The following is a 55280-nucleotide window of genomic DNA, read 5'->3' as shown; positions in this document are numbered from 1 at the left end:
CTGCGCTCGACGCTGTGAGCGCTTTCCCGGGGGTGTTCGGGAGTCCCGATCGGGGCAGTGATCCGAGCACCGTCCCGCACAAGGGGGCTGCGGGCGCCCCCGCCGCACGCCGTAAGGTTGGGTGGTCAAGCGAGGGCACGTCGGAAGGAGGCACTGGGTGATCGAGCTCGAGGGGGTTCCCGAGCTGATCGACCCGGTCATGGTGGCCGCGTTCGAGGGCTGGAACGATGCCGGCGACGCCGCCTCCACCGCGGTCGCGCATCTGGAGAAGGAGTGGAAGGGCGAGGTGTTCGCGGCGCTGGACGCCGAGGACTACTACGACTTCCAGGTGAACCGCCCCACGGTGTTCATGGACGCCGGCGTGCGCAAGATCACGTGGCCCACGACAAGGCTGTCGGTGGTGCGGGTCGGCGGCGAGAAACCGCGCGACCTGGTGCTGGTACGCGGGATCGAACCGTCCATGCGCTGGCGCTCGTTCTGCAACGAGCTCCTCGGCTTCGCGCACGAACTCGGTGTGGAGCTGGTGGTGATCCTGGGCGCCCTGCTCGGCGACACCCCGCACACCCGACCGGTTCCGATCAGTGGAACTACGTCCGACGCGGACCTGGCGCAGCGGATGGACCTGGAGGAGACCAAGTACGAGGGCCCCACGGGCATCGTCGGCGTCCTGCAGGAGGCGTGCACGCACGCGGGTGTGCCCGCGGTGTCGCTGTGGGCCGCCGTTCCCCACTACGTGTCGCAGCCGCCGAACCCGAAGGCGACGATGGCCCTCCTCAACCGCCTGGAGGACCTGATCGACGTGCGCATCCCACTGGGCGAGCTGCCCGAGGACGCGCGCGCCTGGCAGGTGGGCGTGGACCAGCTGGCCGCCGAGGACAGCGAGGTCGCCGAGTACGTGCAGACGCTTGAGGAGGCCCGGGACACCGCGGAGCTGCCGGAGGCATCGGGCGAGGCGATCGCCCGCGAGTTCGAGCGGTACCTGCGGCGCCGTGACGGCGGCGGCGGCCCCGGCGGGCACGCCACGGCGGACGGCGGCGAGGCCCCGCCGTTCCGGCGGGACAATCCCGGGGAGCGCACCCGGCCCCCGAAGCCGCCGAAGCCGAGCGCGGACACGGACGACGAGGATTCGTCGGAGGAGTAGCGCGAGGCAGGACTCAGCGCGACGACAAGGGGCGCCGCACCCGAGGGTGCGGCGCCCCTTGTCGTCGTCGTACGGCTCTCAGACCCGGCGTACGGCCACCGCGTCGTACTCGGTGTCCGGCTGCGGCTGCTCGACGTCGAAGCGCGCGTTGGGCAGGTAGATGCGCTCGCCCCAGGCCGCGGCCGTCGTCGGGATGCGGAAGCGCGGGTCCGTGATACGGGTGATCGCGGTGCCACGGGTGCCGTCGGCGTTCAGCCGGAACACGTCGATCGCGTTCTGCGCCTGTTGAACCGCATAGAGGGTGCGGCCGAGCAGCAGCAGTCCGTCGCCGTTCGGGAGCCGGGCCGTGCCGAGGTCGACGGCGCGGGCGGCGCCGGTGCGCGGGTCGACACGCATCAGACCGCCGCCGTCGGCGACCGTGTTGACCACGAGCAATGCGCTTCCGTCGGGCGTGCGCTCGATGCCGTTGGCGGTGAAGCCGTCGCCCTGCACCCAGTCGCCGCTCAGCGGCACGGTCTCCACGCCACAGGGCGTCCCGCGGCGGCCGAGCACCAGCTTGTAGAGCTTTGCCTGGTAGGTGTCGGTGAACCAGGCGGCTCCGGGGGTGAGGACGACGTCGTTCACGAAGGTGCCGCCGACGGCGTAGACCTGCTCGATCTCTCCCGTGCGGGCGTCGGCCGTGCGCAGTTCGCCGCTGTCCCCGCCGCTGAGGAAGAGCCTGCCGTACGGGTCGGCCTTCAGGCCGACGGTGGGGTGCCCGGCGCCGAGGCCCGTGCTGAGGACGGTGCCGCGGCCGGTGGCGAGGTCCGCCCGGTAGAGGTCGCCGTGTGCGAGAGAGCCGAAGTAGGCGTACGGCCGGGAGCCGATCGCGATGCCCTCGGGCTGCCAGCCGTTCGGCAGCGGGAAGGCGGCCGGCCACGCGGTTCGCTCGGTCGCGTGGGCGGTGCCGCCGAGCAGGGCCGCCGTGGAGAGCGCGGCGGTCGTGGTGAGGAGTCCGCGTCGTGTGAAGGGTCGTGCGAAGGAACGGTGCGCGGGTGCCACTGTGCGTCCTTCCGCGAGGAGTCGGCCCGGGGCCGACCACAGGGTCAACAGGCGCCCCACCCCATCACAGGACCGCCCGCCCTGACAGGTGTGCTTCCGGGCGGATCGCACCCATGGCCAGGGGCGGCTCCCTCCGGGAGGAAACCGCCCCTGCGCAGGGGTGTTTACAGGGCCACGCCCAGCAGGGCGTCCACGGTCCGGGAGACGACGCCGGGGGCGCCGATGTCGGTGCCGCCCTGTGCGTCCTGGAGGGCGACCCAGCGGTCCACGGCGGCGAGGGCCGTCGGGGCGTCGAGGTCGTCGGCGAGCGCCTCGCGGATCTCCTCGACGAGGGCGTCGGCGGACGGCCCGTCGGGCCGGGAGACCGCCGCGCGCCACCGTCCGAGCCGGGCCACCGCGTCCTGGAGCACCTGGTCGGTCCACTCCCAGTCGGACCGGTAGTGGTGGGCGAGCAGCGCGAGCCGGATGGCGGCGGGGTCGACGCCGTCGCGCCGCAGCTGGGACACGAAGACGAGGTTGCCCTTGGACTTGGACATCTTCTCGCCGTCGAGGGCGACCATGCCGGCGTGGACGTACGCCTTGGCCATGGGGAACTCGCCGGTCAGTGCCTGGGCGTGGGAGGCGCCCATCTCGTGGTGCGGGAAGGCGAGGTCGGAGCCGCCGCCCTGGATGTCGAAGCCCATGCCGAGGTGGTCGAGGGCGATGGCGACGCACTCGATGTGCCAGCCGGGCCGGCCGCGGCCGAGCGAGCCGCCGTCCCAGCTGGGCTCGCCCTCGCGGGCGGCCATCCACAGCATCGGGTCGAGCGGGTTCTTCTTGCCGGGGCGGTCGGGGTCGCCGCCGCGCTCGGCGGACAGCAGCCGCATGGCGGCGGCGTCCAGGCCGGAGACCTTGCCGAAGTGCGGGTCGGACTCGACGGAGAAGTAGACGTCGCCTTCGAGGTCGTAGGCGGCGCCGGCGTCACGCAGTCGTTCGACGAGCGGGACGATGCCGGGTATGGCCTCGACCGCGCCTATGTAGTGCTGCGGCGGGAGCATCCGCAGGGCGATCATGTCCTCGCGGAAGAGGGCCGTCTCCTTCTCGGCGAGGGCGACCCAGTCGACGCCGTCGCGCTGTGCCCGCTCCAGCAGCGGATCGTCGACGTCGGTGACGTTCTGGACGTAGTGGACCTGCCGCTTGGTGTCGAGCCACACGCGCTGCACGAGGTCGAACGCGTTGTACGTCGCCGCGTGTCCGATGTGGGTGGCGTCGTACGGGGTGATGCCGCAGACGTAGAGTCGGGCGACGGGACCGGGGTCGAGGGTGACCGAACCGCCGGTCGCGGTGTCGTGGATCCTCAGGTCGCGGCCCTGACCAGGCAGGGCGGGGACCTCGGAAGCGGGCCAGGCATGCATGTCATGAGCCTAACCGGACGGAACTTCCCGCTACGAACCGGAGCGGTCCGTATGGCCGGGAAGGCGCTCTTGTGGGATGCGGCCGGATGTGCAGGGCGGTGTTTTCCGGCCGCCGGTCAGACCGGCGGCCAGGGAATCGCCGGCCACTCCCCCGTGGGCTCCGGGTGCGTGCCGGACTCCAGCAGGGCGTCGACACGCGCGCGCGTGGCGTCGAGTTCCGCGGCCGTGATGAGGGGGGTCAGGCGGGTCGCCAGAGGCCCACTCCCCTCCAGTGCCGTCTTCAGGCCCTTGAGGGCCTGCACCGCCTCGCCCGTCAGGGGCTCCCCCGCCCAGCCCCACAACAGCGTCCGCAGCTTGTTCTCGGCGTTGAAGGTGACGCCGTGGTCGATGCCGTAGAGGTGGCCGTCGGGGGTGGGGAGCAGGTGGCCGCCCTTGCGGTCGGCGTTGTTGATCACGGCGTCGAGGACGGCCAGGCGCCGCAGCCGTTCGTCGTCGGCGTGGACGAGCAGGGCGGTTCTGCCCTCGCCGACCTCCGCCAAGCCGATCGCCTTCCAGCCGGGCTCCGGCTCCTCCCCGTCCACCAGGGCCAGCAGCTCGGCCTCGGCGGTCGCCTCGATCCACAGCTGGCACATGCCCTCGCCGTACGGCCCGTCGCGCAGCACGGTCGGCGGGACCAGCCCCCAGCCGGTCGCCGCGGAGACCTCGTACGCGGCGACCTCCCGCTGGGCGAGGGTCCCGTCGGGGAAGTCCCACAGCGGCCGTTCGCCGGCGACCGGCTTGTAGACGCAGGCCGCCTCCCGGCCCTCGTGGCTCACCGTGCAGTACAGGGCCGCGTTGGAGGCGTCGCGGATGCGTCCGCGCACGGTCAGCTCACCCCGCGCGAGCAACTCGGCGGGCGTCTCGTCGGCCGTCACGCTCCGCGGCGGTATCCGTTCTGGCGCGGACATACGTGTCCTTCCGGGTCGAGCGGCAGACTGCACAGCGGGCACGGCGGACGGCCGGCGTTGACGACGTCGAGGGCGCGCTTGGCGAACGCCCGGGCCTGGGCTCCGGTGAGCCGGACCCGCAGCATCGGGGGTCCGTTCTCCTCGTCCTGCAGGAGCCGCTCCTCGGCCTCGGCGAGGTCCTCCTCGGAGTCGGCGTCGAGTTCGACGAGGGCCTGGGCCTCGACGATCATGCGCTGCTCCTCGCCGTCCCAGGCGAGAGCCATGGTGCCGACCCGGAACTCCTCCTCGACGGGGGTGTCGAGGGGCTCCGTGTCGGCGACTTCGGTGGGTGCCACGGCGGGCACGGCGGCGCTGCCGCCACTACGGCGTACGACCTCGTCCAGCAGTTCGTCCATGCGCTCGGCGAGCGCGGCGACCTGGGTCTTCTCCAGGGCCACGCTGGTCACCCGGGGGCCGGCGACGGCCTGGAGGAAGAAGGTACGGCGCCCGGGCAGTCCGACCGTGCCGGCCACGAAGCGGTCCGGCGGGTCGTAGAGGAACACCTGACGGGACACGTCCTGTCTCCATGGGAATCGTGGGTCGACATCGACTTCGGGACCGACTGGCCGCGGGCCGCGTTCGGGTGCGGCGCTGTTGCGATCGCTTCACCCTACTGCGGCCGACGATCACGGTGCGCCCGCACCACCCCCTACTGGTGCGTCTTCGGACGGGGGCTCCTCTCGCGGCACCAGGGAGGCGAAGTCGCCCGTGTCCCCGAGCCGCAGGAGAAAGGGCCGCAGTCGGGTGTAACGGATCGCGGTGATGGAACACGGTTCAACGGAAATCCGCTGGAAGAGGTCGAGATGAAGTCCGAGTGCGTCCGCCACGAGCGACTTGATGATGTCGCCGTGCGAACACATCAGGTACACGGCGTCGGGGCCGTGATCGTGCTCCACGCGCGCGTTCCACTCGCGTACCGCCTCGGCGGCGCGGGTCTGCATGGCCCGCATCGACTCGCCGCCGGGGAAGGCGGCCGCGGACGGGTGCGCCTGGACGACCTGCATGAGGGGCTCGTCGTTGAGCTCGGCGAGCTTGCGTCCGGACCAGTCGCCGTACTGGCACTCCCCGATACGGTCGTCGGTGTGCACCCGCAGCCCGGGCCGGGCGTCGAGGAGCGGCTGCATGGTTTCCTGGCAGCGCTGCAGGGGGCTGGTGACGACCTCGGCGAGCGGCAGCTCGGCGAGCCGCCCGGGCAGGGCGGCGGCCTGCGCCGTCCCCCGCTCGTCGAGGGCGATGCCGGGCGTCCAGCCGGCGAGCACGCCCGAGGTGTTGGCGGTGGAACGTCCGTGCCGGACGAGGATCAGCGTGGGCATGCGGCCCAGCGTAGGCGTAGGACCGGGAACAGCGGCGGGCGGGCGAAGGGAGAAGGGGTTCTGTGATCGTCGACTGCGCCATCTATCGCGACGGGCACCGCGCGGAGGGTCCCGAGGACTTCTCGGACGCGCTGGCGGAGGCACGGGCCGCGGGCGGGTTCGTGTGGATCGGGCTGCACGAGCCCGGCGAGGAGGAGTTCGACCACGTCACCCAGGAGTTCCAACTGCATCCGCTGGCGGTCGAGGACGCCCTGAAGGCCCATCAGCGGCCCAAGCTGGAGGTGTACGACGACTCGCTGTTCCTGGTGCTGAAGCCGGTCGTGTACGAGCAGGAGAGCGACGCCGTCACCACCGGCGAGGTCATGGTCTTCCTCGGCGAGGGCTTCGTGGTGACCGTCCGGCACGGCGAGGGGACGCCGCTGGCGGCCGTACGGCGTCGGCTGGAGCAGGAGCCCGAGCTGCTGGCGAAGGGTCCGACGTCGGTGCTGTACGCGCTCAGCGACGCGGCCGTCGACCACTACCTGGAGGTGGCGGGCGAACTGCAGACCGACCTGGAGGAGCTGGAGACCGAGGTGTTCTCCCCGGACAGCGGTGGCTCACGGAACACCGCGTCGCGGATCTACACCTTCAAACGGCAGGTCCTGGAGTTCCGCCGGGCGACGGGCCCCCTGGCACTGCCCATGTCCCGGCTCGCGGGCACCGGCTCGTTCGGCGGGCCGGTGCCGTTCGTCGACGACAAGGCGCGGCCCTTCTTCGGGGACGTGAGCGACCATCTCACGCGCGTGAACGAGTCGGTGGAGGGCCTGGACCGGCTGGTGTCCGACATCCTGTCGGCGCATCTGGCGCAGATGAGCGTCCGCCAGAACGACGACATGCGGAAGATCTCCTCGTGGGCGGCCATGGCGGCGATCCCCACGATGATCGCGGGGATCTACGGCATGAACTTCGAGCACATGCCTGAGCTGCGCTGGGTGTGGTCGTACCCCGCGGTGATCGCGCTGATGGCCGCTCTGGAGGTGCTGCTGTACCGGATGTTCAAGCAGCGGGGCTGGCTCTGAGGGTTTTGAGTCAGGCGAACTCGGGAGCGGTGGTGGCGGGGCCGCCCAGGGCGTCACAGCGCTCCGGCATCCTCAGCGCGACCATGCGCCGCCAGCCCGCGAACCGCTCCCAGGCGTACATGGAGTGGATGCCGGCCGCGAGGAGTGCCGACTTGGCCTTCGGCCAGCCGAGGATGCGGCCCATGTGGTCCATGACGGCGAGGCTGACGTCCCGGTAGACGCGGATCTCGGCGAGCGCGCACTCGCGCAGGGTCCTCTGGATGAACCGGCCGTGTCCCGCGGCCGCGAAGCGCAGCAGTTCCTCGTGGGTGTAGGCGAGGTGGTTGTCCTCGTCGTTGGAGATCATCTTGACGGCCTTGCCGACGACCGGGTGGTCCCCGAAGTACTTCCGCAGCATCGTCATCTGCTCGGCGGCGCGCTGTTCGGTGACCCGGCTGTGGGACAGGTAGATGATGAGGTCCTGCACGGAGAGCGGGCGTTCGGCCTTGAGCTTCTCGTGGGCGAGCCCGATGCCGTGCTTCTCCAGGAGCATCGTGTAGTCGGTCTCGTGCGGCACGAGCACGGGCTGCAGGCCGCGCTTCTTGAGCAGGGCGTTGAAGATCCGCCCGTGCTTGTCCTCGTCGGCGCCGTGGCGGGTGATCTTGGGAGCGAGGGCGCGTTCGCTCTCGGGGACGAGCGCGGCGATCCGGGCGTTCTCCCATCCGCCCTGACTCTCCCCGCTGGCGGCGATGGAGCAGAAGAGCCGGAAGGACTCGTCGTCGTCGAGGATCTCCTGGAACAGACTCTTGGCCGAAAGCATCGTGGGCACCTCTCCGCAGGATTCCGCAGGATTCCGCAGAGAACGAGTCAAATGCCGCGCGAGGGGCACTGCAACAGCTGTGTCGGACAACTCCGCCAAAAGGAGGACCACCGGGGTCACGACGGAGGCGTAACCGCGCGCGCCGCGGCGCGTTGTTCCTCGTGACGGCCGTGGCGGGGAAGACCCCCGAGCCCCCACCACGGCCGCTGAGACCTGTTACGCCAACCCGGCCCGCTCCAGGGCCTCCGCGCCGGCGCGCAGGGAGGCGAGCCGCTCCTCCAGCGTGAAGCCGGCGGGGGCGAGGCTGAGGGTGGTGACGCCGGCCGCCGCGTAGGCCTTCATCCGGTCGGCGATGCGCTCCACGGAACCGAGCAGCGTGGTGCTGTCGATGAGGTCCTGCGGAATGGCGGCCGCGGCGCCCTGCTTGTCGCCGGAGAGGTACTTCTCCTGGATCTCGGCGGCCTCCCGCTCGTACCCCATGCGCTGGGCGAGCTTGTTGTAGAAGTTCTGCTTGCTGCTGCCCATGCCGCCGACGTACAGGGCGGTGTAGGGGCGGAAGGTGTCGGCGAGCCGGGCGATGTCCTTGTCGTCGCCGACGGCGAGCGGCAGGGTCGGGCAGATGTCGAACCCGTCGAGGGTCTTGCCGGCCTTCTCACGGCCCGCCCTCAGGTGCTTGATCGTGGTGTCCTCGAGGTGGTCGGCCGAGGGGAAGATGAGCAGGGCGCCGTCGGCGATCTCGCCGGTCTGCTCCAGGTTCTTCGGCCCGATGGCGGCGATGTACAGCGGGATGTGCTCGCGCTGCGGGTGCACGGTCAGCTTGATGGGCTTGCCGGGGCCGCCGGGCAGCGGCAGCGTCCAGTGCTCGCCCTCGTACGACAGGCGCTCCCGCGTCATCGCCTTGCGCACGATCTCGACGTACTCGCGCGTGCGGGACAGCGGCTTGTCGAACTTGACGCCGTACCAGCCCTCGGAGACCTGGGGTCCGGAGACGCCGAGGCCGAGGCGGAAGCGGCCGCCGGAGAGCGAGTCGAGGGTCGCGGCGGTCATCGCGGTCATCGCGGGCTGCCGGGCCGGGATCTGGAAGATGGCGGAGCCGACGTCGATCCGCTCGGTCTGCGCGGCGACCCAGCTGAGTACGGTGGCCGCGTCCGACCCGTAGGCCTCGGCGGCCCAGCACACGGCGTACCCGAGCCGGTCCGCCTCCTGGGCCACGGCGAGGTTGTCCGCGTCCATTCCGGCGCCCCAGTAGCCGAGGTTGATCCCGAGCTGCATGGCCCATTCCCCTTTTACTGATCAGTAATGTCCCTGTCGCGGAGACCTTAGCGCGGGGGTGGGCGGCAAGGACGGGGATGTGGTGAGGGTCGCGTACCGGGGTGGGGGCGGTGAGGGCCGCGGGGTGGCCGACGGAGGGGTCGACGCGGGCCGATGCTTCGGTCGGAGGGCGTCGGCGTCCGGTCGCGGGGGCCTGGAAATCGGTCATCCACAGGCAGCCCACGTCCTGGTCCTGGCCAGTAGTGTCGGCTGACATGGAGCAGAGGCATCTCGGTCGTACCGGCCTGCGTGTGTCCCGCATCGGGCTCGGCACCCTGATGTGGGGCCGTGACACCGACGAGCACGACGCGGCGGACCTCTTGAAGACGTTCTGGGAAGCGGGCGGGACCCTGGTCGACACGGCGGACGCGTACGGCGACGGAGAGGCCGAGTATCTGCTCGGACGCCTCATAGAAGGCCTCGTGCCCCGGCGCGACCTCGTCATCTCCACGAAGGCGGGCAGCGTGCCCGATCCCGACCGGCGCTTCGACGGCTCCCGCGGCCATCTGCTCGCCGCGCTCGACGCCTCGCTGGCCCGCCTCGGCACGGACTACGTCGACCTGTGGCAGTTGCACGTCTACGACCCCGAGACCCCGCTGGAGGAGAGCCTTCAGGCCCTCGACCTGGCGGTCTCCAGCGGCCGCGCGCGCTACGTCGGCGTCTCCAACTTCTCCGGCTGGCAGCTCGCCAAGGCGGCGACCTGGCAGTTGGCGGCGCCGGGTGCCCGGACACGGCTGGCGGGGACGCAGTTGGAGTACTCGCTGCTGCAGCGCGGGGTGGAGCGCGAGGTGCTGCCCGCCGCGCTGGACCTGGGCATCGGGCTGCTGCCCTCCTCGCCGCTCGGCCGCGGGGTGCTCACCGGCAAGTACCGCGACGCCACACCGTCCGACTCCCGCGGTGCGTCCGAGCACTTCGCCCCGTTCGTCGCGCCGTACCTCGACGACGCCGCGAGCCGGATCGTGGACGCGGTGACGACCGCCGCCGACGGGCTCGCGGTGACGCCGCTGCAGGTGGCGCTCGCCTGGGTCCGCGACCGGCCCGGGGTGGCCGCGCCCATCGTCGGGGCGCGCAACGCGCAGCAGCTCACGGCGGCGTTGTCAGTGGAGAGCCTTAGTCTTCCTGACGAGATCTGCCGGGCGCTCGACGACGTGTCGGCGCCCGTGCACCGCTATCCCGATCACGACTGGAGCACGCTGTGAGCACGGAGCCGGAGACCACGGAGAACACCGAACCGGGGCCCCCGGAGGCGGAGAACTCCGCCCAGACCGACACGGGGGTGGCGGCCGGCCAGGATCCGGGGGCGGAAGGCACGGCGGGAGCGGAAGGCACGGCTGATGCCGGGGACGTGGTGAAGGGCGCCGAGGGGGAAGCGGGGCGGAACGCCGGGGGCTCAGCCGAGGCCGGTGACTCGGCCAGGGCTGGTGATTCGGTCGGGAGCGACGACGAGAGCGTAGGCGCAGGGGCCGAAGGCGAGGCCGGCGGCGGTGACATGGCGACCGGGGGGCAGGCTTCAGAGACCGAGACCGAGACCGAGGCTGCTGACGGCGATGGCCGGGCGCCCAGCGCACAGGCGTCGGAGGCCCAAGCCACCGACAGCGGCGCCGAGACGGCCGAGGCAGGCGGCGGCCAGGACGAGACGGCCGAGGCAGGCGGCGGCCAGGACGAGACGGCCGGGGCCCACGCGTCGCAGGCCGAAGGCGGTGACGGTGACGCGGGTGGGGCTCAGCAGTCTGAAGCCGAGGCTGAGCTTGCGGCGCAGCGGGTGGAGCGGGAGCGGATCGAGCGGCGGAAGGCGGAGAGGAAGGGGCCCGTCGCCAGCGGCGGCAAGCTGAGCGGCAAGGCCGCCGATCTGCTCGCGGCGATCAGGGCCGTGGAGAGCGGCGAGAAGCCCGCGGCCACCGTCTTCGCCGAGCCGGAGGCCTCCCCGCGCCGCCCCGCCGCCGAGCCCGTACGGCGCCCGCAGCCCCTGCCCGTCCCGGCCGCCGACGTGCCCGCGGGTCCCGCCCCGGAGACGGTCGCGGCCGTCCGTGGCGTACTGGTCGGCGGTGGTGCGCCCGAGGCGCTGGCCCCGCAGGTCGCCGCGGTGCTCGGCGAGGGCGCGGAGGACGTGCTGCGGGCGGACCCCTGGCAGTTGCTGCGGGTCGGCGGGGTACGGCCCGAGCAGGCCGACGGGTTCGCGCGGGCCCTGCTCGGCGCGGAGTGCGGCCCGGACGACGAACGGCGCGGCCGCGCGGTCACGGTCTGGCTCCTGGAGCAGGCGGCGTTCGCCGGGCACACCGCCCTGGAGATGCCGACGCTCACCGCGGCACTGGCCCAGCGGGGTGTTCCCGATCCCGACGCGGCCGTACAGAGCACCATCGCCGAAGGCGAGGCGCTGGTCTTCCAGGACGCCCTGGAGGAGCCGGGAGCACCGGCACCCGCCCCGCCCCCGCAGCAGGAAAGCGCCGAGGAGTACGAGGAGGAGAGTGCCCGTCCGGTGCGTGTCCTCGTCGGTCTCGAGCGGTACGCACTCGCCGAGGAGAGCCTCGCCGACGGTCTGGCCCGCGTGGTCAACTCCCTGGCCAAGGACGCCTCGACACCGTGGGAGTCGGTCGTCGCGTCGGCCTCGGGCAGCGCGGGCGAGTTGATCCGTGCCGTCGCCGGTCACGGCCTCGTGCTGCACACCGGCGCGGAGGCGTCCCGCGCGGAGCCGGCGGCTCTGCTCACCGCGGCCCGGGCCCTGGGCCTGCGGGCCGTCGCGGCCACCCACACGCCCGACGGCCGACGCCGCTTCACGGACCTGCTCGCGAGGGCCGAGGGCGGAAGCCGGGGCGCGGAAACGGGCGACAGGCCCAGCGGGGTGGAAGGCCGCACGGCCGACGCCGCCAAGGCGGGCCCGGGCTCGCCGGCCGGCATGGGCCCGGGCGCGACGGAAAGCCCCGCGCCCGGCTCCGAGGACGACAGCCGGGGCGCCGGACCGAGCGCTCCGAGCCACGCCTCCTCCCCCGCCGTCGTCACCGTCTCCGGCCTCCTCTCCGGCGCCGAAGGTCCCGGTCGGGACGCCGACGGGGCGCTGGACCTGGACCTCCTGGTCGTGCTGGACGCGCCGCAGCTGGACGTGGAGAGCGCGGCGATGGTCGTGGAGTCGCTGCCCGACGGGGCACGGCTGGTGCTGAGCGGCGACCCGGCGGTGCTGTGGTCGGCCGGTCCGGGGCGGGTCTTCGCCGACCTGCTGGCCGCGCGGGTGTGCCCGCAGGTCGCCTCGCGCACCCCGGACCCGGGCCCGCTGGGCGAGCTCGTCTCGGGTGTGGGCGTCGGCGAGCTCAACCAGGTCGACGCCCCGGGCAAGGAGATCGTGATCGTGCCGGTGCGGGACCCGGGCGAAGCCGTGCACCGCACCGTGCAGCTCGTCGCGGACTCGGTGCCACGCGCCCTCGGTGTCCCGCCCGAGCAGACGGTGGTGATCACCCCGGGCCACGGCGGCGCGGCCGGGACGCGCGCGCTGAACACCGCCCTCAAGGAACGGCTCAACCCCGGTCCCGGCCGCTTCGGCGGGTTCGACCCCGGCGACCGGATCTCCTACTCCCCCGCGCCGGGACGTACGCTCCCGGGCCACGTGGTGAAGGCCGACGCCGAGGGGCTGCACCTGTCGTGCGCGGGCGCGGCCGTCGTCGTACCGAAGGAGCGGGTGGAGCAGTCCCTCCGGCACGGGTGGGCGCTGACCGCGCACCAGGCAGTGGGCAACCGGTGGCCCGCGGCAGTCGTGGTGCTCCCCGGCGACGCGGCGCAGACGCTCAGCCGCCCGTGGGTGTACACGGCGTTCGGCCGGGCGGAGCGCCATCTGTCGGTCGTCCACGGCGTGGAACAGGCCCTTCCGAGGGCTGTCGCCGAGGTCCCGGCCAAGCCCCGCACGACTCGCCTGCCCGTACTGCTCAGGACACAGGTGCCGGCGGCGGGCTGAGCCGCAGGCCGACGTCAACCGCGACGACGACGACGGCGGCGGTACGGGGAGCCGGGCTCCCCGTACCGCCGCCGTCGTCGTCGTTGCGTTTTCCCCGCTGCGGCTGGCGTTAGCGGTCCGCGTCCAGGGGTTCCAGATCCTCGTCCTCGTCCAGTTCGGCGTCCAGGTCCGCTTCCACTTCGTCCTCGATGTCGTCGGGGTCGTCGTCCCCCTCGTCGTCGAGGTCGTCGTCGAAGACCGCGCTGACGTCGAAGCGGCAGACCACCTGCTGTGGGTCGACCTGGTCGAACGGCGCCTCCAGCCACTCGCCGGGGTCGGCCGTCTCGTCCGCGGCCGTCACCCAGAGCGTGGAGTCGCCCTCCTCCAGACCGAACTCCTTGTGCCGGGAGGCGATTTCGTCCGGTTCGAACTCGCCGAAGAGGAGGCCAAGCGCGCCGTGCACCGTGCCGGCGATCCCCGCGCCCCTGCCCTCGTCGTCCGCCGCCTCGATCCGTTGGGCCTGCGCCAGCAGCCGCTGCGGCTCCACCACGGAGTAGTCGCGGCGGATCAGCACGCTCAGCGCGTTCGGTTCCTCGGGACCCGTGTACGGCGGCAGCGAGTCCTCCGCACCGGGGATCTCGAAGGGGGTGACCTCGTCGTAGCGGTCGTAGAGCAGTTCGTCGTACACCTCTGCGGCCGCGGCCAGCTGGTTGAACGCCTCGTAGACGGCCGGGTCGTCCTCCCCCGACCTGCGTTCGACCGCGGCCAGGTGGCGGTCGAGCGCGGTCTTGACCGCCTCGGCGGCGGCTCGTACCTCGGCAGCGGTGGGCTGCGCAGCATCAGACATAGTGCAGACGCTATCCGTACCGGGCCCCAGCCCGCACAATAGATGCGATGCCGGAATACGAATTTGTCGACGTGTACGTGCCGCGCGGGGTCTCCCGCAAGGAAACGGCACGCCTGCTGACGGACCACGCAGAGTACGGAAACTGGGAGTTGTACCGCCTGAGCCTGATGCGCGACGGCAGCCGCAGGGTGCGGTTGCGCCGGAGGATCATCCGTCAGGCGCGCGCCACGTGGTGAGGTGAGAGGGACCGAGACGGAGCGGGCCCCATGTCGTCGGGGCCCGCTCCGTTGTGCGCGTGCGCACGTAAGCCGTTACGCCGAGGCCCGGGCCCTGCGGTAGAGGACCGCACCCGCGAGCAGCGCTCCGGCGCCCGCCGGCAGGGTGAGGCCGAGCGGCAGCTCGCTGCCGGTCGCCGCGAGCTGCGCGGCGCCCGCCGGTCCGTCGACGGACTGGGTGCCCGGCTGGTTGCCGTGCGAGCCGCCCGGGCGCTCACCGCCCGGGGTGGACGGCGTACCCGGCTTGCCGGGCTGCTCGGGGTTGCCCGGCTGGCCCGGGTTGCCCGGCTGGCCCGGGTTGCCCGGGTTGCCCGGCTGCCCCGGATTGCCCGGGTGGCCCGGCTGACCAGGGTTGCCCGGGTTGCCCGGCTGCCCCGGATTGCCCGGGTGGCCCGGCTGACCAGGGTTGCCCGGCTGGCCCGGATTTCCGGGCGGGGTGGTCCCGTGACCGCCGTTCGGCGGGGTCGTGTGCCCGCCGCCGTTGGCGCAGTCGTCGCCCACGGCCGTGTTGCCGAGTCCGATGACGCTGACGCTGTTGCCGCAGGCGTTCACCGGCACGTCGACGGGCGCCTCGACGTGGTTGCCCGAACCGACGCCGGGCGAGCCCCCGGTGTGCCCGCCCGCGTGCGAGCCCCCGGAGCCGCCGTGACCGCCGTACCCGCCCGAGTCGCCGTACCCGCCCGACCCGCGACCGGTGTTGGCGCAGGTGTTGTCCGCCGCGGCGTTGCCGACGCCGATGACGTTGACACTGTTGCCGCAGGCGTTGACCGGCGCGTCGACCGGTGCCTGAATGGTGTTGCCCGACGCGACGCCGGGCGAGCCACCGGTGTGCCCGCTCACGTGCGAACCGCCGTGGCCGCCGTGGCCGCCGGAGTGCCCGTACCCGCTCGACGCGCCGCCGCCGCCGGTGTTGGCGCACTTGTTGCCCACCGCGGGGTTGAGGAGCCCGACGACGTCCACGGTGTTGCCGCAGACGTTCACCGGCACGTGCACCGGCGCCTGCACCGTGTTGCCGGACGCCACCCCCGGCGAGTTGCCGGCGTAGCCGCTCGCACCCGAGTCGGCGTGGGCGTAACCGCCGGCGGCGGCGATGACGCCGGTCGCGGCCGCCACCGTCATGAGGCCTTTGCGGGTGACCTGTCGCATTGCTGAATCCCTGCCTTCGACCATGTCTCGAATTCTTGCCACGAATCTTCTGTCGCGATTTCTGGATTCCGGCCCGGAGCGGTTCCGGAATTGTTCGCGAAAAGACCGGTCGGCCCCGGAGCGCATGGCGCGCGCTCCAGGGCCGACCCAGTGGACGCCCCCCTAGAGGGTCGACGTCACTTGTTGATGCAGGTGTTGCCGAAGGTGGGGTTCAGCAGACCGATCACGGAGACCGTGTTGCCGCACGCGTTCACCGGGACGTGCACGGGCACCTGAACAACGTTGCCGGACACGACGCCCGGGGAGTGCACGGCGGCACCCTGGGCTCCGGAGTCGGCGACGGCCAGGCCCGCACCCGCGAGAACCAGACCACCGGTGGCAGCCGCAGCGGCGACGATCTTCTTGATCATTATTCCTCCTTGGTAGGTAAAAGCGATCCCAGATTGCTGATCGCATGACCTGTAACGAGGAGGAAGTAATGAGGCTACGAGCTTATGGTCGCATTCACTCTTCCCAGTCGGTTCCGGACGTGCGAGCGAATATGTCAGGACGCGTCGATGAACCGGTCGAGCACCCGTACGCCGAACTTCAGACCGTCCACCGGAACCCGCTCGTCGACACCGTGGAACATGCCCGCGAAGTCCAGCTCCGGCGGCAGCTTCAGCGGCGCGAAGCCGAAGCCGCGGATGCCGAGGTCGTCGAAGGACTTCGCGTCCGTGCCGCCGGAGAGCATGTAGGGGATGGCCTTCGCGGCCGGGTCCTCGGCGAGCAGCGCGGACTGCATGGCGTCCACAAGGGCCCCGTCGAAGGTGGTCTCGACGGCCTTGTCGGCGTGCACGTCCTCCCGGCGCACCTTCGGGCCGAGGATCCGGTCGAGGTCCGCGAGGAACTCCTCCTCGAACCCGGGCAGGAAGCGGCCGTCGACGTGCGCGGTGGCCTCGCCGGGGATGACGTTGACCTTGTAACCGGCGCCGAGCTGGGTGGGGTTGGCCGTGTTGCTCAGGGTCGCGCCGATGAGCTTGGCGATACCGCCGAGCCTGGCGAGCGTGCCCTCCATGTCCTCGGGGTCGAGTTCGGTGCCGAGCGCGTCGCCGAGTTCGTCCAGGAAGGCCCGGGTGGTCTTGGTGACCCGCACCGGGAACTTGTGGCGTCCGAGCCGTGCCACGGCCTCCGACAGCTCCGTGATGGCGTTGTCCCGGTGGATCATCGATCCGTGTCCGGCCGTGCCGGCCACGGTGAGCTTCATCCAGTGCATGCCCTTCTCGGCCGTCTGGATCAGGTAGAGCCGCCGCTGCTCGCTCACGGTGAACGAGAACCCGCCCACCTCGCTGATCGCCTCGGTGACGCCGTCGAAGAGGTCCCGGTGGTGGTCGACGAGGTACCGGGCGCCGAACTTCCCGCCCGCCTCCTCGTCCGCGAGGAAGGCGAGGACGATGTCGCGCGGGGGCCTGCGCCCGCTGCGCAGCCGGTCGCGGACGACCGCCAGGGTCATCGCGTCCATGTCCTTCATGTCGACGGCGCCGCGCCCCCAGACGCACCCGTCGGCGACCTCGCCCGAGAAGGGGTGGTGGGTCCAGTCGTCCGCGTTGGCCGGTACGACGTCGGTGTGTCCGTGGATGAGCAGCGCGGGCCTGGAGGGGTCCTCGCCCTGGATGCGGGCCACGGTGGAGGCGCGGCCCGGGTGCGACTCGAAGATCTGCGGTTCGAGGCCCACCTCGGCGAGCTTCTCGGCGACGTACTCGGCCGCCTTGCGCTCGCCGGGGCCCGAGTGGTCGCCGTAGTTGCTGGTGTCGATCCGGATCAGCTCGCGGCAGAGGTCCACGACCTCGTCCTCGCCGGTGACGGTCCTGGCCGTGTCCTTCTCGCTCACGCTGATTCCTCCCGCTGTCACTGCTGGTCGGTCTCCGTCATCCTCTCTCTCCGCCCGGCCCGGCCCCAAGACCGGTCCCGGCCCGTCACACGCCGTTCACGCGACGAACGGCGTGTCGGGGGTGATCAGGGGCACCTCGAAAGCCTGGTAATGTTTCCTCTGTCGCCGCGGGGAGAACCCGCACAACAGACACCTTGTCCGGGTGGCGGAATGGCAGACGCGCTAGCTTGAGGTGCTAGTGCCCTTTATCGGGCGTGGGGGTTCAAGTCCCCCCTCGGACACGCGAGATGAGCGAGGGCTGTGACCACCTGGTCACGGCCCTCGCTTCGTTGTGTGGGCCATCTCTCCTTCGATCGAAGATCACCAGGTCACCGCCCCGCACCGGCTTCCCGGACCATCCCCGAACGGCCTTCCCCAGTGGCCGCAACCAGGGGGCGAGCCTAGCGTCGTACTAAAATTTCCGGCTTGTTACGGAAACGGAGCTGGAGCCGGACAACCCCAGGCAGACCTGCGGGCCCCGCCAGCGCCCCGGAGGCTTCCGGGAACGAGACGCGAGGACCCGATGGCAGCGATCCACGAGAGCAGTGCGTTCGGCCTGCTCGACGAAGAGCTACGCGAACAACTCGGTGACACCGCACGCTTCTCCGGAGGCGCCGCCGCCTCCCCGCGCACCCTGGTGGATGTCCTCGACGCGTCAGTGCGGACCTACCCGGACGAGCTTGCCCTGGACGACGGCAGCACGCCGCTCACCTACCGTGCGCTCGCCGTCGAGGTGGAGCGGCTGCGGCGTCGGCTCGCCGCCGCGGGCGTCGGCCTGGGCGACCGGGTGGGTGTCCGGGTCCCGTCCGGGACGAACGACCTGTACGTGGCGATTCTCGCCGTGCTGGCCGCCGGTGCCGCCTATGTGCCCGTGGACGCCGAGGACCCCGACGAGCGGGCCGAGTTGGTCTTCGGGGAGGCGGACGTGCGGGCCGTCGTGGGTGAGGGCCACGAGATCGCCGTGCACGGCGTGTCCGACGTGCCCGCCGCGCGGCCCGGCACCGAGCACGACGCGTGGGTGATCTTCACCTCCGGCTCCACCGGCAAGCCCAAGGGCGTCGCCGTCAGCCACCGCAGCGCGGCCGCGTTCGTGGACGCCGAGGCGGCGCTGTTCCTCACCGAGGACCCGATCGGGCCCGGCGACCGGGTCATGGCGGGTCTGTCGGTCGCGTTCGACGCCTCCTGCGAGGAGATGTGGCTGGCGTGGCGGTACGGGGCCTGTCTGGTGCCGGTGCCGCGCTCGCAGGTCCGCAGCGGCGCCGATCTCGGGCCGTGGCTGGTCGAGCAGGAGATCACCGTCGTCTCGACCGTGCCGACGCTGGCCGCGCTGTGGGAGCCGGAGGCCCTCAACGACGTACGGCTGCTGATCTTCGGCGGTGAGGCGTGCCCGCCCGAGCTGGCGCAGCGGCTGGTGACGGAGGGGCGCGAGGTCTGGAACACGTACGGGCCGACCGAGGCGACCGTCGTGGCCTGCGCGGCGCTGATGACCGGTGAGGAGCCGATCCGGATCGGGCTGCCGCTGGACGGCTGGGAGTTGGCCGTCGTGGACGAGGCCGGGGAGCCGGTGCCGATGGGCGGCAGCGGGGAGCTGGTGATCGGGGGCGTGGGGCTCGCCCGGTACCTCGACGCCGAGAAGGACGCGGAGAAGTACGCACCGCTGAAGTCGTTGGGCTGGGAGCGGGCGTACCGCAGCGGTGACCTCGTACGGGCCGACGCCGAGGGGCTCGTGTTCCTCGGGCGGGCCGACGAGCAGATCAAGCTCGGCGGGCGGCGCATCGAGCTGGGCGAGGTGGACGCGGCCCTTCAGGCGCTGCCCGGTGTGGCCGGGGCCGCCGCCGCCGTACGGACCGCCCGCAGCGGCAACCAGCTCCTCGTCGGCTACGTCGTCATCCAGGAGGGATGGGACCACGCGGCGGCCGTCGAGCGGCTGCGCGCCGAACTGCCGGCCGCCCTGGTCCCGCTGCTCGCCCCGGTCGAGGACCTGCCGACGCGGACGAGCGGCAAGGTGGACCGCAACGCGCTGCCCTGGCCGCTGGAGGGCCTGGAGACCGGCGGACCGGTCGAACAGCTCTACGGCACCGAGGCGTGGCTGGCCGAGCAGTGGACGGAGGTTCTCGGCATCCCGGTCACCGGCGCTCAGGACGACTTCTTCGCCATCGGCGGCAGCAGCCTGGCCGCCGCCCAGCTCACCACCCGGCTGCGCACCCGCTACCCGAGCGCCGCCGTCCTCGACATCTACCAGCGGCCGACCCTGCGCAAGCTGGCCCGCCGCCTCGAGGATTCCGCGCAGGACGACGGTGCCGCGCGGGTGGTCGTACCGGTGCCGCGGCGCGCCCAGGCGATCCAGCTCCTGCTGCTCGTCCCGCTGTTCACGCTGCTCGGGCTGCGCTGGACGGTGGCGCTCACCGCGCTCGGCAACCTCCTGCCGGCCTACTCCTGGCTGCCGACGGCTCCTTGGTGGCTCGTCGCCGTCGGGGCCCTCCTCTTCTTCAGTCCGCCGGGGCGGCTCGCGCTCGCCGCGGGCGGGGCGCGGCTGCTGCTGAGGGGGGTGCGGCCAGGCACGTACGCCCGGGGCGGCAGCGTGCATCTGCGGCTGTGGACGGCCGAGCGGCTCGCCGAGTTCACCGGGGCGACCTCGCTGACCGGGTCCTGGCTGGAGCGGTACGCGCGGGCGCTGGGCGCCAAGGTCGGGCCGGAAGTGGACCTGCACTCGCTGCCGCCGGTCACCGGGATGCTCAAGCTGGGCCGGGGCGCGGCCGTCGAGTCCGAGGTGGACCTGTCCGGGTACTGGCTGGACGGCGACCGCCTGGAGGTCGGGCCGGTCAAGATCGGTGCGCACGCCGTCGTCGGCACGCGCAGCATGCTGTTCCCGGGTGCCCGCGTCGGCAAGCGCGCCGAGGTGGCGCCGGGTTCGGCGGTCACCCGGCAGATCCCCACCGGGCAGCGCTGGGCGGGCGCGCCCGCGGTCAAGCTCGGCAAGGCCAAGCACAACTGGCCCAAGGAGCGGCCGGCGCGGGGCAGGTACTGGCGAGCGGTCTACGGCGTGACCGGGTTCGCGCTGACGCTGCTGCCGGTGGCTGCGGGCGCCGCGGCACTCGCCGTCGCGCACCTGTTCCTCACTCCGGACGCGCCGCTGCGGGGCGCCGCGCTCGCGCTGGTGCCGGCGACGCTCGCCTACGGGCTGGCGTACGCGGTGCTGCTCCTGGTCGCCGTACGGCTGCTGAGCCTGGGGCTGCGCGAGGGGACGTATCCCACGCACGGCAGGACCGGGTGGCAGGCGTGGACGGTCACGCAGCTGATGGACCGCTCGCGGGAGACGCTGTTCCCGCTGTACGCGGGGCTGGTGACGCCGGTGTGGCTGCGGCTGCTCGGGATGCGGATCGGCAAGGGCGCGGAGGTGTCGACCGTGCTCGCGCTGCCGAGCCTGACCACGGTGGGCGAGGGCGCGTTCCTGGCCGACGACACGTTGACCGCGCCGTACGAGCTCGGTGGTGGCTGGGTCCGTATCGGGCGGGCGGAGATCGGGCGGCGGGCGTTCCTCGGCAACTCGGGGATGACGGCGCCGGGACGGTCGGTGCCGGACGGCGGTCTGGTGGGGGTGCTGTCGGCGACGCCGAAGAAGGCGAAGAAGGGCAGCTCGTATCTGGGGCTGCCGCCGGTCAGGCTGCCGCGGAACGCCTCCGCCGGCGACGGCAGCCGGACGTACGACCCGCCCGCGCGGCTGCTGTGGGCGCGCGGGCTGGTGGAGCTGTGCCGGCTGGTGCCGGTGTTCTGCTCGGCGGCGGTGGCGGTGCTGACCGTGGCGGCGCTGTGCGCGCTGGGTGTCTGGGCGCCGCTGCTGTCGGGTCTTGTGCTGCTCGCGGCGGGCGGTGCGGCCGGGCTGGTGTCCGTGGTCGCGAAGTGGCTGCTCGTGGGCCGGCACCACGCGGGTGAGCATCCGCTGTGGAGTTCCTTCGTGTGGCGCAACGAGCTGGCGGACACCTTCGTCGAGGTGCTGGCGGTGCCGTGGCTGGCCGGTGCGGTGCCGGGGACGCCGGTGATGACGGCGTGGCTGCGCGGGCTCGGGGCGCGGATCGGCCGGGGTGTCTGGGTGGAGAGCTACTGGCTGCCGGAGACGGACCTGGTGACGCTGGAGGACGCGGCGACGGTGAACCGGGGCTGTGTGCTCCAGACCCACCTCTTCCACGACCGGATCTTGCGAACGGATAATGTGGTCCTCCGTGAGGGCGCGACGCTGGGTCCTGGCGGCATCGTGCTGCCCGGCAGCACGGTGGGGGCCCGGACGACACTGGGTCCCGCGTCGCTCGTCATGGCCGCGGAGTCCGTTCCCGACGACACCCGCTGGCTCGGCAATCCGATCGAGGCATGGCGTCCGTGAGCGCGGGCCACTCGGAGCCGGCGGGCGATGCACCGGCATCGAGTGGCGGCACAGCGCAGGGAGCAGACGCGGCAGTGGCAGTTCAGCAGGCAGGCGGTCCGGACCCGTATTTCCCGGGCAACGGCGATCCCCGGTACCGGGTGCACCGCTATGAACTCACGCTGGACTACCGGCCCGGCCCGAACCGGCTGTCGGGCGCGGCGCGGATCAACGCCATAGCGGGGCGGTCGCCGCTCACCGAGTTCCAGCTCAACCTGGCCGACTTCAAGATCGGCCGGGTCCGCGTCGACGGCAAGCAGGCGCACTACACCCACCGGGGCGGCAGGCTCCGGGTGCGGCCGGCCAAGCCGGTCCGGTCCGGGGCCGCCTTCACCGTGGAGGTGCACTGGTCGGGCAATCCCAAGCCGGTGAACAGCCCCTGGGGCGGGATCGGCTGGGAGGAGCTGGGCGACGGGGCGCTGGTGGCGAGCCAGCCGGTCGGGGCGCCCTCGTGGTACCCGTGCAACGACCGGCCCGCCGACAAGGCGTCCTACCAGATCTCGATCACGACACCGTCGGCGTACGCGGTGGTGGCGGGCGGGCGCCTGCTGACCCGGACGACGAAGGCGTCGACGACGACCTGGGTGTACGAGCAGTCCGCGCCGACGTCCAGCTATCTGGTCGGGCTGTCGATCGGCAAGTACCAGACGGTGCTGCTGGGCGACCCGGGGCTGGGCGGTGTGCCGCAGCACGGGCACATTCCGGCGCACCTGTTGCCGGAGTTCTCACGGGACTTCGCACGCCAGCCCGGGATGATGAACCTGTTCCAGCAGCTCTTCGGGCCGTACCCGTTCGACGAGTACGCGGTCGTCGTGACGGAGGAGGAGCTCGATGTGCCGGTGGAGGCACAGGGGTTGTCGCTGTTCGGCGCCAACCACGTGGACGGGGCGCGGGGTTCGGAGCGGCTGGTGGCGCACGAGCTGGCGCACCAGTGGTTCGGCAACAGCGTGTCCATCGCGGACTGGCGGCACATCTGGCTGAACGAGGGGTTCGCCAAGTACGCGGAGTGGCTGTGGTCGGAGCGCTCGGGCGGCCGCAGCGCGCAGCAACTCGCCGCGTCCGCACACCGGTTGCTGTCGTCGCTGCCGCAGGATCTGCAACTCGCCGATCCGGGGCGGAAGTCGATGTTCGACGACCGGCTCTACGAGCGGGGCGGGGTCACCGTGCACGCGGTGCGCTGCGCGATGGGCGACGACGCCTTCTTCCGGATGCTGCGTGCCTGGATCGGTCTGCACCGGGGCGGTTCCGTGACCACGGCGACGTTCACCGCGCACGTGGCCCGCTTCGCGTCCGAGCCGCTGGACGACCTGTTCGACGCGTGGCTGTACCGGACGGCGCTGCCGCCGCTGCCCACGGCAGAATGAGGGCATGTCCCGACGTACTCCCTGCCCTTGCGGTCTCACCGAGACCTACGAAACGTGCTGTGGCCGGTTCCACCGGGGTGAGGCCGCGGCGCCGACCGCCGAGGCGCTCATGCGCTCCCGCTACAGCGCCTTCTCGAAGAAGGACGAGGCCTACCTGCTGCGGACCTGGCACCCGCGAACCCGCCCGGCCCGGGTCGACTTCGCCCCCGGGATGCGGTGGACGGGTCTGGAGATCCTCGACAGGGCGGACGGCACGGCGTTCCACACGACCGGGACGGTGACCTTCCGCGCCTCGTTCCGGGGCGGCTCGCTGCACGAACGCAGCCGGTTCGAGCGGGTCGAGGGCGCGTGGGTGTACGTCGACGGGGACTTCCTGGACTGACGGGTTTACGGCGCGAGGATGTCCAGCTCGCGCAGCGCTCCCACCGCGATCTCCCGGGTCAGCTCCTCCGCGCGTACCCCGTCGCCGGACCGGACCGCCTCGGCGACCTGGACGTGCAGGGTGACGGCGGCCGGGTCGGGGTCCTCGAACATGACCTCGTGATGGGTGCGGCCGGCGAGGACCTCGGCGACGACGCCCCCGAGGCGCGCGAACATCTCGTTGCCCGAGGCGGTGAGGATCACCCGGTGGAAGGCGATGTCGTGGACGAGGTACCCCTCGAGCCGGTGGCCTCGTGAGTTGGCCACCATGCCGAGCGCGCATTCGGTGAGTTCGGCGCACTGCTCCGGCGTGGCGTTCTTGGCGGCCAGGCCGGCCGCCACCGGCTCGATCGCCGAACGCAGGACGGTCAGCGAGCGCAGTTGGTGCGGGCGGTCGGCACCCGCCAGTCGCCAGCGGATGACCTGAGGGTCGTAGACGTTCCACTCGGCCCGGGGCCGCACCGTCACGCCGACGCGGCGGCGGGACTCGACCAGGTGCATGGTCTCCAGCACCCGGACCGCCTCACGCATCACGGAGCGTGACACCTCGAAGCGCTCGGCCAGCTCGTCGGTGCGCAGCACGCTGCCCGGCGGGTAGTCGCCCGCGGTGATCGCGGGGCCGAGGGAGTCCAGTACATGGCCGTGCAGACCCCGGCCCGGTGTGCTCATCCACACAGCGTACGCGGCGCGTCACGAACCAAAAAGTCAGACTTATTTGTCACATGCTCTTGAATTCGTCGTACCTAATAGGTTTCAGTGTGGCGACGTCAGAGGTCGGCGTCGTGATGTCGAGGGAGACAGCGAGGCAGTGATGCGTACCCCGCACGTCGTCGTGGTGATGGGCGTCGCCGGCACCGGCAAGACCACGATCGGTCCGTTGCTCGCCGCCCGGCTGGGCGTCCCGTACGCCGAGGGCGACGATTTCCACCCGGAGGCCAACATCGCCAAGATGTCGGCCGGCACCCCGCTCGACGACGACGACAGGTGGCCTTGGCTGGACGCCATCGGCGCCTGGGCGCACGACCGGGCCGGACGCGGTGGAGTGGTCAGCTGCTCGGCGCTGAAGCGGTCCTACCGCGACCGGCTCAGGGCGGCGGCACCCGATGTCGTGTTCGTGCATCTGTCGGGCGACCGAGAGCTGATCGCGGACCGTATGGCGCACCGGCAGGGCCACTTCATGCCGACGGCGCTGCTGGACTCCCAGTTCGCCACGCTCCAGCCGCTCGGCGCGGACGAGGCCGGTGTCGCGGTGAGCGTCGCCGGCGGTCCGGAGGAGATCGCCGACCGGGCCGCGCGGGCGCTCGACGACCTTCCCGACGCTCCGCGGTAACCCCACCCCACCGAAGTAACCCACCCCACATCTGCATTGGAACCCCCGTGACCAGACTCAGTGTCGAGATGCTGGCAGCGGACCCCGTCGAGCCGATCACCTCGGCCGGCCATGCCCAGCTGGGCCTGGCCGTGCTGGCGGGCATCGCCGTCATCGTCCTGCTGATCACCAAGTTCAAGCTCCACGCGTTCCTGGCGTTGACCATCGGCTCACTCGCGCTCGGCGCGTTCGCCGGGGCGCCGCTCGACAAGGCCATCGTCAGCTTCACCACGGGCCTGGGCTCCACGGTCGCGGGCGTCGGCGTCCTGATCGCGCTGGGCGCGATCCTCGGCAAGCTGCTCGCGGACTCCGGCGGCGCGGACCAGATCGTCGACACGATCCTCGCGAAGGCGGGCGGCCGGTCGATGCCGTGGGCGATGGTGCTGATCGCCTCGGTGATCGGACTGCCGCTGTTCTTCGAGGTCGGCGTGGTGCTGCTGATACCCGTGGTGCTGATGGTCGCCAAGCGGGGCAACTACTCGCTGATGCGGATCGGCATACCCGCGCTCGCCGGTCTGTCCGTGATGCACGGGCTCGTTCCGCCGCACCCGGGTCCGCTGGTCGCGATCGACGCGGTCGGCGCCAACCTGGGCGTGACGCTGGCGCTGGGCGTGCTCGTCGCCATTCCGACGGTGGTCATAGCGGGGCCGGTGTTCTCCCGGTTCGCGGCCCGCTGGGTGGACGTCCCGGCCCCCGACCGCATGCTGAGTTCAACCGGGGGTTCCCCCCGGACCCCCGCCCAACGCCCTTCGGAGGACCTGGAGAAGCGCCCCGGCTTCGGCGCCACGCTCGCCACCATCCTCCTGCCCGTCGTCCTGATGCTGTCGAAGGCGCTGGTCGACATCGTCGTGGACGACCCGAAGAACACCGTGCAGCGTGTCTTCGATGTCGTCGGCTCGCCGCTGATCGCGCTGCTCGCCGCCGTGCTCGTCGGCATCTTCACGCTGGGCCGGCCCGCCGGCTTCAGCAAGGAGCGCGTCTCTCAACTCGTCGAGAAGGGCCTCGCACCGATCGCGGGCATCCTGCTCATCGTCGGTGCGGGCGGCGGCTTCAAGCAGACCCTGATCGACTGCGGTGTGGGCCAGATGGTCCTGGACATCTCCAAGGACTGGTCGATCCCGGCGCTCCTGCTGGCGTGGCTGATCGCGGTGGCGATCCGGCTCGCGACCGGTTCGGCGACGGTGGCCACGATCTCCGCGGCCGGCCTGGTCGCCCCGCTGGCCGCCGACATGTCGACGGCCCACACGGCCCTGCTCGTCCTGGCCATCGGCGCCGGCTCCCTCTTCTTCAGCCATGTCAACGACGCCGGGTTCTGGCTGGTGAAGGAGTACTTCGGCCTGAGCGTCGGCCAGAACATCAAGACCTGGTCGGTCATGGAGACGATCATCTCCGTGGTCGCGGGCGGCCTGGTGCTGCTCCTCTCGTTGGTCCTCTAGCAGTCGCAGAGGTTCACCGGCGCCACAGCGGATGCTCCCGGTCCGCCCACTCCTCGCTCACCGACCCCGTGCGCATGCCCCGGCGTGCCTCGGGGTCGGCCAGTGCCATGCCGATGTGGCCGGCGAGGACGATGCCGATGGTCAGGGCGAGCCAGTCGTGGACGAAGGTCGCGCTGGTGCGCCACATCAGCGGGGTGAGGTGGGTGAACCACATGATCAGGCCGGTGCCGAGCATCACGAGCGTGGCCCCGGTGATCCAGGCCGCGTAGATCTTCTGGCCCGCGTTGAACTTGCCCGCCGGACGCGACTCCCGCCGCCGGTCGCGGTGCAGCGCCGCGCGCAGCCAGAGGCGGTCGTGCGGGCCGAAGCGGTTCAGCAGCCGCAGGTCGCCGCGCAGGGCACGGGAGCCAAGGCCTGCCAGCAGCGGCACGGGCAGGGCGAGCCCGGCGCACTCGTGGACGCGGACCACCAGCTCGCGGCGGCCGACGAGCTGGGCGAACTGGGGGATGTAGAGGAAGGCCGCCGTCACCACGCACACGCCCATCAGCAGGGCCGTGACGCGGTGCACCCACCGCTGGGCCGGGCCGAAGCGGTGGATCCTGGTGGTGGCGGGCGGGGCGTCAGCTCGTAGGGTCATCGTCGCGTCCGTTCGAGCGGCCCACCCAGGCGTCCACGTCGTAGCCGTGCTCCTCCCAGTAACCGGGGCGCACGTCCTCGGTGACGGTGATGCCGGAAAGCCACTTGGCGGACTTGTAGAAGTACATGGGCGCCACATAGAGGCGGACGGGGCCGCCGTGGTCGTGGCCCAGGTCCTTGTCCTGCATGCGCAGGGCGACCAGGACGTCGGCGCGGCGGGCCTGGGCGAGGGTGAGGCTCTCGCTGTAGGTGCCGTCGAAGCAGGTGAAGCGCACGGCTCCGGCTTTCGCGCGTACGCCGGCCGCGTCGAGGAGGACGGACAGCCGTACGCCCTCGAAGGGCGTCCCGCGCACCCGCCAGCCGGTGACGCACTGGACGTCCTTGACCATCCGGGTCTGGGGCAGCGCCTTCAGCTCGGCCAGGGTGTACGTCGCCGGGCGGTCGACCAGTCCGTCGACCTTCAGGCGGTAGCTGTCGGCGTTCTTGTGCGGCACGGAGGCGGCGACCGAGTAGTAGCGGAAGCCGCCGCCGTTGGGGAGCAGTCCGGTGAGGCCGGTGGGGTCCTTGTCGGCGGCGCTGCCGAGGAACGCCTCCAGACCGCGTTGCAAGGTGGGGGCGGTGGCCACACCGAGGACACCCAGCCCGACGGTGCCGAGGAAGATGCGGCGGCCGACCGGCTTGCCCCGCTCCTCGGGTTGTTCGGAGTTCACGTACTCATTCGAACACCCGCGAGCCCGATGGGACCAGGGATCGCGGGTGCTCGTCAGGGTTCCGTAAGCAGTTCTTACGCCATCGGCGTCGCCCTACGACACCGTCGCCGCCTTCTCCAGCTGGAACGCCTCGTTGCCCAGGCCGATACGGGCGTGTGCCTCGGGTGCGCGGGAGCGCAGGACCAGGCCCTGGACGAGCCCGGCGACCAGGGCGACGGCGATGATGCCGGGCAGGACCCAGGGCACGGCGGAGCCGGGGGCCGCGCCGACCAGGACGTCGAGGTCCTTGACCGTGTAACCGGCGATCACGAGCAGGGCGACGGCCGCCAGCGCCGAGGTGACCAGGCGCCAGGCCTGCGCGGCGGCGGCACCGCGCCGGGCGAAGAAGACGATCACCGAGACCGAGGCCGCCGCCATCAGCAGGATCACGCCGAGCGCGCCCACGTTGCCGCACCAGGTGAACAGCTGGAGCACGGGGGCGGTGGGGTCGCCGACCGGCTTGTCGTCGGCGACGGCGAACGCGACGACGACCAGGACGGAGATGCCCGTCTGGAGGAGTGAGCCCGTGCCGGGCGCTCCGCTCGTGCCCGTGGTCTGTCCGAAGGCGCGCGGCAGCAGTCCCTCACGGCCCATGGCGAAGGCGTACCGGGCGACGACGTTGTGGAAGCTGAGCAGGGCGGCGAACATGCCGGTGACGAAGAGGACGTGCAGGACGTCGGTGAAGGTCGCGCCGAGCCGGGACTCGGTCAGGGAGAACAGCAGGTTCGCGCTCTCCTTCTGCGCGGCCCCGACGATCTGCGAGGGGCCGGCGGCGACGGTCAGGGCCCAGCTGCTGACCGCGAAGAAGACGGCGACCCCCGCGACCGCGAGGAACATCACGCGCGGGACGAGGACGTGCGGCCTGCTGGTCTCCTCCGCGTACACCGGGGCCTGCTCGAAGCCGGTGAAGGCGGCGATGCAGAAGCACAGGGCGGTGCCGACGCCCGCACCGGTGAGGGTGTCCGGGTTGAAGGCGTGCAGGGACAGGCCCTCCTTCGCGGGGTCGGCGACGGCGGCGATGTCGAAGACGACGACCAGGGCCACCTCGATGACCAGCAGGACACCGAGCACGCGCGCGTTGACGTCGATCTTCAGCCGGCCGAGCGTGCCGACGACGAGGGCCGCGGCGAGCGCCGGTATCCACCAGGCGACCTCGAGGTCGGCGTACGTGGCGAACAGTCCGGACACCTCGAAGCCGAAGATGCCGTAGATGCCCACCTGGAGCGCGCTGTAGGCGACGAGCGCGAGCAGGGCCGCGCCCGCGCCCGCGGTGCCGCCGAGGCCGCGGGAGACGTAGGCGTAGAAGGCGCCGGCGTTGTGGACGTGCCGGCTCATCTCGGCGTATCCGACGCCGAAGAGGACGAGGACCGCGCCGAGGACGACGAAGAGGAGGGGCTGTCCGACGATGCCCATCACCGCGAATGTGGTGGGCATGACACCAGCGACGACCATGATCGGGCCGGTGGCGGCGAGGACGGAGAGCAGCAGGCCCCCCGTGCCGAGGCGGTCGGCGCGCAGGGCGCGTTCCTGCCCCTTGAAGGTGCTGATGGTGTTCTCGGTGGGTCTGCTCGTGCTCGAACTGCCCGTGGTCATCGAGGGCCGTGCCTTTCGGGGGTCTGGCGTTTCGGGGGCTGGCGTTTCGGAAGGCTGGTGGTGCTACTCCGTGCCGAGCGCGGCGGCGCGTGCGGCGCGGAAGGCGGTGTACGGGTCACGGTCGGGGTACGACCAGGGCGCCGGGGTGGCGTGAGTGCCGATGCGGTGGAAGAGGGCGGCTGCCTCGGCGCCGCGGCCCTCGTGGACCTTGGCGTGGGCGAGGAAGTTGAGGTCGACCAGGCGGCGCGGATGGCCGTCGTGCTCCCACTCCAGCCACCAGTCGAAGGCGGCCTTCATCACCAGGCGGGCCCGGCGTCCGCGCCAGTGCTCGGAGCGGGACGGCTCGGCGGGCTCGAATCCTGCGCCGGCCAGGACGCGGTAGCGCTCGGCGTGGGCGACGACCGGCAGGATCGCCAGCGGCGAGTCGGCGGGGGCCTGCTCGGCGGCCCAGGCGGCGAAGTCGTACACCTCGTGCAGCGGGTCCGGGCCGGCGTCGGCGCGGCGCTCGGCGAGGCGGGAGACGACGAGGTGGTGGGCGTGGTGGTGGTCGGCGTGACGCAGGCGCACCTCGTCGAAGAGCCTGACGACCTCTTCCTCGCCACCCTGGGCGCGCTCCAGCAGGAGCAGGCCGAGCCAGGGGGTGGGGTCGGCGGGCGCGAGCGCGGCGGCGGCGTGGCAGGCCTCGCGGGCCCGGGCCGGCTTCTCCTTGCCGCGCAGGGCGCGGTGCACCAGGGCCAGGGCGAGCAGGACGGAGGCGTCGGCGGAGTCGGGCTCGGCGACCAGCCAGTCACGGGACCAGGCGGCGCTGTACGGCTCCTCGGCGAGGACGACGACACGGTGTCCGCGGCGGTCCCAGTCGTCGCCGGTGCGGGCGAGCAGGGTGCGGGCGGCCTGCCAGCGACCCTGGGTGAGGGCGGTGCGGGCGTCGCGGAGTTCGGTGTCGTCGAGCGCCGCGTCGAAGGCCTGGGCCGCGCGCTTGCGGCCGCGGCCGAGAGGTAGCGGGAGTGGGGGCACCGCTGACTTCCTCACGTTCCTCGCGCGACGCGTTCGATGTCGACCCGATGGGCCGATCACGGTCAGCAAACCGCCAGCCAATGCTTTCCGTCAAGAATGGCGAGCACATGACATATGCCAACCGGCCACCCTCAAGGGGGAGTTGCTGTCGGCCCGATCGTCGGGGCCACCCGGTGGGAGGGGCGTGGCGGGCATCGGTGTGGCGTAGGCCATAGCGGGGCCGCGTCCGGCATCGCACCATGGGTGGAACGGTCGCGCCGCCGCCCCTCCTGGTCACCGCCGATCCACCGGGGCTCGCGACCGACTCAGTCGCCCTGTCACGGGTACTCCTGGAACAGCATTTCGGGCGCTCCAGGCATCCAATCCCCCGAAAACGGTAGAGTCGGCCCTTACGCACATACGCACCCCGTGGCCGACGGAAGATCATCGAGGTACGCAGCGTGTCGGTTCTTGTTCTGGTTCTCGCGATGGGAGCCGCGGTCTGTCTGGGCTTCGGCTTCGTGTTGCAGCAGAACGCGGCACAGAAGGCGCCCCTCGGCGACTTCCTCTCCTTCCGGCTGCTGCTTGACCTGATGCGGGTGCCGCGGTGGCTGGGCGGTATCGGACTGATGGTGGCCGGTATGGCGCTGGGCGCGGTCGCGCTCGGGCAGGGCGAGGTCTCCCTGGTGGAACCGCTGCTCGCCACGAACCTGCTCTTCGCTCTCGCGCTCTCCCGCCGGCAGACCAGGCAGCCCCTGGGCCGGCAGGGCTGGGCCGGCCTGGCACTGCTCGCCGGCGGGGTGACCGTGTTCATCGTGGCCGGTCAGCCGCGCGGCGGCACCGCGATCAGCGATCCGATGCGGCACTGGCTGATCATCGGAGTGATGGTGGGCCTCGCGCTGCTGCTCACAGCCGGCGCGAGGCGCTCACGGCTGAGCTCCGCCCCGGTACTGCTGGCCCTGGCGGCCGGGCTGCTCTACGGCCTCCAGGACGCGCTGACCCGGGTCAGCGGCGAGCGGTTCTCCGCGGGCGGCTTCGCCGAGCTGATGACCAGCTGGCAGCCGTACGCCGTGCTGGCGCTGGGCGTCACCGGCCTGGTCCTGGTCCAGAGCGCCTTCGAGACCGGCACCCTGCGCATGTCGCTCCCCGCCCTCACCGCGGCCCAGCCCCTGGCCGGCATCGCCTGCGGAGTCGGCTTCCTCGGCGACCGCCTCCACACCGACCCCGGCGCCCTCGCCTGGGAGGCGGCCGGCCTCGCAGCCGTCGTCATCGGCATCATCCTCCTCGGCTGCCACCCGGCCATGCCCACCGGCACGGGCAAGCCGGAACGCGTACGAGACCTCCAGCCGAGCTGACCTGCGCCGGCCCGGCCGGCACACCGCTTCTCTGCGCCCCGGAGCGGGGGACTCGAGCTGCCGCCCCGACGGCCCCCCACTCCGGTGGCTCCGGCCCCCAACGGCGCCAAACCCCCGGAGGGCCCTGCTTGGATGGGTCCATGAGTGCTGCTGACGAGGTCCTGGACATCGTTGATGAGGGTGACCGGGTGGTGGGGCAGGCCCCGCGTGGGGAGGCGTATGCGCTTGGGTTGCGGCATCGGTGTGTGTTCATCCAGGCCCGGGATGCCGAGGGGCGGGTGTTCGTGCACCGGCGCACCCCGACCAAGCTGGTCTTTCCCTCCCTGTACGACATGTTCGTGGGCGGGGTCGTGGGCGCGGGCGAGGAGTACGACGACGCGGCGCTGCGTGAGGCCGAGGAGGAACTCGGCGTGAGCGGTCTGCCCAGGCCCGACTTCCTGTTCAAGTTCCTCTATGACAACGGCGCCGGCCAGTCCTGGTGGTCGGCCGTCTATGAGGTCCGCTGCGACCTGCCCGTCCGGCCGCAGGTCGAGGAGGTCGCCTGGCACGACTTCCTGCCGGAGGAGGAGGTCGAGCGCCGCTTGGCCGACTGGACGTGGGTCCCGGACGGGCTGGCGGCGTACGAGCGGCTGAAGGCCTACCGGTCGGCGGGCTGACCGGAGCGGCCGCCCGTGAGCGCCTCGGCCAGGGCGCGCTCCTGCTCCGCGGTGATGCCCAGCCCGAGCGGCACCCTGCGGGGGCTGTACCCGCCGTCGCACACCGCCAGCGGGCTCGGGCTCCGGGCCGTCCAGGTGGGCGGGTCCCAGAAATGATGGTCCAGGAGCTCCTCCGCCAGCTCGGGAGCCGCCTCGCCGTCGGCCCCGACGGACCTCAGCGCGCCGGATATCCGCTCCACCGCCTCCGCCTCCGGCGCGGCCCCGTCACCGAAGGCCGGCAGCAGCAGGAGCAGCCGCCGAGCCGGATCCCGTACGCCGTCCTCCCCGGCCGGCGCCGACTCGGCCACGGCGACCAGTTCGGGCCAGGACAGACCCGGTCCGCTGAAGTGACCCTCGATCGAGGCCAGGCAGGCGTGCCGGTCCCAGTCGGGGTGCGCGATCAGGTAGTCCGTGCCGGAGTCCTCGGGGAAGTTGCGGTGGACGATCCACAACAGGTGCCCGCCCGCCAGGGGGACCCGGAACGCGGGCCACACCTCCTCGGCGGAGTACAGCGCCTCACCCGCCGCGTCCACGTCCGCCGAGTCCGCCCCGAACAGCTCGGGCTCCTCCGCGAACTCGTCCCAGACCGGTCCGTAGTACGCCGGCCAGAACCCGGGCAGGTCGAGCAGGTGCTCGGCCGGGGCGATGCCGTGGCCGGGCGTCGCGTACCGGGCCAGTGACATGGGGATCTCCATGCGCCGAACCGTAGCGGGCGGCACTGACAACGCCCTCTCCACGTCCCCGGTAGGGTCCTTCGCGTGATCGAGTTCGTACGAAACGTCCGGCTGTGGTTCGCCCCGCAGCGTGTCCGCGAGGAGGGCCACACCCCCGACTACCGGTTCTCCCTGGCCAACGAGCGCACCTTCCTGGCCTGGCTGCGCACCGCCCTGGCTCTCATCGGCGGAGGTTTCGCCGTGGACCAGTTCCTGCCCGACCTGCGCTGGGGATGGCGCGTCGGGCTAGCGCTCGCCCTGCTGGCGGCCGGTGTGCTGTGCTCGCTGCGCGCGGTGAACCACTGGATGCGCTGCGAGCGGGCGATGCGCCGCGGCGAGGACCTGCCGGTGTCCCGGTTCCCGGCCCTGCTCAGCGTTGTCGTCGCGGTGGTCGCCGTGGCGATGGTCCTCGTCGTGCTCGTGGGGTGGGACGGATGAGCGGCGAGTCGGACCACGCGCCGCGCTCCGAGGTGGGCGACGAGCGCGACCCCGGGCTCCAGCCGGAGCGCACCCGGCTCGCCTGGCGGCGTACGACCCTGTCGAGCACCGTCGCCGCCGTCCTCGCGGTGAAGACCGCACTGCATGGCGGGGCGACGGCCGCGGGAGTCACGGCCTGCGCCCTGTGCTGCGCCCTGTGGCTGGGCTTCCTGCTCGTCGCCCACGGCCGTATCCACACCCTCGCCACGACGGCCCGCCCACCGGCCCTCACCCCCCGCAAGGCCGCGGCGGCGGTCGCGTGCACGGTGGCGATGGCCGTGTGCGCGGCAGCGCTGGTCATCTAGTCATTCAGTCATCCTGTAGACGGTGGCCCTGCCTGGTACCCGCCGGTGGCCCTGCCTAGTACCCGGTGGCCCCCGCCTGCTCGTCCTCGTCCTCCGCCTCCCACTCCACCGTCACCACGATCTTCCCCCGCGTCCGCCCCTCCTCGTTGAGCCGGTGCGCCTCCGCCGCCCGCTCCAGCGGGAACGTGTCCGACACATGGACCGACACCACGCCCTGTTCCGCCAGGTCGGCCAGCCGTTGCAGGTCCTCCGCGTCGGGGCGCACCCAGCAGTAGCGGCCGCCGTACTCCAGGACGTCCGGGTCGGCGATCGACGCGAGGCGTCCCTCGGCGGCCAGGAGGTTCACCGAGGCCCGCAGGGCGTCGCCGCCGACCGTGTCGAAGACGACGTCCACGCCCTCAGGGGCCAGCCCTCGCACCCGGTCGGTCAGACCGTCGCCGTAGGTCACGGGCTCGCCGCCGAGGGCGCGTACGAAGGCGTGGTTGCCCTCGCTCGCCGTACCGATCACCCGGGCGCCCAGATGGCGGGCGATCTGCACGGCGATCGAGCCGACCCCACCGGCCGCCGCGTGGATCAGGACCGTCTCGCCCCGCTTCACCTGGAGTGCCTTGATCAGCACCTGGTACGCGGTGAGCCCCGCGAGCGGCAGACCGGCCGCCTCCTCGAAGGAGAGGCTGCGCGGTTTGCGGGCAAGGGTGCGTACCGGGGCGGCCACGTACTCGGCGAAGGTGCCGCGGGAGAGGAAGTCCTCGCGGACGTAGCCGATCACCTCGTCTCCGACCGCGAACTCCGTGACGGAGACCCCCGGCCGCACGACGACCCCCGAGACGTCCCACCCGGGAACCACCGGGAAGACCGGTTCCAGCATGCCGTCCAGATAGCCTTCACGGCACTTCCAGTCGACGGGGTTGACCGCTGCGGCCCGTACCTTCACGAGCACGGCGTCGGGCCCGACCTTCGGGTCGCGGACCTCCCCGTACTCCAGCACCTCGGGTCCGCCGTACCGGCTGTAGCTGATGGCCTTCATGGCATCGACCCTCCGCGGTACCCGAACGGCACGCAAGCCGAATATCCAGATTCGCGCCTGTCGGCCTATCGTGGCTCAAGTCACGTTCGGCTCGCGCACTGGACGACATACCGACCGGTCGGCATCATAAGTCGGGTCCCGTTCCGTTCACTCGCCCGTAGGAGCGACGCATGAGCCCCGACCACCCGCCCGGACTCGATCTCGACCGGCTGCGCGGCCTGCTCGACCGGGAGCGGCCCGGCCTGGCGCAGGGCCCCCTCACCGGTCGGCTGATCGAGGGCGGACGGTCGAACCTGACGTACGAGGTCTCGGACGGCACCTCGAAGTGGGTCGTGCGACGGCCCCCGCTCGGCCATGTCCTGGCCACCGCGCACGACATGAAGCGCGAGCACCGCGTGATCAGCGCCCTGCACCCGACCAAGGTGCCGGTGCCGCGCCCGGTGCTGCTGTGCGAGGACGACGAGGTGCTCGGGGCTCCCTTCTACGTGATGGAGTTCGTGCCGGGCACGCCGTACCGCACGGCCGACCAGCTCGCTCCCCTCGGTGCCGAGCGCACACGCGCAGCGGTCCTGTCGCTCGTCGACACGCTCGTCGACCTGCACGCCGTCGACCCGGCCGAGGTGGGCCTGGCGGACTTCGGCCGCCCCGAGGGCTTCCTGGACCGCCAGCTGCGCCGCTGGGGCAAGCAGCTGGACGCCTCCCGCAGCCGCGAACTGGCGGGGGTCGACGAGCTGCACGCGGCGCTCGGCCGCCGACTGCCCAGCTCTCCCGCCCCGGCCGTCGTGCACGGCGACTACCGCCTCGACAACGTCCTGATCGACGAAGAGGACCGGATCACGGCGATCCTCGACTGGGAGATGTCGACGCTCGGCGACCCGCTGACCGACCTGGGCCTGCTGGTGATGTACAGCATGCCGCTCGGCGCGCCCGACTCCCCGGTCTCCACCACCGCCGAGGCCCCCGGGCATCCGGCACCCGCAGAACTGATCGAACGGTACGCCGCGCGTTCGGGGCGCGACGTCTCCGCGGTCTCCTGGTACACGGCGTTCGCCTGGTTCAAGCTCGCCGTGATCCTGGAGGGCATCCACTACCGCTACACCCTGGGCCAGACCGTCGGCCGCGGCTTCGACCGCATCGGCGACCTCGTCCCCGTCTTCATCGAGCACGGACTGACCACTCTTCAGGAAGGCTGACCAGCCATGGACTTCGCGTTCGACGCGCGCACCGAGGAATTGCGTGCCAAGCTGCTCGCCTTCATGGACGAGTACGTCTACCCCGCCGAAGAGGTCGCGAACGAGCAGCGCGCGCTGCTGGCCTCGCCCTGGGACACCCCGGCCGTGGTCGAGGAGCTGAAGGCCGAGGCACGCCGCCAGGGCCTGTGGAACCTCTTCCTGCCCGACGCGGAGTACGGCGCCGGGTTGACGAACCTCCAGTACGCGCCGCTCGCCGAGATCACCGGCCGTTCCCCGCAGCTCGCGCCCACGGTGACGAACTGCGCGGCGCCCGACACCGGCAACATGGAGGTGCTCTCGCAGTTCGGCGACGAGCAGCAGAAGAAGCAGTGGCTGGAGCCGCTGCTCGCCGGTGAGATCCGCTCGGCGTTCGCGATGACCGAGCCGGAGGTGGCCTCCTCCGACGCCACGAACATCACGACGTACATCGAGCGGGACGGCGACGAGTACGTCATCACGGGCCGCAAGTGGTACATCTCCGGGGCGATGAACCCGGACTGCAAGATCTTCATCGTGATGGGCAAGACCGACCCGGACGGCGACGACATCCGCCGCCAGCAGTCCATGGTGCTGGTCCCCCGCGACACCCCGGGTGTCACCGTGAAGCGCGCGATGCAGGTCTTCGGGTACGAGGACCACTACCACGGCGGCCACGCCGAGGTGATCTTCGACCACGCGCGTGTGCCTGTGTCGAACCTGATCGGTGAGGAGGGCGGCGGCTTCGCCATCGCCCAGGCCCGGCTCGGTCCCGGCCGTATCCACCACTGCATGCGGCTGATCGGCATGGCGGAGCGCGCGATCGAGCTGATGTGCCGCAGGGCCGTCTCCCGCACGGCCTTCGGCAAGTCGCTGGCCCAGCAGGGCGTGGTCCACAACTGGATCGCGGACGCGCGCGTGACGGTCGAGCAGCTGCGGCTGCTGGTGCTGAAGACGGCCTGGCTGATGGACACGGTCGGCAACAGGGGCGCGCACACGGAGATCCAGTCCATCAAGATCGCGACGCCCCGCGCGGTCGTCGACATCATCGACCGGGCGATCCAGCTGCACGGGGCGGGCGGTGTGAGCCAGGACTTCCCGCTGGCCGAGCTGTACGCGGGCGCGCGGACGCTGATGATCGCCGACGGCCCGGACGAGGTCCACCAGCGCTCGCTGGCACGCCGGGAGCTGAAGAAATACCTGTGAGGTGATGTGTAAAGGGCGGTCGCCATGGGTGACCGCCCCTTACACATGCACTCCTGTCACACGGCCTCAGGGACGCAGAGCCCTCAGCAGCAGGTCCGCCAGGTGGTCGGCGACCTCCTGGGGGGTCATCGGCCCGTCGGGGCGGTACCAGGTCGACAGGTGGTGGACCGAGCCGAAGTGGTAGTCCACCACCAGGTCGGCCGGTGTCGCCTTCGAGAAGACGCCGGCCTGCTGGCCCTCCTCGACGAGCGCGCGGAAGCGTTCGTGGTAGCGCCGGCGCTCCGCGCGTACCTGCTTGTTCTTCTCCGGGCTCAGGTGGTGCATCGAGCGGAAGAAGATCATCGCGTCGTCGAGGTTGTCGATCGTCGTGACGACGACGTCGGCCGCCGCGCCCCGCAGACGCTTCTCGATCGGCTCGTCGGCGTCCGCGAAGGCGTCGAGTCTCTCCTGCTGCACGCGCAGCACACGCGCGTACACCTCGTGCAGGAGGTCGTCCTTGGAGCCGAAGTAGTGGTAGAGCGCCCCCTTGGTGACGCCGGCCGCCTCGACGATCTCCTGCACCGAGGTGCGGTCGTATCCGCGCTCGGCGAAGAGCCGGGTGGCGGCGGCGAGGAGCCGCTGCGGGACGGGAGTCCCCTCTCCGTCCGTCGTCCTGGGCACTGCCGCCACCTGCCTTTCCGTGATGCCTACTGGCCGTCGTGGGCGCGGGAACGCAGTTCCCGACGGAGGATCTTCCCACTTGCCGTCTTGGGCAAGTCGGGCAGGATCTCCACCTGCCGCGGATATTTGTAGGCCGCCAGTTTGTCCTTGCAGTAGGCCGCGAGCGTATCGGGATCCGTGTCGGCGCCCGGACGCAGGCTGATGTACGCCTTGACGGTCTCCCCGCGGTACCCGTCGGCCACGCCGACGACGGCCGCCTCGCGCACCGCCGGATGGGTGTACAGGACGTCCTCGACCTCGCGCGGCCAGACCTTGAAGCCGGACGCGTTGATCATGTCCTTCTTGCGGTCGACGACGTAGAGCCAGCCCTCGGGGTCCATGAACCCGATGTCGCCGGTGCGCAGTTCCCCGCCGGGGAAGGTCTCCGCGGTGGCCTCGGGACGCCGCCAGTACCCGGGGACCACCTGCGGACCGCTGACGACGATCTCGCCCTGCTCTCCGAGGGGCACCTCCTCGCCCCGGTCGTCGACGATCCGCACGACCCCGTCGGCACAGGGCACGCCCACCGCGAGGGTCCCCGAGGCCGGGTCCACGGGCGCCTCCCGCTGGGGCGGGACGGACGCGCAGGGCGCGCTGCACTCGGTCAGCCCGTAGCCGTTGCGGATGTACGGCCCGAAGCCCGCCCGGAACTTCTCCACCAGCGCGGGCGGCAGCGGTGCGCCGCCGGAGGAGATGTTCACGAAGGAGGAGAAGTGGTCCCGTGTGACGTCCGGGTGGGCGGCCAGCGCCATGAAGGCCGTCGAGGGCCCGACCGTGTAGTGCGGCCGGTGCTCGGCGAAGGCGTCGAGGACGACCCCCGCCTCGAAGCGGTACGTCAGCACGAGCGTGCCCGCGCTGGTGAGGCAGGCCCCCAGCTGGCAGACCATCCCGGTGATGTGGAACAGCGGCGCCAGCGCGTAGTAGACGGGCGCGTCGGGCAGGTCGAGGCCGGTCCGCTGCCGCTCGGCGTTGTACATGATGTTGCCGTGCGTGTTGGTGGCCCCCTTGGGGGTGCCGCTCGTGCCCGAGGTGTAGCTGATCAGCGCCACGTCCGAGGCGAACAGGGCACGCCCCTGCGGCGCCCGGTGCCCCGCGCGGGCGACGGCCGTCAGATCGTCGGCGTCGGGAACGTCCGGCACCCGCTCGAAGGTGAGCACGCGCGCGTCGTTACGCGTTTGGAAATCCAACTCACAAGCGGTGAGCACGATCCGTACGGGGGAGTCCGCCACCGTCTCCCGCAGATACGACTCCCACGCACGGTCGGAACACACCAGCGCGGTCACCTCACCGTCCCGCAGGACGTGGGTGACCTCCCCCGCCTTGTACATCGGGTTGACGGGCACGACGATCGCGCCGGCCTTCCAGGCACCGAGCAGGGCGAGCACGAACTGCGGTGAGTTCTGCAGCAGCACGGCAACCCGGTCACCGCGCTCCAGACCACGGGCCGCGAGATGCCCGGCGACCGAGTCGCTCAACTCGTCGACCTCGCGGTACGTGAGCCGGCCGTCGAAGTAGGCGAGGAAGGTGCGGTCCGGGGCTTCGGCGGCCGACCGGCGCAGCGCGTGCACGAGGGAGTCGGCCGGGTCGACAGGGGCGCGCTGGGCCTCGTTGAGGAGCCCCAGCCAGGGCTTGGCCGCGTACGGGGACGAGGTCGACGAGATCACCGCTCGGCCTCCCATTTCTGCTGGATGTGGTTCATGTTGCTCAGCCATCGGTCGGGCGTGGCGGCCCGGGCCTGGTAGTACCCGGCGACCTCGGGGTGCGGCAGGATCAGGAAGCGGTCCTCCTCGATCCCCTCGAACAGGGCGTCCGCGACGGCCTCCGGCTCGATCGCGGTCGGTTGGAGCACCAGGTCACCCGCGCTGCCGGTGGCCGCCAACATGTCGGTGCGCACACCCTGCGGGCAGATCGCGTGGACCTTGATCCCCCGGTGCCGGTACGTCAGCGACAGCCACTCGGCGAAGGCGTACGCGCCGTGCTTGGTGACGCTGTAGGGCGCCGCCCCGATCATGGTCAGCAACCCGGCCGCGGAGACGGTGGACACGAACCGCCCACTCCCCCGCTCCAGCCAGCCCGGGAGCAGCGCCTCGGCCGCCCGGACGTGCGCCATGACGTTGACGTCCCAGGCGAGCGCCCAGACCGCCTCCCCGGCCGCCTCCGAGCCACCTGAGGCAACCCCGGCGTTGGCGCAGTACACGTCGACGGCACCCCCGAGGGCGTCCCGAGCATCACCGACGATCAGGGAGGCGTCCCCGGGCACGGCGATCCCGCCGATCTCGTCGGCGACGGCCTCGGCCCGCTCGGCGTCGAGGTCGTTGACGACGACCCGGGCCCCTTCCGCGGCGAAACGCCGGGCGAGGGCGGCTCCAATGCCACCCCCTGCTCCGGTGACGACCACTCCCGCACCCTGCACGGCTTCCACCATCGGTCCCCTTCGACACACGGCTCCGACTCCCCCGTGAGCGTCAGACTAACCGGTCGGTATGTTGCAGGGAAGGGGCAACGGTCTCACCCTCAAGGGGCGCGGGGCCGTATCGATGTGCGGCTCCGCCGCGTGGGCGCGACGAGCCACAAACAACCCGCACCCTCCCCACAACAGGCGGAAGCACCTACGGTCACCCCATGCAGCTCTCCAGACGAAGCCTGCTCGCCACCACCGCCATCGTCGCGTCCTCCTCAGCCCCGGCGGAAGCCGCAAGCACCCGCCGCCTCCACACCGGCTTCGAGAACCTCGCCGCCCACGGCTACACCCTCCTGGCCGACGCCCGCGTAGGAATCGTCACCAACCCCACCGGCATCACCCGCGACGCCCACCACATCGTCGACGTCATGCACGCCGACGACCGGGTGAACGTCGTGGCCGTCTTCGGCCCCGAGCACGGCTTCCGCGGCACCGCCCAGGCCGGCGGCTCGGAGGGCCGCTACGACGACCCGGCCACCGGCCTGCCCGTCTACGACACGTACCAGAAGAGCGGACAACCCCTCGCCGACATCTTCACCGCGGCCGGCGTCGACACCGTCGTCTTCGACATCCAGGACGTGGGCGCACGCTTCTACACGTACATCTGGACCCTCTACGACTGCATGGAGGCGGCCCAGCTCGCAGGGAAACGGTTCGTCGTCCTCGACCGCCCGAACCCGGTGACGGGACGGGCGGCACTGGGCCCCGTACTGCACAAGGAGTTCGCCTCGTTCGTCGGCAGGCAGCCGATCTCCCAGGCGCACGGCATGACGGTCGCGGAGCTCGCCCGACTCTTCAACGCGCGGTTCCTGACCGAACCGGTCCCGCTGGAGACCGTGACGATGACCGGCTGGAGGCGTTCCGACTGGTACGACGCCTCCGGCCTGCCCTGGGTCCCGCCGAGCCCCAACATGCCGACGCCCGAGACGGCCCTGGTCTACTCCGGCACGTGCCTCTTCGAGGGAACGAACCTGTCCGAGGGCAGGGGCACCACCCGCCCCTTCGAACTGCTCGGCGCGGAGGGCGTCGACGCGCGCTGGGCGGCCGCGGCGAACGAGGCCGGACTGACAGGCGTCCGCTTCCGGGAGGCCTACTTCGCCCCCACCTTCTCCAAGTTCCAGGGCCAGACCGTCGGCGGCGTGCAGATCCATGTGCACGACCGGGACACGTTCGACCCCGTACGCACCGGGATCGCGCTCCTGGTGACCGCCAAGCGGGTCTGGAGCGGCTTCGCCTGGCGGCCCGACCACTGGATCGACAAGCTCACCGGCTCCTCCTGGGTGCGCACCGCGATCGACGCGGGCGCGGGCGTGGACGAGGTGGTCGCGGGCTGGCGGCGGGAGCTGACGGCGTTCCGGCGGTTGCGCCAGGAGTGTCTCTTGTACGGATGAGCCGTGACGTATGGCCAATTCCACCCGTTGGCAGGACGATGCGCCCACATCGCGCACGGCAACGGGGGACGGAAGGGGCCTGTCATGGCGGATCCGGCGATGAGTGTGACTCCCTACTGGGAACTGACCTTCGACGCGGACGGGGACGTGCAGGGCCGGCAGCGCGACCGGCTGCTGGCGGAGGTGCCGACGAGCGGTGTGCGGGACCTGGTCGTCTTCTCGCACGGCTGGAACAACGACCGCTCGATCGCGACCCGGCTGTACGACCGCTTCTTCGCTCCGTTCCCGGAGCTGGCCCCGAACGCCGAGATCGGTTACGTGGGCGTCGTATGGCCGTCGATGCGGTTCTCGGACGAGCCGATCCCGGACTTCCCGCGCGTCACGGAAGCCGGCGTCGCACCACGCGTCGGGCTCGACAAGGAGACGCGGCACGCACTCCTCGAGACCTTCCCGGGCCGGGCGACGGTCGTGGAGCAGATCGCGCGGATGCTGGAGCAGCAGCCGAGCGAGGACGGCGCGCTGGAGGAGTTCGGACGGCTGGTCCGGCTGCTGGTCGACGTCGTGCCGCCTGGGCCACAGGCCCTGTTCACCGCGGACACGCTGGCCGAAGGGGTGCCGCAGGACGAGCCCGAGATGTTCGCCGGGGGCACGGCGGCGGCCTGCGAGGAGTTCGCGGCCGCCCTGGCGCTCGCCCAGGCCCCGCCCGGCGCCGAGGGGTTCGCGCTGCCCAACCCGTGGGACGGCGCGCACGAGTTGCTGCGGCAGGGGACGTACTACGCGATGAAGCGGCGCGCGGGGACGGTCGGTGAGCGGGGGCTCGGCCGGGTGGTCGGGCAGCTCGCCGAGGCCGCGCCGGACGTGCGGGTGCATCTGGTGGGGCACAGTTTCGGCGGGCGGCTGGTGTCGTTCGCGCTGCGCGGGCTGCCCGAGGGGGTGCGCACGGTGAAGTCCGTGACGCTGCTTCAAGGGGCCTTCTCCCACTACGCGTTCGCGGCGCGGCTGCCGCACGACACGCGCGCGGGCGGTGTCCTGCAGGGCCAGCACAACCGGGTCGACGGCCCTGTGGTGTGCTGCTACTCCTCGCACGACTCGGCGCTCGGCACGCTGTACCCGCTGGCCTCGCGGGTGGCGGGTGACGCGCAGGGCCTGGTCGGGAGCTTCGGTGTGGGGAACCTGCTGGGCGCCAAGTGGGGGGCGATGGGGTTCGACGGTGTGCAGGCGGTGCCGGGCACCAAGGCGATGAAGCTCGCCGACGCGCTGCGCGGGCCGCTGCCCACGTCCGGCTGTGTGAACGTCGACGCGGCCGCCGTGGTCCGGCGCGGCGGGCCGCCGGCCGGGGCGCACAGCGACATCGTGCACAAGGAGCTGGCGCAGTTGGTGCTGGTGGCGGGCCGCGTCGGCTGACGCGGGCCCGCCGCCGTCCCGGTGCCTACCGGTGGGAGGTGAACTCGACGACCTGCTGGAAGGTCGGCCGGTTCTGCCAGCTGATCTTGCCGTGCTTGATGCCGCCCAGGGTGCGCTGGACGATCGAGTCGGCGCACCACTGGTCGCCCGCCGAGCACTGGTCGTCACCGGGGTAGACCTGGGCCGCGGTCTTGCCCGCCGCCTCCTTCAGGGTGCTGATCAGGATGTCCCGGCAGGCGCTGAGGGTGCCGCCGCCGCAGTACTTGCGGCCCAGCGGTCCCTGCACCGACTCGCCGAGCACCGACCGGATGTCCTTGTCGACGTAGCTCCACCAGCCGTACTGGAAGGAGCTTCCGGCGTGTGAGCCGGTCGGGCCGTGGCCCGCGGACGGGGCCTCGTCGACGGGCAGGTTGTTGGTGAAGGCGGTGTACAGGTCGGTGCCGAGGCCCGGTTCGAACTCGGACTTGACCAGCAGTGGCCACCAGGCGTCCAGGATGCGGATCGCGTCGGCGTCGGCGTACTTCTTCGAGCCGGCCGTGGTCTCCGTGCGCTTGCCGCCCGCCGACAGCCACGTCTGGAGCTTGCTGACGGCGGCCGCGGCGGTGGAGTCGGTGACCGTGGAGCTGCCCACGACCTTCAGCAGGTCGGGGAGCACGTCCTCGGCCCGCAGGTCGACGGTGGCCGCGTCCGCCATCGCCTTCGTCAGCGACGCGCGGGTCACCCCGCCGGCCGCGACCAGCTTCTTCACCCGGTCCTCGAGCAGGTTGCCGCGGTGCACCGAGCCGTCGCCCCAGGACGCGGTCGTGTAGTCCTTGGCCTGCTTGTTGTTCCAGGAGATGTAGTAGTCCTGGTCGATGGAGTTGGGGTGGGCCGACGCGGGTGTGTAGTCGGCGGTGTTGGTCGTCGGGTTCCAGCCCCGCCACTCGTACGCCGGCTGCGCCCACACCGGGAACTCCGCGTCGACGCCGTTCGCGCGCACCGGGTTGTCGCCGCTGTTGTAGTACGCGGTGTGCTGGGAGTCGGCGTAGAACCAGTTGAAGGTGTAGTTGATGTGCTGCACCGCGCTCTGGAAGGTCTGCGGGCTCTTGACGTAGTCGGGGTCGTTGAGCATCTGGAAGCCGATGATGGAGTCGGCCTCGTGCAGGTAGGAGGAGCGCAGGGTGGTGTAGGCGACCTTCTTGCCGCCGACGGTCGCCCGGTACGCGACGGGTCCGTACTTCGTGCGCCACACGCGCATGGTGTACGAGCCCGCCGCCGTGCCGTCGGCCGTGGTCGGCTTCCAGGCGTTCTGCCGCTCGACCTTGTCCATGGCGGTGCAGGTGCCGCGGTACACGTAGTGGTAGTCGTCCTGGCACAGTTCGACGGCGTAGGTGTCGATGATGTCCTGGCCGGAGGTCGTGGCGCTCCAGGAGTAGTCCTGGCCGCGGCCGAGTTCGACGTACATGCTCAGGCCGGCGAAGGAGGCGCCGCGGGCGCTGATGCCGGGGCCCTGGATCTCCTGGAGCAGGAGCAGCTGGGGGGCGAAGTAGCCGGTCTGCGGGCCGAAGACGGCGACCGGGTGGCCACTGGCCGTGGACTTGCCGCTGACCACGAGGGCGTTGGACATGCCGCGCTTGGCGGAGGTGAGGGCGGTCTTGGCCGCCGAGCTGGAGGCGGTGGTGGCGGTGCTGGTGGCCGCGCTGCCCGTACGGTCGTAGACCAGCGGCTCCTCGACGACCGAGCCGGGGTCGGGCAGGGCCTCGCCCTGCGGGTTGTCGGGCCTGGTGGCGTAGGGGAAGCTCTCGCCGTTGTGGACCGTGAGGACGGCCTCGGCATCGTTGCGCTCGCGGAAGGACTCCCAGACCTTGGTGCCCTCGGTGACGCCGTACTTCTCCTGGGCGGCGAGCAGTGAGATCGCGTTGTTGACCTCGCCGCCGCCTCCGGAGCCGAAGAGCGCGCCGATCACGGAGCCGAGCGCGACCAGGTCGGTGATCTTGAAGTGGTCGATGGTGCCGGCGTTGGTGATGGAGTCCTTGTGCCCGGTCAGGACGTACTCGCCGGGGAAGTAGCGTCCACTGTCGGAGGCGTCGATGTACGAGTTGATGCCGTCGAGGTAGGCCTTGGCGTCGTCGAGGGCCTGCTGGCCGCGCGCGCCGTTGGTGGCGATCGCGTTGTCGATCTGGGCCTGGAGATCGGCCTCGGTGTACGGGGCGTTGCGCCAGAACTGCTGTTCCAGGCCCTGGTTGGAGGGCGCGCCGCCGGCGAAGGCGGTCAGCTGGCCGCGTCCGACGTGGCGGAAGACGTCCATCAGCCACAGGCGGTCCTGGGCGGCCGCATAGCCGGCGCCGAACTCGGTGCCGTAGCGAGTGGTACCGGTGATGTGCGGCACGCCCGTCTTCTTGTCACGGACGATCGTCACGTCGCTGCGGTTCGCCGGCTTGAGGGTGGAGGCGACCTGGTCGGCGGGCACTCCGAACGACGCGTCGTTGAAGAAGGTGTTGATGGTGGCGTTGGTCAGTGTGCTGTAGCCCTTGGCCAGGTTGGCGTAGGGGCCGAGCTGGTCGTCGGCGTGCTCGGGCTGGGTGCCGAAGGCCTGGTTGAGGAGGACCTGGGCAAGCGTGGCATTGCCGTTCTGACCGGGAGGGAGGATGTCGGAACACTGGCCGCCGCAGTAGTCGTTGGCGGCGGCCGTGGGCTCGGCCGCCACCGCTGCCTGCGTGAGCGGAGACAAAAGCCCGGCTATCAGGACGCATACGGAAGCGTTCTTCAGGAACCCGGGGAATCGACTGGGAGTTCTCAGTCTGTCGAGAGCGTTGCGTGGGGTTCGCCGCGGCATGGCAGCTCCTTGCGATGGGGGTGAGCCGGAGGTTACCGCCGGTATCCCCGAGATTGAAGATGAGCAAGCGTCACTTTTTGCAAAGTCGACGCGGGTCGTCAGGAGTCGACATGGACGTCACGGCGGACACACGGGCAACAGAGGGCGAGGCGCGCGCAAGCCCGGACGGCTTATGGGGGGCCATCCGAAATCGGATGGAGCCGAATCGCGTGTCGACACGTCTATTCGGCGACGTCCGTACGGAGACGCCGAAGTGACCGAAGTACAGGCAGGTGTGACGGAGGTGCAGGGCGATGGCCGGTTTCCGGAGTCTGGCGAGACAGGTGCGCGACCCGCGGTGTGATCTGGCACTGCGGCGTTACTCACTGCGCAAGTGCCTGGAGCGGTTCGCTCCTTACGGGCACCGGGCGACCTGGGACCACTTGTGCTCCCGGGCGGGGTTCGGGCCGGAGGACCGGTCCCCCGATCCAGCGCGGCTCGTGGCCGCACTGGACGAACTGGAGGAGGCGCGGGCGGTCTGGCTCGCCTACGAGGTCGAGTTCGCCGAGCGCCGCAAGAAGGAGAAGCACGACGGGTTGCGCCGGCCGGGCAGTGTGGACGACTGGCACCGGCTGACCTGGGGCGGCTTCGGAGTCGCGTGGTGCGACGACCCGCGGGTACACCCCCGTGACCCGCTGGCCGAGGTACTGCGTCGGCTCATCGCCGCGCTGGAGCGCGAACCGGGCGCGAGCTGCCCGGTGTGCGACGGAGCGCGTCTGGTCTGGAGGTACGACCTGGACCACGAACCGTCGTCGGGTCCCGTCTGCGCGGAGTGCGGGATCCTGGTACCACGCCCGGTGCTGACACCGGAGTCCCTGGCGTACGCCAGGCGGGGGCGCGTGCTGGTGTCGGCCTAGGTCAAGGGGGGTGCGCCGGGGATGCCGCACCCCCTGATGTCACGGCGCGGGGCCGCGTCGGCCGAAGCGCGTGAGGCTACCAGGCGCTAATTCGTTCGATCCATGCCTTTTGCGCGCGGAGAGTTCTGGGTGATGAAACCCATGTGAGGCACCTGGAGGACTCCCCATGTCGACGCTACGCGTGACCGCCGAAGTGCTGACCGTCCACGAGCACCCGAACGCCGACGCGCTCGAACTGGCCCAGGTGGGCCTGTATCGGGCCGTCGTCGCCAAGGGCGCGTACCGCACCGGTGAGGCCGCCGTGTACATCCCCGAGCAGGCGGTGCTTCCGACCGAGCTGATCGAGGAGCTGGGGCTGACCGGGCGGCTGGCGGGCGGCAACGCGGACCGCGTCAAGGCGGTGCGGCTGCGCGGGGAGCTGTCGCAGGGCATCGTGTGCCGGCCGAAGGCGCTCGCGGAGTTCGACCTGGCCCGGGCGGCCCAGGAGGGGACGGACTTCGCCGCGCTGCTCGGCATCACCAAGTGGGTCCCGCCCGTGCCGCCCATGATGGACGGCGACGTCGAGTCCGCGCCCGAACTGCTGCCCTGGGTCGACATCGAGAACATCCAGCGGTTTCCGGACATCTTCACCGCGGGCGAGGCTGTGGTCCTGACGGAGAAGCTGCACGGGTCGGCATGCCTGCTGACGTATGTCGCCGACTCGGGTCGGGTGCACGTCTCGTCCAAGGGCTTCGGGGCGAAGTCGCTGGCCCTGAAGGAGGATCCGCGCAATCTCTACTGGCGGGCGGTACGGGGTCACGGCGCCGCCGAGGCCGCGGCGCGGCTCGCCGAGCGGCTGGGGGCGCGACGGGTCGGGATCTTCGGGGAGGTGTACGGGGCCGGGGTTCAGGACCTGACGTACGGCGCGGACGGGCGACGCGACACGCTCGGGTACGCCGTGTTCGACGTGTCCGCGGAGATCGACGGGCAGGTGCGCTGGCTCGACACCGCGGAACTGCTGGGCGGGGAACTGCCGTTGGTGCCGCGGCTGTTCGAGGGGCCTTACGACATCGACCGTGTCCTGGAGATCGCCGCCGGCCGCGAGACGGTGTCCGGGCGGGAACTCCATCTGCGGGAGGGCGTGGTGATCCGCCCTCGCGATGAGCGGTACAGCGCGGTGACCGGGGGGCGGGCGATCGCGAAGGCGGTGAGTCCGGCGTATCTGACGCGGAAGGGCGGGACGGAGTACGAGTGAGGCCGGGGGCGGCCGGGAGGCCCTAAGCGGGCCTGCGGCCGCCCTTCTCCACCAACAGGCGGGAGCCCGACTGGTCTTCGCCGAAGCGGTCGTCGGGGTTGGAGAGGACGCAGGAGTGGAGGGAGAGGCAGCCGCAGCCGATGCAGTCGGTGAGGTGGTCGCGCAGGCGGTTGAGTTGGTTGATGCGTTCCTCGAGTTCGGCGCGCCAGACCTCGGAGAGGCGGGCCCAGTCCTCGCGGGTGGGGGTGCGTTCCTCGGGGAGTTCGGCGAGGGCCTCGCGGATCGTGGCCAGCGGAATGCCGACGCGCTGGGCGGCGCGGACGAAAGCGACCCGGCGCAGGGTGTCACGGGTGTAGCGGCGCTGGTTGCCCGAGGTGCGGCGACTGCTGATCAAGCCCTTGGACTCGTAGAAGTGCAGGGCCGAGACGGCGGCGCCGCTGCGCGCGGAGAGCTGGCCGACGGTGAGCTCGTGGATCTTCTCTGGAATCTGGGGCACTCCCCGAACCCTACCCAGCCGCTACCGCCGCGCGCCGTCCCATTCCCGGCCCCCATGCGTTGACAGGGGGCGCCCGATCCGACCATGCTAAGCAGTCGCTTAGCATGCATGGAGAACCGAGTTCGTCACGCGAGAGGCCCAGACATGGCAGAGCCGAGGATCTTCACGTCCGCCGACGACCTGAAGGCGGCGGTGGGCGAGCAGCTGGGGTACACCGACTGGCTGGAGGTCGACCAGAAGCGCGTCGACCTGTTCGCCGAGGCCACCGGCGACCACCAGTGGATCCACGTGGATCCGGAGAAGGCGGCGGTCGGACCGTTCGGCACCACCATCGCGCACGGGTACCTGACGCTGTCGCTGCTGCCGCTCTTCGGACCCCAGCTGATCTCCGTCGAGGGCGTGAAGATGGGCGTCAACTACGGCACCAACAAGGTGCGCTTCCCCGCCCCGGTGCCCGTCGGCTCCCGGCTGCGCGCCACCGCCACGATCACCGGCGTCGAGGACGTACCCGGCGGCATCCAGGTGAGCGTCGCGTTCACGGTCGAGCGCGAGGGCGGCGACAAGCCCGTGTGCGTCGCGGAGTCCGTGTCCCGGTACTACCTCTGACCAGCGCGGCGACTACTTCACGCCCACCATCCGCAGCACGAGGTCGGCGTACAGATCGCCGACCTCCTCGGGCGTGCGCGGGCCGTTGACGTTGAACCAGCGGGCCACGTCGATGCACAGGGAGAGCACGGCGAGCGTGGTGCCGTGGACGTCCAGGACGTCGAACTCGCCCGTCCGCACGCCCTCCTCGACGATCCCGCGCACCTCCGCGTTGACCTGCCGGCGCAGCGCGAGGATCTCCGCGCGGGCGTCCGGGCCGAGCGACTCCAGCTCGTACTGCACGACCCGCGCGGTGGTGCGCCCGCCGGCGTGCCAGCGCACGAAGGAGCTCACCGCGTCGGCGAGGCGCTCGGTGGGGGTGCCCTCACGCCGCGACGCCGTCTGAAGGATCTCCAGCGCCTTCTCGTGGCCGATCCTGCTGATGCGGTGGAGCAGCTCTTCCTTGGTCTTGTAGTGGATGTAGAGCGCGGCCGGGCTCATGCCCGCGCGGCCCGCGATGTCACGGGTCGTGGTGGCGTGGTAGCCGCGCTCGGCGAAGGCCTCCACCGCGGCAACGAGCAGCCGCCGGGCCGCGTCGGGCGTCACCTCGCCCCACGGCTGCACTTCGCCGCCGGCCGTGTCCTCCGCCGTACTCATCGCTCGTTCGCCCCTCTCGGTGACAGGAGCTCCACCATACCGCCGAAGGTGAGCGGTCGCTTAGCGTCCCCGCTCAGCGGGCTCCTGCCGGTCCCGGATCACTTTGGCCAGCGTGAAGGCGGACGTCACCAGGTACAGGACGGCGATGGCGAGGAAGGCCCGCACCCAGGCATCGGCCTTGAGCTGGTAGATCCCGATGGCGGTGGCCGCCATGGCGACGGCGAAGGAGGCGACGGCCTGGCCGTAGAAGGCGGCCGTGTTCTGCTGCTTGACCGGTGTGTCACTCATGGGGACAGCTTCGGCGGACGTGGCCGGAACCACATCCGCCGAGATACTCAGCGCCGGGACAGCGACGTACTCAGAAGGCCGAGACGCCCGTCAGCGCCCGTCCGATCACCAGCTTCTGGATCTGGCTGGTGCCTTCGTAGAGGGTCATCACGCGGGCGTCGCGCAGCAGCTTGCCTGCCGGGTACTCGTCGATGTAGCCGTAGCCGCCGAAGACCTGGAGGGCGTTGTTGGCGGCGCGTACGGCGGCCTCGGAGGCGAAGAGCTTGGCCTTGGAGGACTCGGTGGCGAAGGGCAGGCCGCGGTCGATCAGGTCGGCGACGCGCCACGTCAGCAGGCGGGCCGCGTCCACGTCCACGGCGATGTCGCTGATCAGCTCCTGGACGAGCTGGTGGTGGGCGATGGTCCGGCCGAACTGTTCGCGTTCGGTCGCGTGGCGGACGGCCGCGTCCAGCGCCGCCTGCGCTATGCCGACGCAGCCCGCCGCCACCGACATCCGCCCCTTGGCCAGGGCCGACATGGCGACGGAGAAGCCCTTGCCCTCCTCCCCGAGCAGCGCGGAGGCGGGGACGCGGACGTCCTGAAGGACCAGTTCGGCGGTGGCCTGGCCGCGCAGGCCGAGCTTGCCGTGGATGGTGCGCCGGGTCAGGCCGGGGGTGTCGGTGGGGACCAGGAAGGCGGAGACGCCCTTGTGGCCGGGCGCGTCCGTGGAGCGGGCGAACAGCAGCACGACGTCGGCCCAGGTGCCGTTGGTGATGAACATCTTCGTGCCGTTGATGACGTAGCCTCCCCCACTCTCGGCTCCGCTCGAGCGGGAGGTACCCCCATCCTCACGGACCGCGCGGGTGGTGAGGTTGCCGGCGTCGGAGCCGGTGCCGGGCTCGGTCAGGCCGAAGCAGCCGACGTACGCGCCGGAGGTGAGGCCGGGCAGCCAGTGGTGCTTCTGCTCCTCGCTCCCCCAGGCGGCGATGGTCTTGGCGACGAGACCGAGCGAGACGGACACGATGCCGCGCACGGAGGAGTCCCCCCGGCCGAGCTCCTCCGTCACCAGGCAGTACGCGAGGTGGTCGCCGCCCGAGCCGCCGTACTCCTCGTCGATCGTCAGGCCGAGGAAGCCGACCTCGCCGAGCTTCTTCACGATCCCCCGGTCGACCTCCTCGGCACGGTCCCAGGCGACGACGTGGGGGGCGATCTCGCGAGCCACGAAGTCCCTGGCGAGTCGCTGTACGGCGGTCTGCTCCTCGCTGAGCTCCAGATTCATGCCGAGTCACCCCACAGATAGCGGACCTTGAAGGCCGAACATTTAAATTAGCACTGCTAGTTTCATGGACGCAGCCCTACTATGTGCGCCATGGCCCGACCGCGCAAGCCCCTCCTCAGCACCGACCGGATCGTCGAGACGGCACGCGCGCTCGTGGACACGGAGGGGCTGGCGGCCGTCTCCACGCGCCGGCTCGCCGCGGAGCTGGGGGTGAGCGGGCCCTCGCTGTACAACCACTTCCGGACGAAGGACGAGATCCTCGAGGCGGTGGCCGACTCGGTGAGCGCGCAGGTCGACCTGTCGATGTTCGAGGACGGCGGCCGGGACTGGCGGACCGCGCTGCACGACTGGGCCGTCTCCTACCGCGCCGCCCTCCGCGACCACCCCAACATCGTCCCGGTCCTCGCCCGCGGCCCCGGCCGCCGCCCGGCCGCACTACGGCTCGCCGACGCGGTCTACGGGGCGATGGTCCACGCCGGCTGGCCCCCCGCCCAGGCGACCTCCATCGGCGCGCTGATGCGGTACTTCATCATGGGCTCAGCTCTGGGCTCCTTCGCCGGCGGCTTCGTCGACGACCAGAGCGCCTACGACCCCGCCGACTATCCCCACCTCGGCCAGGCCCACCTCCTCGCCGAGCAACAGGAGAAGATCGACGAGCGAGCCTTCGAAACGGGGCTGACAGCACTGCTGGACGGGCTGGCGCAGCAGTACGAACAGGCCCGGCGGTCCGCGTAGGACGGTTCGGCGCCGACCGAAGTGTTCGTACCCCATGCTGGGACGCATGACCAGCAAGGATCCCCAGGCGCCGCAGCTGGCCCGGCTCGCCGGGCTGATCGCCGACGAGACGCGGGCCGCGTGCCTGCTGGCGCTGCTCGACGGGCGGGCGTGGACCGCCGGTGAGCTGGCGCGGCACGCGGGCGTGGCCGCGTCGACGCTGAGCGAGCACCTGGGCAAGCTGGTCGCGGGCGGCCTCCTGACGGAGGAGCGCCAGGGGCGGCACCGGTACGTACGGCTGGCCGACGCGCGGGTCGCTCAGCTGGTGGAGGACCTGGCGGCCCAGGTCGGGCCCGACACGGGCCGACGGCCGCGCGGCCTGCGGGAGTCGAGCGCGGGCTCGGCGATGGCCCGCGGCCGCACCTGCTACGACCATCTCGCCGGGCGTCTCGGCATCGCGGTCACCGACGCGCTGACCGCACGCGGACTGCTCCTCCAGGACACCGGGTTCGCGTTGACGGACGCGGGAGTCGGCTGGTTCGACTCCGCGGGCATCGCCCTCGACCGTACGACCCGTCGCCCGCTGGCCCGCGCCTGCCTCGACTGGACCGAGCGCCGCCCCCATCTCGCGGGCGTGGCCGGCGCGGCCCTGTGCCGGCACGCCCTCGACACGGGGTGGTGCGTGCGCATCGGCTCCGAGCGGGCGGTGAAGGTGACGGCGGCGGGCGAACGGGCCCTGTCCGAGCTGCTGGGCATCGAGGGGGCCGCGCTGGGCTGAGCCTGTCTGCCTGTTGCCTGTCTGCCTGTTGCCTGTCTGCCCATGGCTTCCCCGTCCGAAATCCGCGAGCCTGCGGACCCCCTTCCTCCCTAGCCTCAGGAGCATGATGAACTCCGCCCCGTCCCGTCCCCGTCGTACGGAACTGCTCGCCGCCGGCGCGGCCAGCGTCTCCGTCGTGCTGTGGGCCTCCGCGTTCGTGTCCATCCGCAGCGCGGGGTCCGCGTACTCGCCGGGCGCGCTGGCGCTCGGACGGCTGCTGGCGGGGGCGCTGGCACTGGGGGTCATGTGTGCTGTGCGGCGGGAGGGGTGGCCCGCGCGGTCGGCGTGGCGGGGGATCGGGATATCGGGGGTGCTGTGGTTCGGGTTCTACATGGTCGTCCTGAACTGGGGCGAGCAGGAGGTGGACGCGGGAACGGCGGCCCTGGTCGTCAACATCGGCCCCCTCCTCATCGCCCTGCTCGGCGCACGCCTCCTCGGTGACGTGATGCCGCCCCGGCTGCTGGCCGGGATGGCGGTGTCGTTCGCCGGCGCGGTGACGGTGGGGCTGTCGATGTCGGGCGACGGCGGTTCGTCGGTGCTCGGGGTGGTGCTGTGCCTGCTGGCGGCGGTCGCGTACGCGGGCGGGGTCGTGGCGCAGAAGCCGGCGCTGGCGCGGGCGAGCGCGTTGCAGGTGACGACGTTCGGGTGTCTCGTCGGGGCGGTGGTGTGCCTGCCGTTCGCCGGGCAGTTGGTGAGCGAAGCGGCGAAGGCGCCCGTGTCGGCCACGCTCAACATGGTCTACCTGGGGGTCTTCCCGACCGCGCTCGCCTTCACCACCTGGGCGTACGCCCTGGCCCGCACGACCGCCAGCCGCATGGGCGCGACCACGTACGCGGTCCCCGCGCTGGTCGTGCTGATGTCGTGGCTGGCCCTGGGCGAGGTGCCGGGGGTGCTCACACTCGCGGGCGGGACGCTGTGCCTGGCCGGGGTGGCGGTGTCGCGGTCGCGGGCGCGGGCACGGCGGGCTCCGGAGACTCCGGCTGCGGCCGTGGAGCCAAAGCCCGAGCAGCCGGAGCTGTCAGCGTGACCGAGCCTTGTCCGCAAGAACCTTGATGGAGACGAGCGCGATCACCGAGAGGCCGACGATGTACGCGGACACCGGCATCGACGTGCCCGTCGTCTCCAGGAGCAGCACCATCACGAACGGCGCCAGTCCGCCGCCGCCCACCACGGCGATCTGGTAGCCGAGGGAGGCGCCCGTGTAGCGCATCTCGGGCGTGAACAGCTCGGCGAACAGGGCGGCCTGGGGGCCGTACATGATGCTGAGGAAGCAACTGGCGACGCATGTGCCGACCGCCAGCCACAGCAGTGAGCCGGTGTCGATCAGCAGGAACAGCGGTACGGCCCACAGCGCGATGCCGGCCGCGCCGAACGCGTAGATCCGGATGCGGCCGACGCGGTCGGAGAGGGCCGCGGAGGCCGGGATCAGCACCAGTTGGGTGAGGCTGACGCAGAGCGAGACGGTGAGGACGGCACCGCGGTTCATGCCGAGTTCGCGGGTGGTGTAGTCGAGGACGCCGGTGATGAGGATGTAGAAGGTCGCGGTGTTCACGGCGAAGGAGCCACCGGCGAGGAGGACCGTGCCGAGGTGGTCGCGCAGGACCGTGCGCAGCGGCGAGCCCTGTTCCGCCTTCTCCTTCTCGGCCAACGCCCGCTCCGCCTCCCGGAAGGCGGGTGTCTCCTCGACGCGGGTGTGGATGTACCAGGCGAGCGCGAGGACGAACAGGCCGACGAGGAAGGGGAGCCGCCAGCCCCAGGCGGCGAAGGCGGTGTCGGTGGTGAAGGCGCCGGCCAGCAGGAAGACACTGTTGGCGGTCACCACGCCGATGGGGACGCCGAGTTGGACGACGCTGCCGTAGACACCGCGCTTGCCCTCCGGGGCGTACTCGGTGGCGAGCAGCATCGCACCGCCCCACTGGGCGCCGACCGCGAGTCCCTGGACGACGCGCAGGGTGACGAGCAGGACGGGGGCGGCGACGCCGATCGTGTCGTACGTCGGCAGCACGCCGATGCCGGGCGTGGCCACGCCCATCAGGGTGAGCGCGAGGACGAGCATCGGCTTGCGGCCCCTCTTGTCGCCGAGGTGTCCGGCGACGATGCCGCCGAGCGGGCGGGCGAGGAGGCCGACGGCGAAGGTGGCGAAGGAGGCGAGGACTCCGGCGGTGGAGCTGCCCGCCGGGAAGTACAGGTCCCCGAGGACGAGAGCGGCGGCGATGCCGAAGACGAAGTAGTCGTGGGGACGTTCCCGGGAACATACTGACCGGACGGTATGGAGTCAACGGTCGTGCGCGAAGGTTGCCCGGAGCACCCGGGGGGCGCTCCGGACAACTCGGACTCAGAACATCACGAGCGCCCTGCCGCCCTTGCCCGCCAGCATGTTTGAGAACGCGGCCGGGATCCCCTCCAGCGCGATGCGTTCCGTCACCAGCGCGCCCAGGTCCAGGCGCCCCGCCCGTACGTGCT

General features: G+C 71.6%; 53 protein-coding genes and 1 tRNA gene (2 of these 54 cut by a window edge). 26 read left to right on the top strand and 28 right to left on the bottom strand.

Going from position 1 to position 55280, the window contains the following annotated elements; genetic code table 11:
* Both ACGFNV_RS25640 and ACGFNV_RS25635 read left to right on the top strand, forming a co-directional pair.
* Positions 1 to 18 carry the final stretch of a FadR/GntR family transcriptional regulator gene (locus ACGFNV_RS25640; RefSeq protein WP_393625337.1) on the top strand. The gene continues 654 nt to the left of window position 1, outside the view, so 18 of the gene's 672 nt are visible here — the last part of the coding sequence; its start codon lies off the left edge, out of view; it ends in the stop codon at positions 16 to 18.
* Between the two features lie 139 nt (positions 19 to 157).
* A complete protein-coding gene (locus ACGFNV_RS25635; protein WP_393625336.1) occupies positions 158 to 1141 on the top strand; it encodes a PAC2 family protein in 984 nt (327 codons plus the stop codon).
* A 78-nt stretch (positions 1142 to 1219) separates the two neighbouring features.
* On the opposite strand, the gene ACGFNV_RS25630 is transcribed toward ACGFNV_RS25635, so the two are convergent.
* The 5 genes from ACGFNV_RS25630 to ACGFNV_RS25610 form a co-directional block, all read right to left on the bottom strand.
* Positions 1220 to 2182: a superoxide dismutase gene (locus tag ACGFNV_RS25630; RefSeq protein WP_393625335.1), complete on the bottom strand. Its 963-nt coding sequence runs from the start codon at positions 2180 to 2182 to the stop codon at positions 1220 to 1222.
* Positions 2183 to 2346: 164 nt separating this feature from the next.
* Positions 2347 to 3576 carry a cysteine--1-D-myo-inosityl 2-amino-2-deoxy-alpha-D-glucopyranoside ligase gene (gene mshC, locus ACGFNV_RS25625; protein ID WP_393625334.1) on the bottom strand — a complete coding sequence of 410 codons (1230 nt, stop codon included), beginning with the start codon at positions 3574 to 3576 and terminating at the stop codon, positions 2347 to 2349.
* Positions 3577 to 3692: 116 nt separating this feature from the next.
* Positions 3693 to 4523, bottom strand: coding sequence for an SCO1664 family protein (locus tag ACGFNV_RS25620; RefSeq protein WP_393625333.1), 831 nt, complete (start codon positions 4521 to 4523; stop codon positions 3693 to 3695).
* The gene (locus ACGFNV_RS25615; protein WP_133929340.1) at positions 4487 to 5077 is read right to left on the bottom strand and encodes a DUF3090 domain-containing protein; all 591 of its coding nucleotides are present in this window, start codon (positions 5075 to 5077) and stop codon (positions 4487 to 4489) included. The genes ACGFNV_RS25620 and ACGFNV_RS25615 overlap by 37 nt, the downstream gene beginning before the upstream one ends.
* A 111-nt stretch (positions 5078 to 5188) precedes the next feature.
* Positions 5189 to 5875: a histidine phosphatase family protein gene (locus tag ACGFNV_RS25610; RefSeq protein ID WP_393625332.1), complete on the bottom strand. Its 687-nt coding sequence runs from the start codon at positions 5873 to 5875 to the stop codon at positions 5189 to 5191.
* 62 nt (positions 5876 to 5937) lie between these two features.
* Between ACGFNV_RS25610 and corA the strand changes: the two genes are divergently transcribed.
* Positions 5938 to 6933, top strand: coding sequence for a magnesium/cobalt transporter CorA (corA, locus tag ACGFNV_RS25605; RefSeq protein ID WP_393625331.1), 996 nt, complete (start codon positions 5938 to 5940; stop codon positions 6931 to 6933).
* 10 nt (positions 6934 to 6943) lie between these two features.
* Here the strand turns inward: corA and ACGFNV_RS25600 are convergent, their stop codons facing one another.
* Together ACGFNV_RS25600 and ACGFNV_RS25595 are read right to left on the bottom strand one after the other, a co-directional pair.
* Complete coding sequence (locus ACGFNV_RS25600; protein ID WP_393625330.1) at positions 6944 to 7732, bottom strand: ferritin-like domain-containing protein; 789 nt, start codon at positions 7730 to 7732, stop codon at positions 6944 to 6946.
* 216 nt (positions 7733 to 7948) lie between these two features.
* A complete protein-coding gene (locus tag ACGFNV_RS25595) occupies positions 7949 to 9004 on the bottom strand; it encodes an LLM class F420-dependent oxidoreductase (protein WP_393625329.1) in 1056 nt (351 codons plus the stop codon).
* A gap of 254 nt (positions 9005 to 9258) precedes the next feature.
* Here ACGFNV_RS25595 and ACGFNV_RS25590 point away from each other — a divergent pair, with 254 nt between their 5' ends.
* Together ACGFNV_RS25590 and ACGFNV_RS25585 are read left to right on the top strand one after the other, a co-directional pair.
* Positions 9259 to 10242, top strand: coding sequence for an aldo/keto reductase (locus ACGFNV_RS25590; protein ID WP_133929335.1), 984 nt, complete (start codon positions 9259 to 9261; stop codon positions 10240 to 10242).
* A gap of 290 nt (positions 10243 to 10532) precedes the next feature.
* A complete protein-coding gene (locus ACGFNV_RS25585; RefSeq protein WP_393625659.1) occupies positions 10533 to 12983 on the top strand; it encodes a helix-hairpin-helix domain-containing protein in 2451 nt (816 codons plus the stop codon).
* Between the two features lie 109 nt (positions 12984 to 13092).
* Here ACGFNV_RS25585 and ACGFNV_RS25580 read toward each other — a convergent pair whose 3' ends face one another.
* A complete protein-coding gene (locus ACGFNV_RS25580; RefSeq protein ID WP_393625328.1) occupies positions 13093 to 13809 on the bottom strand; it encodes a hypothetical protein in 717 nt (238 codons plus the stop codon).
* A gap of 47 nt (positions 13810 to 13856) precedes the next feature.
* Here ACGFNV_RS25580 and ACGFNV_RS25575 point away from each other — a divergent pair, with 47 nt between their 5' ends.
* Positions 13857 to 14045 carry a DUF5703 family protein gene (locus ACGFNV_RS25575; protein ID WP_393625327.1) on the top strand — a complete coding sequence of 63 codons (189 nt, stop codon included), beginning with the start codon at positions 13857 to 13859 and terminating at the stop codon, positions 14043 to 14045.
* 75 nt (positions 14046 to 14120) lie between these two features.
* Here ACGFNV_RS25575 and ACGFNV_RS25570 read toward each other — a convergent pair whose 3' ends face one another.
* The 3 genes from ACGFNV_RS25570 to ACGFNV_RS25560 form a co-directional block, all read right to left on the bottom strand.
* Positions 14121 to 15230, bottom strand: coding sequence for a chaplin family protein (locus ACGFNV_RS25570; RefSeq protein ID WP_393625326.1), 1110 nt, complete (start codon positions 15228 to 15230; stop codon positions 14121 to 14123).
* 176 nt (positions 15231 to 15406) lie between these two features.
* A complete protein-coding gene (chpH, locus tag ACGFNV_RS25565) occupies positions 15407 to 15640 on the bottom strand; it encodes a chaplin ChpH (RefSeq protein ID WP_393625325.1) in 234 nt (77 codons plus the stop codon).
* Between the two features lie 134 nt (positions 15641 to 15774).
* Positions 15775 to 17100: a M20/M25/M40 family metallo-hydrolase gene (locus ACGFNV_RS25560; RefSeq protein ID WP_393625324.1), complete on the bottom strand. Its 1326-nt coding sequence runs from the start codon at positions 17098 to 17100 to the stop codon at positions 15775 to 15777.
* Between the two features lie 196 nt (positions 17101 to 17296).
* On the opposite strand from ACGFNV_RS25560, the gene ACGFNV_RS25555 reads away from it, so the two are divergent.
* The 4 genes from ACGFNV_RS25555 to ACGFNV_RS25540 all read left to right on the top strand — a co-directional run bounded on the left by ACGFNV_RS25555 (position 17297) and on the right by ACGFNV_RS25540 (position 23302).
* Positions 17297 to 17381, top strand: a tRNA-Leu gene (locus tag ACGFNV_RS25555).
* A gap of 281 nt (positions 17382 to 17662) precedes the next feature.
* Positions 17663 to 21517: a Pls/PosA family non-ribosomal peptide synthetase gene (locus tag ACGFNV_RS25550; protein ID WP_393625323.1), complete on the top strand. Its 3855-nt coding sequence runs from the start codon at positions 17663 to 17665 to the stop codon at positions 21515 to 21517.
* 74 nt (positions 21518 to 21591) lie between these two features.
* Complete coding sequence (locus ACGFNV_RS25545) at positions 21592 to 22920, top strand: M1 family metallopeptidase (RefSeq protein WP_393625322.1); 1329 nt, start codon at positions 21592 to 21594, stop codon at positions 22918 to 22920.
* 4 nt (positions 22921 to 22924) lie between these two features.
* Positions 22925 to 23302: a YchJ family protein gene (locus tag ACGFNV_RS25540; protein ID WP_393625321.1), complete on the top strand. Its 378-nt coding sequence runs from the start codon at positions 22925 to 22927 to the stop codon at positions 23300 to 23302.
* 5 nt (positions 23303 to 23307) lie between these two features.
* On the opposite strand, the gene ACGFNV_RS25535 is transcribed toward ACGFNV_RS25540, so the two are convergent.
* The gene (locus tag ACGFNV_RS25535; protein WP_393625320.1) at positions 23308 to 24009 is read right to left on the bottom strand and encodes a FadR/GntR family transcriptional regulator; all 702 of its coding nucleotides are present in this window, start codon (positions 24007 to 24009) and stop codon (positions 23308 to 23310) included.
* 142 nt (positions 24010 to 24151) lie between these two features.
* On the opposite strand from ACGFNV_RS25535, the gene ACGFNV_RS25530 reads away from it, so the two are divergent.
* Together ACGFNV_RS25530 and ACGFNV_RS25525 are read left to right on the top strand one after the other, a co-directional pair.
* Positions 24152 to 24670 carry a gluconokinase gene (locus tag ACGFNV_RS25530; RefSeq protein WP_393625319.1) on the top strand — a complete coding sequence of 173 codons (519 nt, stop codon included), beginning with the start codon at positions 24152 to 24154 and terminating at the stop codon, positions 24668 to 24670.
* A gap of 47 nt (positions 24671 to 24717) precedes the next feature.
* On the top strand, positions 24718 to 26145 hold the full coding sequence (locus tag ACGFNV_RS25525) for a GntP family permease (protein WP_393625318.1): 1428 nt from the start codon (positions 24718 to 24720) through the stop codon (positions 26143 to 26145).
* Between the two features lie 13 nt (positions 26146 to 26158).
* Here ACGFNV_RS25525 and ACGFNV_RS25520 read toward each other — a convergent pair whose 3' ends face one another.
* The 4 genes from ACGFNV_RS25520 to ACGFNV_RS25505 all read right to left on the bottom strand — a co-directional run bounded on the left by ACGFNV_RS25520 (position 26159) and on the right by ACGFNV_RS25505 (position 30137).
* Entirely contained in the window at positions 26159 to 26782 is a 624-nt protein-coding gene (locus ACGFNV_RS25520; protein WP_393625317.1) for a cytochrome b/b6 domain-containing protein, read from the bottom strand.
* The gene (locus ACGFNV_RS25515) at positions 26766 to 27491 is read right to left on the bottom strand and encodes a molybdopterin-dependent oxidoreductase (protein WP_393625316.1); all 726 of its coding nucleotides are present in this window, start codon (positions 27489 to 27491) and stop codon (positions 26766 to 26768) included. Before ACGFNV_RS25515 ends, ACGFNV_RS25520 begins: the two co-directional genes overlap by 17 nt.
* A 93-nt stretch (positions 27492 to 27584) precedes the next feature.
* Positions 27585 to 29123, bottom strand: coding sequence for an APC family permease (locus tag ACGFNV_RS25510; RefSeq protein WP_393625315.1), 1539 nt, complete (start codon positions 29121 to 29123; stop codon positions 27585 to 27587).
* A gap of 63 nt (positions 29124 to 29186) precedes the next feature.
* Complete coding sequence (locus ACGFNV_RS25505) at positions 29187 to 30137, bottom strand: hypothetical protein (RefSeq protein WP_393625314.1); 951 nt, start codon at positions 30135 to 30137, stop codon at positions 29187 to 29189.
* 440 nt (positions 30138 to 30577) lie between these two features.
* Between ACGFNV_RS25505 and ACGFNV_RS25500 the strand changes: the two genes are divergently transcribed.
* Positions 30578 to 31471 (top strand): DMT family transporter, encoded by an 894-nt coding sequence (locus ACGFNV_RS25500; RefSeq protein ID WP_393625313.1) that lies wholly within the window; start codon positions 30578 to 30580, stop codon positions 31469 to 31471.
* Between the two features lie 140 nt (positions 31472 to 31611).
* Positions 31612 to 32127 carry an NUDIX hydrolase gene (locus tag ACGFNV_RS25495; RefSeq protein WP_393625312.1) on the top strand — a complete coding sequence of 172 codons (516 nt, stop codon included), beginning with the start codon at positions 31612 to 31614 and terminating at the stop codon, positions 32125 to 32127.
* Here ACGFNV_RS25495 and ACGFNV_RS25490 read toward each other — a convergent pair.
* Positions 32109 to 32861: a hypothetical protein gene (locus tag ACGFNV_RS25490; RefSeq protein ID WP_393625311.1), complete on the bottom strand. Its 753-nt coding sequence runs from the start codon at positions 32859 to 32861 to the stop codon at positions 32109 to 32111. The genes ACGFNV_RS25495 and ACGFNV_RS25490 overlap by 19 nt on opposite strands.
* Before the next feature lie 63 nt (positions 32862 to 32924).
* On the opposite strand from ACGFNV_RS25490, the gene ACGFNV_RS25485 reads away from it, so the two are divergent.
* Positions 32925 to 33317: a YidH family protein gene (locus tag ACGFNV_RS25485; protein ID WP_393625310.1), complete on the top strand. Its 393-nt coding sequence runs from the start codon at positions 32925 to 32927 to the stop codon at positions 33315 to 33317.
* On the top strand, positions 33314 to 33661 hold the full coding sequence (locus ACGFNV_RS25480) for a DUF202 domain-containing protein (RefSeq protein WP_393625309.1): 348 nt from the start codon (positions 33314 to 33316) through the stop codon (positions 33659 to 33661). Before ACGFNV_RS25485 ends, ACGFNV_RS25480 begins: the two co-directional genes overlap by 4 nt.
* A gap of 55 nt (positions 33662 to 33716) precedes the next feature.
* Here the strand turns inward: ACGFNV_RS25480 and ACGFNV_RS25475 are convergent, their stop codons facing one another.
* Positions 33717 to 34688 carry an NADP-dependent oxidoreductase gene (locus tag ACGFNV_RS25475; RefSeq protein WP_393625308.1) on the bottom strand — a complete coding sequence of 324 codons (972 nt, stop codon included), beginning with the start codon at positions 34686 to 34688 and terminating at the stop codon, positions 33717 to 33719.
* Between the two features lie 170 nt (positions 34689 to 34858).
* Between ACGFNV_RS25475 and ACGFNV_RS25470 the strand changes: the two genes are divergently transcribed.
* Both ACGFNV_RS25470 and ACGFNV_RS25465 read left to right on the top strand, forming a co-directional pair.
* Complete coding sequence (locus tag ACGFNV_RS25470) at positions 34859 to 35881, top strand: phosphotransferase family protein (RefSeq protein WP_393625307.1); 1023 nt, start codon at positions 34859 to 34861, stop codon at positions 35879 to 35881.
* A 6-nt stretch (positions 35882 to 35887) separates the two neighbouring features.
* Positions 35888 to 37102, top strand: coding sequence for an acyl-CoA dehydrogenase (locus ACGFNV_RS25465; protein ID WP_393625306.1), 1215 nt, complete (start codon positions 35888 to 35890; stop codon positions 37100 to 37102).
* 66 nt (positions 37103 to 37168) lie between these two features.
* On the opposite strand, the gene ACGFNV_RS25460 is transcribed toward ACGFNV_RS25465, so the two are convergent.
* From ACGFNV_RS25460 to ACGFNV_RS25450, 3 genes are read right to left on the bottom strand one after another with little or no spacing between them, the layout of a single operon-like run.
* Positions 37169 to 37762 (bottom strand): TetR/AcrR family transcriptional regulator, encoded by a 594-nt coding sequence (locus tag ACGFNV_RS25460; RefSeq protein ID WP_393625305.1) that lies wholly within the window; start codon positions 37760 to 37762, stop codon positions 37169 to 37171.
* A 26-nt stretch (positions 37763 to 37788) separates the two neighbouring features.
* On the bottom strand, positions 37789 to 39480 hold the full coding sequence (locus ACGFNV_RS25455) for a class I adenylate-forming enzyme family protein (protein WP_393625304.1): 1692 nt from the start codon (positions 39478 to 39480) through the stop codon (positions 37789 to 37791).
* On the bottom strand, positions 39462 to 40226 hold the full coding sequence (locus ACGFNV_RS25450) for an SDR family oxidoreductase (protein WP_393625303.1): 765 nt from the start codon (positions 40224 to 40226) through the stop codon (positions 39462 to 39464). The genes ACGFNV_RS25455 and ACGFNV_RS25450 overlap by 19 nt, the downstream gene beginning before the upstream one ends.
* A 197-nt stretch (positions 40227 to 40423) precedes the next feature.
* Between ACGFNV_RS25450 and ACGFNV_RS25445 the strand changes: the two genes are divergently transcribed.
* Positions 40424 to 41653 carry an exo-beta-N-acetylmuramidase NamZ domain-containing protein gene (locus ACGFNV_RS25445; RefSeq protein WP_393625302.1) on the top strand — a complete coding sequence of 410 codons (1230 nt, stop codon included), beginning with the start codon at positions 40424 to 40426 and terminating at the stop codon, positions 41651 to 41653.
* Between the two features lie 84 nt (positions 41654 to 41737).
* Positions 41738 to 43057, top strand: coding sequence for a serine-threonine protein kinase (locus ACGFNV_RS25440; protein WP_393625301.1), 1320 nt, complete (start codon positions 41738 to 41740; stop codon positions 43055 to 43057).
* A gap of 25 nt (positions 43058 to 43082) precedes the next feature.
* Here ACGFNV_RS25440 and ACGFNV_RS25435 read toward each other — a convergent pair whose 3' ends face one another.
* Positions 43083 to 45872, bottom strand: a complete 2790-nt coding sequence (locus ACGFNV_RS25435; RefSeq protein ID WP_393625300.1) for a penicillin acylase family protein — start codon at positions 45870 to 45872, stop codon at positions 43083 to 43085.
* Positions 45873 to 46165: 293 nt separating this feature from the next.
* Between ACGFNV_RS25435 and ACGFNV_RS25430 the strand changes: the two genes are divergently transcribed.
* Both ACGFNV_RS25430 and ACGFNV_RS25425 read left to right on the top strand, forming a co-directional pair.
* The gene (locus ACGFNV_RS25430) at positions 46166 to 46768 is read left to right on the top strand and encodes a hypothetical protein (RefSeq protein WP_393625299.1); all 603 of its coding nucleotides are present in this window, start codon (positions 46166 to 46168) and stop codon (positions 46766 to 46768) included.
* A gap of 166 nt (positions 46769 to 46934) precedes the next feature.
* Positions 46935 to 48002, top strand: coding sequence for an RNA ligase (ATP) (locus ACGFNV_RS25425; RefSeq protein WP_393625298.1), 1068 nt, complete (start codon positions 46935 to 46937; stop codon positions 48000 to 48002).
* Positions 48003 to 48024: 22 nt separating this feature from the next.
* On the opposite strand, the gene soxR is transcribed toward ACGFNV_RS25425, so the two are convergent.
* Entirely contained in the window at positions 48025 to 48498 is a 474-nt protein-coding gene (soxR, locus tag ACGFNV_RS25420) for a redox-sensitive transcriptional activator SoxR (RefSeq protein WP_393625297.1), read from the bottom strand.
* A 144-nt stretch (positions 48499 to 48642) separates the two neighbouring features.
* Here soxR and ACGFNV_RS25415 point away from each other — a divergent pair, with 144 nt between their 5' ends.
* On the top strand, positions 48643 to 49104 hold the full coding sequence (locus ACGFNV_RS25415) for a MaoC family dehydratase (RefSeq protein WP_393625296.1): 462 nt from the start codon (positions 48643 to 48645) through the stop codon (positions 49102 to 49104).
* A gap of 12 nt (positions 49105 to 49116) precedes the next feature.
* Here ACGFNV_RS25415 and ACGFNV_RS25410 read toward each other — a convergent pair whose 3' ends face one another.
* From ACGFNV_RS25410 to ACGFNV_RS25400, 3 genes are all read right to left on the bottom strand, one after another.
* Positions 49117 to 49740, bottom strand: a complete 624-nt coding sequence (locus tag ACGFNV_RS25410) for a TetR/AcrR family transcriptional regulator (protein WP_393625295.1) — start codon at positions 49738 to 49740, stop codon at positions 49117 to 49119.
* Positions 49741 to 49800: 60 nt separating this feature from the next.
* The gene (locus ACGFNV_RS25405) at positions 49801 to 50028 is read right to left on the bottom strand and encodes a YiaA/YiaB family inner membrane protein (RefSeq protein ID WP_393625294.1); all 228 of its coding nucleotides are present in this window, start codon (positions 50026 to 50028) and stop codon (positions 49801 to 49803) included.
* Between the two features lie 70 nt (positions 50029 to 50098).
* Entirely contained in the window at positions 50099 to 51286 is a 1188-nt protein-coding gene (locus tag ACGFNV_RS25400; protein ID WP_393625293.1) for an acyl-CoA dehydrogenase family protein, read from the bottom strand.
* Positions 51287 to 51376: 90 nt separating this feature from the next.
* Between ACGFNV_RS25400 and ACGFNV_RS25395 the strand changes: the two genes are divergently transcribed.
* From ACGFNV_RS25395 to ACGFNV_RS25385, 3 genes are all read left to right on the top strand, one after another.
* Complete coding sequence (locus ACGFNV_RS25395) at positions 51377 to 52021, top strand: TetR/AcrR family transcriptional regulator (RefSeq protein ID WP_393625292.1); 645 nt, start codon at positions 51377 to 51379, stop codon at positions 52019 to 52021.
* Between the two features lie 46 nt (positions 52022 to 52067).
* Positions 52068 to 52778 carry an ArsR/SmtB family transcription factor gene (locus tag ACGFNV_RS25390; RefSeq protein ID WP_393625291.1) on the top strand — a complete coding sequence of 237 codons (711 nt, stop codon included), beginning with the start codon at positions 52068 to 52070 and terminating at the stop codon, positions 52776 to 52778.
* A gap of 106 nt (positions 52779 to 52884) precedes the next feature.
* Positions 52885 to 53844: a DMT family transporter gene (locus tag ACGFNV_RS25385; RefSeq protein WP_393625657.1), complete on the top strand. Its 960-nt coding sequence runs from the start codon at positions 52885 to 52887 to the stop codon at positions 53842 to 53844.
* Here the strand turns inward: ACGFNV_RS25385 and ACGFNV_RS25380 are convergent.
* Complete coding sequence (locus tag ACGFNV_RS25380) at positions 53836 to 55032, bottom strand: MFS transporter (RefSeq protein WP_393625655.1); 1197 nt, start codon at positions 55030 to 55032, stop codon at positions 53836 to 53838. The two genes, ACGFNV_RS25385 and ACGFNV_RS25380, sit on opposite strands and share 9 nt — an antisense overlap.
* Before the next feature lie 120 nt (positions 55033 to 55152).
* Positions 55153 to 55280: the end of a zinc-binding dehydrogenase gene (locus tag ACGFNV_RS25375; RefSeq protein WP_393625290.1), read on the bottom strand. Its footprint extends 955 nt past the window's final position; 128 of the gene's 1083 nt are visible here — the last part of the coding sequence; its start codon lies beyond the right edge, outside the window; the stop codon is at positions 55153 to 55155.

Origin of the sequence: Streptomyces sp. NPDC048751, from assembly GCF_043198595.1 — a bacterium.
Classification (GTDB): domain Bacteria; phylum Actinomycetota; class Actinomycetes; order Streptomycetales; family Streptomycetaceae; genus Streptomyces.
This window is presented reverse-complemented; position numbering and strand designations above follow the sequence as displayed.

Bases quoted from the DNA above. Each gene is read 5' to 3' on its own strand.
- mshC (WP_393625334.1), bottom strand. From the start codon at position 3,576: ATGCATGCCTGGCCCGCTTCCGAGGTCCCCGCCCTGCCTGGTCAGGGC.
- ACGFNV_RS25620 (WP_393625333.1), bottom strand. From the start codon at position 4,523: ATGTCCGCGCCAGAACGGATACCGCCGCGGAGCGTGACGGCCGACGAG.
- ACGFNV_RS25610 (WP_393625332.1), bottom strand. From the start codon at position 5,875: ATGCCCACGCTGATCCTCGTCCGGCACGGACGTTCCACCGCCAACACC.
- ACGFNV_RS25600 (WP_393625330.1), bottom strand. From the start codon at position 7,732: ATGCTTTCGGCCAAGAGTCTGTTCCAGGAGATCCTCGACGACGACGAG.
- ACGFNV_RS25595 (WP_393625329.1), bottom strand. From the start codon at position 9,004: ATGCAGCTCGGGATCAACCTCGGCTACTGGGGCGCCGGAATGGACGCG.
- ACGFNV_RS25590 (WP_133929335.1), top strand. From the start codon at position 9,259: ATGGAGCAGAGGCATCTCGGTCGTACCGGCCTGCGTGTGTCCCGCATC.
- ACGFNV_RS25585 (WP_393625659.1), top strand. From the start codon at position 10,533: ATGGCGACCGGGGGGCAGGCTTCAGAGACCGAGACCGAGACCGAGGCT.
- ACGFNV_RS25580 (WP_393625328.1), bottom strand. From the start codon at position 13,809: ATGTCTGATGCTGCGCAGCCCACCGCTGCCGAGGTACGAGCCGCCGCC.
- ACGFNV_RS25575 (WP_393625327.1), top strand. From the start codon at position 13,857: ATGCCGGAATACGAATTTGTCGACGTGTACGTGCCGCGCGGGGTCTCC.
- ACGFNV_RS25570 (WP_393625326.1), bottom strand. From the start codon at position 15,230: ATGCGACAGGTCACCCGCAAAGGCCTCATGACGGTGGCGGCCGCGACC.
- chpH (WP_393625325.1), bottom strand. From the start codon at position 15,640: ATGATCAAGAAGATCGTCGCCGCTGCGGCTGCCACCGGTGGTCTGGTT.
- ACGFNV_RS25550 (WP_393625323.1), top strand. From the start codon at position 17,663: ATGGCAGCGATCCACGAGAGCAGTGCGTTCGGCCTGCTCGACGAAGAG.
- ACGFNV_RS25540 (WP_393625321.1), top strand. From the start codon at position 22,925: ATGTCCCGACGTACTCCCTGCCCTTGCGGTCTCACCGAGACCTACGAA.
- ACGFNV_RS25535 (WP_393625320.1), bottom strand. From the start codon at position 24,009: ATGAGCACACCGGGCCGGGGTCTGCACGGCCATGTACTGGACTCCCTC.
- ACGFNV_RS25530 (WP_393625319.1), top strand. From the start codon at position 24,152: ATGCGTACCCCGCACGTCGTCGTGGTGATGGGCGTCGCCGGCACCGGC.
- ACGFNV_RS25520 (WP_393625317.1), bottom strand. From the start codon at position 26,782: ATGACCCTACGAGCTGACGCCCCGCCCGCCACCACCAGGATCCACCGC.
- ACGFNV_RS25510 (WP_393625315.1), bottom strand. From the start codon at position 29,123: ATGACCACGGGCAGTTCGAGCACGAGCAGACCCACCGAGAACACCATC.
- ACGFNV_RS25495 (WP_393625312.1), top strand. From the start codon at position 31,612: ATGAGTGCTGCTGACGAGGTCCTGGACATCGTTGATGAGGGTGACCGG.
- ACGFNV_RS25490 (WP_393625311.1), bottom strand. From the start codon at position 32,861: ATGGAGATCCCCATGTCACTGGCCCGGTACGCGACGCCCGGCCACGGC.
- ACGFNV_RS25480 (WP_393625309.1), top strand. From the start codon at position 33,314: ATGAGCGGCGAGTCGGACCACGCGCCGCGCTCCGAGGTGGGCGACGAG.
- ACGFNV_RS25475 (WP_393625308.1), bottom strand. From the start codon at position 34,688: ATGAAGGCCATCAGCTACAGCCGGTACGGCGGACCCGAGGTGCTGGAG.
- ACGFNV_RS25470 (WP_393625307.1), top strand. From the start codon at position 34,859: ATGAGCCCCGACCACCCGCCCGGACTCGATCTCGACCGGCTGCGCGGC.
- ACGFNV_RS25465 (WP_393625306.1), top strand. From the start codon at position 35,888: ATGGACTTCGCGTTCGACGCGCGCACCGAGGAATTGCGTGCCAAGCTG.
- ACGFNV_RS25455 (WP_393625304.1), bottom strand. From the start codon at position 39,480: ATGGGAGGCCGAGCGGTGATCTCGTCGACCTCGTCCCCGTACGCGGCC.
- ACGFNV_RS25450 (WP_393625303.1), bottom strand. From the start codon at position 40,226: ATGGTGGAAGCCGTGCAGGGTGCGGGAGTGGTCGTCACCGGAGCAGGG.
- ACGFNV_RS25445 (WP_393625302.1), top strand. From the start codon at position 40,424: ATGCAGCTCTCCAGACGAAGCCTGCTCGCCACCACCGCCATCGTCGCG.
- ACGFNV_RS25440 (WP_393625301.1), top strand. From the start codon at position 41,738: ATGGCGGATCCGGCGATGAGTGTGACTCCCTACTGGGAACTGACCTTC.
- ACGFNV_RS25435 (WP_393625300.1), bottom strand. From the start codon at position 45,872: ATGCCGCGGCGAACCCCACGCAACGCTCTCGACAGACTGAGAACTCCC.
- ACGFNV_RS25430 (WP_393625299.1), top strand. From the start codon at position 46,166: ATGGCCGGTTTCCGGAGTCTGGCGAGACAGGTGCGCGACCCGCGGTGT.
- ACGFNV_RS25425 (WP_393625298.1), top strand. From the start codon at position 46,935: ATGTCGACGCTACGCGTGACCGCCGAAGTGCTGACCGTCCACGAGCAC.
- ACGFNV_RS25415 (WP_393625296.1), top strand. From the start codon at position 48,643: ATGGCAGAGCCGAGGATCTTCACGTCCGCCGACGACCTGAAGGCGGCG.
- ACGFNV_RS25410 (WP_393625295.1), bottom strand. From the start codon at position 49,740: ATGAGTACGGCGGAGGACACGGCCGGCGGCGAAGTGCAGCCGTGGGGC.
- ACGFNV_RS25405 (WP_393625294.1), bottom strand. From the start codon at position 50,028: ATGAGTGACACACCGGTCAAGCAGCAGAACACGGCCGCCTTCTACGGC.
- ACGFNV_RS25400 (WP_393625293.1), bottom strand. From the start codon at position 51,286: ATGAATCTGGAGCTCAGCGAGGAGCAGACCGCCGTACAGCGACTCGCC.
- ACGFNV_RS25395 (WP_393625292.1), top strand. From the start codon at position 51,377: ATGGCCCGACCGCGCAAGCCCCTCCTCAGCACCGACCGGATCGTCGAG.
- ACGFNV_RS25390 (WP_393625291.1), top strand. From the start codon at position 52,068: ATGACCAGCAAGGATCCCCAGGCGCCGCAGCTGGCCCGGCTCGCCGGG.
- ACGFNV_RS25385 (WP_393625657.1), top strand. From the start codon at position 52,885: ATGAACTCCGCCCCGTCCCGTCCCCGTCGTACGGAACTGCTCGCCGCC.